General features: G+C 40.7%; 55 protein-coding genes and 1 pseudogene (1 of these 56 running past the window's edge). 27 read left to right on the top strand and 29 right to left on the bottom strand.

What is annotated here, in order from left to right:
• Window positions 1-69, top strand: partial view of a gamma-glutamylcyclotransferase gene (locus tag VB620_RS14040; RefSeq protein WP_323196771.1) — the end only. The gene continues 594 nt to the left of window position 1, outside the view; the window shows 69 of its 663 coding nt (coding positions 595-663); its start codon lies beyond the left edge, outside the window; it ends in the stop codon at window positions 67-69.
• Between the two features lie 97 nt (window positions 70-166).
• Here the strand turns inward: VB620_RS14040 and VB620_RS14035 are convergent, their stop codons facing one another.
• Entirely contained in the window at window positions 167-475 is a 309-nt protein-coding gene (locus VB620_RS14035; RefSeq protein WP_323196770.1) for an RNA recognition motif domain-containing protein, read from the bottom strand.
• A 341-nt stretch (window positions 476-816) separates the two neighbouring features.
• Here VB620_RS14035 and VB620_RS14030 point away from each other — a divergent pair, with 341 nt between their 5' ends.
• The 4 genes from VB620_RS14030 to VB620_RS14015 all read left to right on the top strand — a co-directional run bounded on the left by VB620_RS14030 (window position 817) and on the right by VB620_RS14015 (window position 6,318).
• The gene (locus VB620_RS14030) at window positions 817-2,106 is read left to right on the top strand and encodes an FAD-binding oxidoreductase (protein ID WP_323196769.1); all 1,290 of its coding nucleotides are present in this window, start codon (window positions 817-819) and stop codon (window positions 2,104-2,106) included.
• 52 nt (window positions 2,107-2,158) lie between these two features.
• The gene (locus VB620_RS14025; protein ID WP_323196768.1) at window positions 2,159-3,511 is read left to right on the top strand and encodes a (Fe-S)-binding protein; all 1,353 of its coding nucleotides are present in this window, start codon (window positions 2,159-2,161) and stop codon (window positions 3,509-3,511) included.
• 366 nt (window positions 3,512-3,877) lie between these two features.
• Window positions 3,878-5,020 (top strand): cold-shock protein, encoded by a 1,143-nt coding sequence (locus tag VB620_RS14020; RefSeq protein WP_323196767.1) that lies wholly within the window; start codon window positions 3,878-3,880, stop codon window positions 5,018-5,020.
• Between the two features lie 554 nt (window positions 5,021-5,574).
• Window positions 5,575-6,318, top strand: a complete 744-nt coding sequence (locus tag VB620_RS14015; protein ID WP_323196766.1) for a response regulator transcription factor — start codon at window positions 5,575-5,577, stop codon at window positions 6,316-6,318.
• 408 nt (window positions 6,319-6,726) lie between these two features.
• Here VB620_RS14015 and VB620_RS14010 read toward each other — a convergent pair whose 3' ends face one another.
• From VB620_RS14010 to VB620_RS14000, 3 genes are all read right to left on the bottom strand, one after another.
• Entirely contained in the window at window positions 6,727-7,677 is a 951-nt protein-coding gene (locus VB620_RS14010) for a DNA polymerase III subunit delta' (protein WP_323196765.1), read from the bottom strand.
• A gap of 122 nt (window positions 7,678-7,799) precedes the next feature.
• Window positions 7,800-8,975 (bottom strand): DNA double-strand break repair nuclease NurA, encoded by a 1,176-nt coding sequence (locus VB620_RS14005; protein ID WP_323196764.1) that lies wholly within the window; start codon window positions 8,973-8,975, stop codon window positions 7,800-7,802.
• 265 nt (window positions 8,976-9,240) lie between these two features.
• Entirely contained in the window at window positions 9,241-10,026 is a 786-nt protein-coding gene (locus tag VB620_RS14000; RefSeq protein ID WP_323196763.1) for an HAD family hydrolase, read from the bottom strand.
• Between the two features lie 118 nt (window positions 10,027-10,144).
• Between VB620_RS14000 and VB620_RS13995 the strand changes: the two genes are divergently transcribed.
• From VB620_RS13995 to VB620_RS13980, 4 genes are all read left to right on the top strand, one after another.
• Entirely contained in the window at window positions 10,145-11,803 is a 1,659-nt protein-coding gene (locus tag VB620_RS13995) for a pentapeptide repeat-containing protein (RefSeq protein WP_323196762.1), read from the top strand.
• Window positions 11,804-11,935: 132 nt separating this feature from the next.
• On the top strand, window positions 11,936-12,319 hold the full coding sequence (locus VB620_RS13990) for a hypothetical protein (RefSeq protein ID WP_323196761.1): 384 nt from the start codon (window positions 11,936-11,938) through the stop codon (window positions 12,317-12,319).
• Between the two features lie 23 nt (window positions 12,320-12,342).
• Window positions 12,343-13,092: a GUN4 domain-containing protein gene (locus tag VB620_RS13985; RefSeq protein ID WP_323196760.1), complete on the top strand. Its 750-nt coding sequence runs from the start codon at window positions 12,343-12,345 to the stop codon at window positions 13,090-13,092.
• A gap of 87 nt (window positions 13,093-13,179) precedes the next feature.
• A complete protein-coding gene (locus VB620_RS13980) occupies window positions 13,180-14,310 on the top strand; it encodes a pentapeptide repeat-containing protein (RefSeq protein WP_323196759.1) in 1,131 nt (376 codons plus the stop codon).
• Here VB620_RS13980 and VB620_RS13975 read toward each other — a convergent pair.
• The gene (locus VB620_RS13975; protein WP_323196758.1) at window positions 14,257-15,102 is read right to left on the bottom strand and encodes a metal ABC transporter permease; all 846 of its coding nucleotides are present in this window, start codon (window positions 15,100-15,102) and stop codon (window positions 14,257-14,259) included. The genes VB620_RS13980 and VB620_RS13975 overlap by 54 nt on opposite strands.
• Window positions 15,103-15,136: 34 nt before the next feature.
• On the bottom strand, window positions 15,137-15,928 hold the full coding sequence (locus tag VB620_RS13970) for a metal ABC transporter ATP-binding protein (RefSeq protein WP_407674220.1): 792 nt from the start codon (window positions 15,926-15,928) through the stop codon (window positions 15,137-15,139).
• A gap of 87 nt (window positions 15,929-16,015) precedes the next feature.
• Here VB620_RS13970 and VB620_RS13965 point away from each other — a divergent pair, with 87 nt between their 5' ends.
• The gene (locus tag VB620_RS13965) at window positions 16,016-16,993 is read left to right on the top strand and encodes a metal ABC transporter substrate-binding protein (RefSeq protein WP_323196756.1); all 978 of its coding nucleotides are present in this window, start codon (window positions 16,016-16,018) and stop codon (window positions 16,991-16,993) included.
• Window positions 16,994-17,166: 173 nt separating this feature from the next.
• On the opposite strand, the gene VB620_RS13960 is transcribed toward VB620_RS13965, so the two are convergent.
• Window positions 17,167-17,388: a type II toxin-antitoxin system HicA family toxin gene (locus tag VB620_RS13960; protein WP_323196755.1), complete on the bottom strand. Its 222-nt coding sequence runs from the start codon at window positions 17,386-17,388 to the stop codon at window positions 17,167-17,169.
• Complete coding sequence (locus tag VB620_RS13955) at window positions 17,388-17,627, bottom strand: type II toxin-antitoxin system HicB family antitoxin (protein ID WP_323196754.1); 240 nt, start codon at window positions 17,625-17,627, stop codon at window positions 17,388-17,390. Before VB620_RS13955 ends, VB620_RS13960 begins: the two co-directional genes overlap by 1 nt.
• Window positions 17,628-18,015: 388 nt before the next feature.
• Here VB620_RS13955 and VB620_RS13945 point away from each other — a divergent pair, with 388 nt between their 5' ends.
• From VB620_RS13945 to VB620_RS13925, 5 genes are all read left to right on the top strand, one after another.
• Window positions 18,016-19,434 carry an aldehyde dehydrogenase family protein gene (locus VB620_RS13945; RefSeq protein ID WP_323196753.1) on the top strand — a complete coding sequence of 473 codons (1,419 nt, stop codon included), beginning with the start codon at window positions 18,016-18,018 and terminating at the stop codon, window positions 19,432-19,434.
• A gap of 260 nt (window positions 19,435-19,694) precedes the next feature.
• Window positions 19,695-21,083: a histidine--tRNA ligase gene (gene hisS / locus VB620_RS13940; protein WP_323196752.1), complete on the top strand. Its 1,389-nt coding sequence runs from the start codon at window positions 19,695-19,697 to the stop codon at window positions 21,081-21,083.
• A gap of 100 nt (window positions 21,084-21,183) precedes the next feature.
• Window positions 21,184-22,266: a DNA-methyltransferase gene (locus VB620_RS13935; protein WP_323196751.1), complete on the top strand. Its 1,083-nt coding sequence runs from the start codon at window positions 21,184-21,186 to the stop codon at window positions 22,264-22,266.
• A gap of 45 nt (window positions 22,267-22,311) precedes the next feature.
• The gene (locus VB620_RS13930; RefSeq protein ID WP_323196750.1) at window positions 22,312-23,787 is read left to right on the top strand and encodes a restriction endonuclease; all 1,476 of its coding nucleotides are present in this window, start codon (window positions 22,312-22,314) and stop codon (window positions 23,785-23,787) included.
• Between the two features lie 17 nt (window positions 23,788-23,804).
• Window positions 23,805-24,203, top strand: a complete 399-nt coding sequence (locus tag VB620_RS13925; protein WP_323196749.1) for a nuclear transport factor 2 family protein — start codon at window positions 23,805-23,807, stop codon at window positions 24,201-24,203.
• A 3-nt stretch (window positions 24,204-24,206) separates the two neighbouring features.
• Here the strand turns inward: VB620_RS13925 and purU are convergent, their stop codons facing one another.
• The 7 genes from purU to VB620_RS13890 form a co-directional block, all read right to left on the bottom strand.
• Window positions 24,207-25,061 carry a formyltetrahydrofolate deformylase gene (gene purU, locus VB620_RS13920; RefSeq protein ID WP_323196748.1) on the bottom strand — a complete coding sequence of 285 codons (855 nt, stop codon included), beginning with the start codon at window positions 25,059-25,061 and terminating at the stop codon, window positions 24,207-24,209.
• A 17-nt stretch (window positions 25,062-25,078) separates the two neighbouring features.
• The gene (locus VB620_RS13915; protein ID WP_323196747.1) at window positions 25,079-25,690 is read right to left on the bottom strand and encodes a DUF4340 domain-containing protein; all 612 of its coding nucleotides are present in this window, start codon (window positions 25,688-25,690) and stop codon (window positions 25,079-25,081) included.
• Window positions 25,691-25,906: 216 nt separating this feature from the next.
• Window positions 25,907-27,709, bottom strand: coding sequence for a GldG family protein (locus tag VB620_RS13910; protein ID WP_323196746.1), 1,803 nt, complete (start codon window positions 27,707-27,709; stop codon window positions 25,907-25,909).
• A gap of 46 nt (window positions 27,710-27,755) precedes the next feature.
• Window positions 27,756-28,568: an ABC transporter permease gene (locus VB620_RS13905; RefSeq protein WP_323196745.1), complete on the bottom strand. Its 813-nt coding sequence runs from the start codon at window positions 28,566-28,568 to the stop codon at window positions 27,756-27,758.
• Complete coding sequence (locus VB620_RS13900) at window positions 28,569-29,564, bottom strand: ABC transporter ATP-binding protein (RefSeq protein WP_323196744.1); 996 nt, start codon at window positions 29,562-29,564, stop codon at window positions 28,569-28,571.
• Window positions 29,565-29,801: 237 nt separating this feature from the next.
• Window positions 29,802-32,669, bottom strand: a complete 2,868-nt coding sequence (locus VB620_RS13895; RefSeq protein ID WP_323196743.1) for a GUN4 domain-containing protein — start codon at window positions 32,667-32,669, stop codon at window positions 29,802-29,804.
• Between the two features lie 188 nt (window positions 32,670-32,857).
• Window positions 32,858-34,705: a lipoxygenase family protein gene (locus VB620_RS13890; RefSeq protein WP_323196742.1), complete on the bottom strand. Its 1,848-nt coding sequence runs from the start codon at window positions 34,703-34,705 to the stop codon at window positions 32,858-32,860.
• Between the two features lie 313 nt (window positions 34,706-35,018).
• On the opposite strand from VB620_RS13890, the gene rnhA reads away from it, so the two are divergent.
• The gene (gene rnhA / locus VB620_RS13885; RefSeq protein WP_323196741.1) at window positions 35,019-35,930 is read left to right on the top strand and encodes a ribonuclease HI; all 912 of its coding nucleotides are present in this window, start codon (window positions 35,019-35,021) and stop codon (window positions 35,928-35,930) included.
• Window positions 35,931-36,067: 137 nt separating this feature from the next.
• On the opposite strand, the gene cruG is transcribed toward rnhA, so the two are convergent.
• On the bottom strand, window positions 36,068-37,234 hold the full coding sequence (gene cruG, locus VB620_RS13880; protein ID WP_323196740.1) for a 2'-O-glycosyltransferase CruG: 1,167 nt from the start codon (window positions 37,232-37,234) through the stop codon (window positions 36,068-36,070).
• An 83-nt stretch (window positions 37,235-37,317) separates the two neighbouring features.
• Window positions 37,318-38,226: a gamma-carotene 1'-hydroxylase CruF gene (gene cruF, locus VB620_RS13875; RefSeq protein WP_323196739.1), complete on the bottom strand. Its 909-nt coding sequence runs from the start codon at window positions 38,224-38,226 to the stop codon at window positions 37,318-37,320.
• 308 nt (window positions 38,227-38,534) lie between these two features.
• On the opposite strand from cruF, the gene VB620_RS13870 reads away from it, so the two are divergent.
• Complete coding sequence (locus VB620_RS13870; RefSeq protein WP_323196789.1) at window positions 38,535-38,975, top strand: hypothetical protein; 441 nt, start codon at window positions 38,535-38,537, stop codon at window positions 38,973-38,975.
• 30 nt (window positions 38,976-39,005) lie between these two features.
• On the opposite strand, the gene rpmA is transcribed toward VB620_RS13870, so the two are convergent.
• Window positions 39,006-39,287 (bottom strand): 50S ribosomal protein L27, encoded by a 282-nt coding sequence (gene rpmA / locus VB620_RS13865; protein WP_323196738.1) that lies wholly within the window; start codon window positions 39,285-39,287, stop codon window positions 39,006-39,008.
• Between the two features lie 28 nt (window positions 39,288-39,315).
• The gene (gene rplU, locus VB620_RS13860; RefSeq protein WP_323196737.1) at window positions 39,316-39,714 is read right to left on the bottom strand and encodes a 50S ribosomal protein L21; all 399 of its coding nucleotides are present in this window, start codon (window positions 39,712-39,714) and stop codon (window positions 39,316-39,318) included.
• Between the two features lie 280 nt (window positions 39,715-39,994).
• Here rplU and VB620_RS13855 point away from each other — a divergent pair, with 280 nt between their 5' ends.
• On the top strand, window positions 39,995-41,086 hold the full coding sequence (locus VB620_RS13855) for a nucleotidyltransferase domain-containing protein (RefSeq protein WP_323196736.1): 1,092 nt from the start codon (window positions 39,995-39,997) through the stop codon (window positions 41,084-41,086).
• Window positions 41,087-41,123: 37 nt separating this feature from the next.
• On the opposite strand, the gene VB620_RS13850 is transcribed toward VB620_RS13855, so the two are convergent.
• Both VB620_RS13850 and bchI read right to left on the bottom strand, forming a co-directional pair.
• A complete protein-coding gene (locus VB620_RS13850) occupies window positions 41,124-41,420 on the bottom strand; it encodes a hypothetical protein (protein ID WP_323196735.1) in 297 nt (98 codons plus the stop codon).
• 76 nt (window positions 41,421-41,496) lie between these two features.
• Window positions 41,497-42,618 (bottom strand): magnesium chelatase ATPase subunit I, encoded by a 1,122-nt coding sequence (gene bchI / locus VB620_RS13845; RefSeq protein WP_323196734.1) that lies wholly within the window; start codon window positions 42,616-42,618, stop codon window positions 41,497-41,499.
• Between the two features lie 233 nt (window positions 42,619-42,851).
• Between bchI and VB620_RS13840 the strand changes: the two genes are divergently transcribed.
• Entirely contained in the window at window positions 42,852-44,039 is a 1,188-nt protein-coding gene (locus VB620_RS13840; protein ID WP_323196733.1) for an AbrB family transcriptional regulator, read from the top strand.
• 20 nt (window positions 44,040-44,059) lie between these two features.
• Window positions 44,060-44,233, top strand: a pseudogene (locus VB620_RS13835) (DUF1838 family protein); the annotation flags it as partial.
• Here VB620_RS13835 and VB620_RS13830 read toward each other — a convergent pair.
• The gene (locus VB620_RS13830) at window positions 44,230-44,598 is read right to left on the bottom strand and encodes a pentapeptide repeat-containing protein (RefSeq protein WP_323196732.1); all 369 of its coding nucleotides are present in this window, start codon (window positions 44,596-44,598) and stop codon (window positions 44,230-44,232) included. The pseudogene VB620_RS13835 and the gene VB620_RS13830 sit on opposite strands and share 4 nt — an antisense overlap.
• Window positions 44,599-44,685: 87 nt before the next feature.
• Complete coding sequence (locus tag VB620_RS13825) at window positions 44,686-45,126, bottom strand: hypothetical protein (protein WP_323196731.1); 441 nt, start codon at window positions 45,124-45,126, stop codon at window positions 44,686-44,688.
• 40 nt (window positions 45,127-45,166) lie between these two features.
• On the opposite strand from VB620_RS13825, the gene VB620_RS13820 reads away from it, so the two are divergent.
• The gene (locus VB620_RS13820) at window positions 45,167-45,316 is read left to right on the top strand and encodes a hypothetical protein (protein WP_323196730.1); all 150 of its coding nucleotides are present in this window, start codon (window positions 45,167-45,169) and stop codon (window positions 45,314-45,316) included.
• Here the strand turns inward: VB620_RS13820 and VB620_RS13815 are convergent.
• The 3 genes from VB620_RS13815 to VB620_RS13805 all read right to left on the bottom strand — a co-directional run bounded on the left by VB620_RS13815 (window position 45,302) and on the right by VB620_RS13805 (window position 47,924).
• Window positions 45,302-46,330: a VOC family protein gene (locus tag VB620_RS13815; RefSeq protein ID WP_323196729.1), complete on the bottom strand. Its 1,029-nt coding sequence runs from the start codon at window positions 46,328-46,330 to the stop codon at window positions 45,302-45,304. The genes VB620_RS13820 and VB620_RS13815 overlap by 15 nt on opposite strands.
• A 100-nt stretch (window positions 46,331-46,430) precedes the next feature.
• The gene (locus VB620_RS13810; RefSeq protein WP_323196728.1) at window positions 46,431-46,709 is read right to left on the bottom strand and encodes a hypothetical protein; all 279 of its coding nucleotides are present in this window, start codon (window positions 46,707-46,709) and stop codon (window positions 46,431-46,433) included.
• Between the two features lie 150 nt (window positions 46,710-46,859).
• Window positions 46,860-47,924, bottom strand: a complete 1,065-nt coding sequence (locus tag VB620_RS13805) for a class I SAM-dependent methyltransferase (protein ID WP_323196727.1) — start codon at window positions 47,922-47,924, stop codon at window positions 46,860-46,862.
• Between the two features lie 304 nt (window positions 47,925-48,228).
• On the opposite strand from VB620_RS13805, the gene VB620_RS13800 reads away from it, so the two are divergent.
• Window positions 48,229-48,429 carry a hypothetical protein gene (locus VB620_RS13800; RefSeq protein ID WP_323196726.1) on the top strand — a complete coding sequence of 67 codons (201 nt, stop codon included), beginning with the start codon at window positions 48,229-48,231 and terminating at the stop codon, window positions 48,427-48,429.
• Between the two features lie 188 nt (window positions 48,430-48,617).
• Here the strand turns inward: VB620_RS13800 and glnA are convergent, their stop codons facing one another.
• Window positions 48,618-50,033 (bottom strand): type I glutamate--ammonia ligase, encoded by a 1,416-nt coding sequence (gene glnA, locus VB620_RS13795; RefSeq protein WP_323196725.1) that lies wholly within the window; start codon window positions 50,031-50,033, stop codon window positions 48,618-48,620.
• Window positions 50,034-50,401: 368 nt separating this feature from the next.
• Here glnA and apcB point away from each other — a divergent pair, with 368 nt between their 5' ends.
• The 5 genes from apcB to VB620_RS13770 all read left to right on the top strand — a co-directional run bounded on the left by apcB (window position 50,402) and on the right by VB620_RS13770 (window position 55,458).
• Window positions 50,402-50,911 carry an allophycocyanin subunit beta gene (apcB, locus tag VB620_RS13790; RefSeq protein ID WP_323196724.1) on the top strand — a complete coding sequence of 170 codons (510 nt, stop codon included), beginning with the start codon at window positions 50,402-50,404 and terminating at the stop codon, window positions 50,909-50,911.
• Window positions 50,912-51,164: 253 nt separating this feature from the next.
• Window positions 51,165-51,539 carry a hypothetical protein gene (locus VB620_RS13785; protein ID WP_323196723.1) on the top strand — a complete coding sequence of 125 codons (375 nt, stop codon included), beginning with the start codon at window positions 51,165-51,167 and terminating at the stop codon, window positions 51,537-51,539.
• A 179-nt stretch (window positions 51,540-51,718) separates the two neighbouring features.
• Window positions 51,719-52,555, top strand: a complete 837-nt coding sequence (locus VB620_RS13780; RefSeq protein ID WP_323196722.1) for a FecR family protein — start codon at window positions 51,719-51,721, stop codon at window positions 52,553-52,555.
• A gap of 14 nt (window positions 52,556-52,569) precedes the next feature.
• Entirely contained in the window at window positions 52,570-54,438 is a 1,869-nt protein-coding gene (locus VB620_RS13775; protein WP_323196721.1) for a CHASE2 domain-containing protein, read from the top strand.
• Between the two features lie 207 nt (window positions 54,439-54,645).
• A complete protein-coding gene (locus VB620_RS13770) occupies window positions 54,646-55,458 on the top strand; it encodes a TlyA family RNA methyltransferase (RefSeq protein WP_323196720.1) in 813 nt (270 codons plus the stop codon).
• Window positions 55,459-55,508: 50 nt separating this feature from the next.
• Here the strand turns inward: VB620_RS13770 and VB620_RS13765 are convergent, their stop codons facing one another.
• Window positions 55,509-55,772 (bottom strand): Calvin cycle protein CP12, encoded by a 264-nt coding sequence (locus VB620_RS13765; RefSeq protein WP_323196719.1) that lies wholly within the window; start codon window positions 55,770-55,772, stop codon window positions 55,509-55,511.
• 148 nt (window positions 55,773-55,920) lie between these two features.
• The gene (locus tag VB620_RS13760; protein ID WP_323196788.1) at window positions 55,921-57,270 is read right to left on the bottom strand and encodes a GTP-binding protein; all 1,350 of its coding nucleotides are present in this window, start codon (window positions 57,268-57,270) and stop codon (window positions 55,921-55,923) included.
• Window positions 57,271-57,671: the final 401 nt, after the last annotated feature.

Here is a 57,671-nt window from a genome sequence, read left to right as displayed (position 1 = left end):
GCCGAGAAATCCCTCTCAAAATCCACCCCTAGCCTTTTTCTCCCAGCAACCACCAGAATTAGTAGCTAATAAAAAAACCTCAAACCGGTGTTGGCTTGAGGTTTCTCAGATTATGACCTTTTTAACTTCTAGTATTTAGGAGGTTAAAAGGTATGAGATGATTTGTTTAGTAACGGCTACGGAAATTACCGCCACCACCACTACGGTTACCACCAAAGGAACCGCCTCTATCTTCTCTGGGCTTCGCTTTATTAACTTTTAAGTCGCGTCCCATCCATTCAGCACCATCAAGAGCTTCGATAGCTGCTGTTTCTTCTTCTTCTGTACCCATTTCTACAAAGCCAAAACCGCGCAGTTGTCCTGTTTCACGGTTGGTTGGTAGTTGTACACGTTTTACAGAACCATATTCTGCAAATACACTACTAAGAGTGTCTTCTGTAACTTCGTAAGATAGGTTGCCTACGTAAACTGACATAGATTTTCTCCAAAATCGTAAGAGTGTAGAGATTTCGGTTTCGGAGAAAAGTCTGTAAATACCAAAAGGAAAAAGCCTGTCAATAATAAAAACAAAAGCTGATCGCCGAATAAATTCTCACCCCCTCACTATGACACACATTTCTAAAGTGTGGGGGAATCAATAAAAATTGTCATTAAAAGTCATATAAGCCACAGAAATTTAAGTGCGGCATACTGTGCGATCGCGCGTTAACTTCTTTTTAGATGCCTTGTAACCATAATCTCATCTTTTACCCGCAAAAGCAAAAATATCATCAAAATAACCATTAAATTAGATATAGGGACTACAAAAACAAACTGATGAACGCGATCGCCTCCTGTCTTGCATCTACTATCAACGCAGAAAATGCCATCTTTCTTTGGGAAAACCTGGAACACAGCCAGCAAAAACATATTCAACAGGCGATCGCCGCATCTGCAAACCCGCCCAAATGTATCGTCTATCCCCACACCCAAGCACAACTAGCAGCCATCATTACCGAGGCACACCGTCAAAACTGGCGCGTCCTCACCTGTGGTAAAACCAGTAAAATTAACTGGGGTGGTTTAGTCACCAGCGTTGATATCGTAGTTAGTACAGAACGCATCAATCAACTAATTGCACACGCCGTTGGTGATTTAACCGTAACCGTAGAAGCTGGAATGCAGTTTTCCCAACTCCAGGAAATTCTAGCAAAATCCCGTCAATTCATCGCCCTAGACCCCAGCACACCAAAATTAGCCACCATTGGCGGAATCATCGCTACAGCCGATACCAACTCCCTCAGACAGCGTTACGGTAGTGTCCGCGACCAGCTACTAGGTATTACCTTCGTCCGTGCTGATGGACAAATTGCCAAAGCTGGCGGGCGAGTTGTCAAAAACGTCGCCGGATACGATTTGATGAAGTTATTCACTGGTTCTTACAGCACATTAGGCGTTATTAGTCAAGTAACTTTACGTGTTTATCCATTACCAGAAACATCTGGTACAGTGGTGCTAACCGGCACAGCAGAGGCGATTTCCCAAGCTGCAAATATTCTCCGCAGTTCCGCCTTAACACCCACCCAGGCTGATTTGCTATCTTCTCAACTCACTTCTCAGTTAGGCTTAAATCAGGGTTTGGGATTAATGGTGCGTTTCCAAAGTATTAGTGAGAGTGTAACAGAACAGTCAAATCGCTTATTAGCGGTGGGAGAAAAGTTGGGTTTAAATGGAACAATTTATCTACATGAACATGAAGCCTCTCTATGGCAAAGATTACGAGAACTAATAGATAATCCGGTAACAGAGTCTGCCATTACCTGCAAAATAGGAGTGTTACCTACTATGGCTGTGGAGGTTTTGTCTCAGGCGGAAATGGGTTTAATTCACCTTTCTAGTGGTTTGGGTTGGTTACAATTTGAGGATGAAAATCAAGTTTTAAAAATGCGCCAGCGATGTGAGGAGAATCGGGGATTTTTGAGTATTTTAACAGCACCGCATAAGGTGAAAGAAGTAATGGATGTTTGGGGTTATTCTGGTAATTCTTTACAGGTAATGCGTCAAATTAAGGCTCAGTTTGATATTCAGAATATTTTTAGTCCTGGTCGTTTTGTGGGGGGAATTTGATTAACGAACCGCCAAGTCGCCAAGGTCGCCAAGGAAGAGGGAAGAGGATAAAATGCAAGTTTCTGATAATTCTGTGAATGATACTGCTAGGATTAAGAATTTAAAGGGTTTTGATGTTAGTCAGCCTCCTGACCCGAAGTTGATTGATAGTTGTGTACATTGTGGGTTTTGTCTGTCTACTTGTCCCAGTTATCGGGTAATCGGGAAGGAGATGGATTCTCCCAGGGGACGCATCTATTTAATGGATGCTATTAATGAGGGTGAAATTGCTCTGAATACGGCAACTGTTCAACATTTTGATTCTTGTTTGGGTTGTCTGGCTTGTGTCAGCACTTGTCCTTCTGGTGTGCAGTATGACAAGTTGATTTCTGCAACTCGTCACCAAGTTGAACGCAATTATTCCCGCAGTTTACCAGATACGTTGATTAGGAAATTGATATTTTCGTTGTTTCCTAATCCTGATTTATTACGTTTGTTTTTGTTCCCTTTATTTGTTTATCAAAAGTTGGGTTTACCAAAGTTGGTGCGGGCGACAGGTTTACTACAAAAAGTATCTCCCCGTTTGGCTGCAATGGAATCAATTTTACCCACAATTACTGTTAAGTCTTTTCAGGATAATTTACCTGATGTGATTCCCGCCCAAGGTGAGAAGCGTTACCGGGTTGGGGTGATTTTGGGATGTGTGCAAAGGTTGTTTTTCTCGCCTATTAATGAAGCCACTGTTCGAGTTTTAACGGCTAATGGTTGCGAAGTTGTAATTCCCAAATCTCAAGGTTGTTGTGCGGCGCTTCCCGAACACCAAGGACAAACGGAACAGGCGCAAGCTTTAGCTAGACAAATGATTGATAGTTTTGCTAATACCGATGTCGATTTTGTGATTATCAACGCTGCTGGTTGTGGTCACACGTTAAAAGAATACGGTCACATTTTACAAGATGACCCAGAATATAAAGAAAAGGCTCAGGCTTTTGCGGCTAAGGTGAAAGATGCTCAAGAGTTTTTAGTTAATGTGGGAATGACTGCGAAGTTATCGCCTTTAACTGATAAACCTTTAAATTTAGTTTATCAAGATGCTTGCCATTTATTACATGGTCAAAAAATTAGTGTGCAACCGCGTCAAATGTTAAAACAAATTCCCGGCGTGCAGTTAAGAGAACCTCTAGACGCAGCTTTGTGTTGCGGTAGTGCGGGGGTTTATAATATGTTGCAGCCAGAAGTTGCAGAAGAATTGGGACAGCAAAAAGTGCAGAATTTATTAAATACTGGTGCAGAATTAATTGCTTCAGCTAATCCCGGTTGTACGTTGCAAATTACTAAACATCTGCAATTGCAAGGGGAAACAATTTCGGTAATGCACCCAATGGAGTTATTAGATTATTCCATTCGGGGCGTTAAGTTGGACTGAGTAAATTTTCAACCGACAACCTAATAATGTAGGTCGGGTAGAGGCTTTGTGAAAGCACACATTTTTACTGGCGTTGGGTTGCGCGTTGCTTAACCCAACCTACACAAATACTCAAAAAAACGTAATCACCAGATCCCGGACTTATAGAACAAGTCGGGGATCTATATCCTTAAATTCAGAAGCAACTATCTGATGCTGAAATAGTTGTGTATTTCTAATTACAGATGATTTTAGGCGATCGCAGGTCTATTTGCTATAATCTGTGTATCTTTGATATAGGTTTTACAGTGATACGCATTTCAAGCTGTTAACTTATAAAGTTTTTTGGGAACACTATATTTGGCGTTTTTAATACATTATCAGCCAATGATTATGAAATTTACGGGAAAAATTAAGGCTATTAGTATTAAGGAGGGTAAATCTGGTCTGGGATTTATTGATTCTGATATACCAATACCTGATCATGAAGGTGATCTACTTTTCTTTGCTGACAAGTTGATTGGTCTAGGAATTGAATATGTAGAGCGAGGAGATTCAGTAGAATTCACTGTTACTGAATGGAATAAAAAAGATGGTACTAGCCAAAAAATTGCCGAAGAAGTTCGCTTCTTGAATAAAACCATTAGCTTAACAGGTGTGATCAATTGGGTAAATACAGAAAAAGGCAACGGTTATATAAGACCCGACACACCATTAGACAATCTAAATAAAGATTTATTCTTTTTTAAAGAAGATTTAGAGGATGTAGAAATAGAAAATATTGCCAAAGGTGATCAGGTTGAATTTATAGTAAAAATTATAAATTATAGAGATGGGAGGGTAATAAAGTCAGTAAAAAATATTCGGTTAATTTCAGACCAAGTAAATCTTTCTATAAAATTAGCCACAAATAAACAAATTCCTGATATAGCACCAGCCACAAATAAACAAATTTCTGATATAGCACCAGCCACAAATTTACAAACTTATCATCACCGTGCTTTAAAGCTCAAAGAAGTCAAAGAAAATATTGGTTTACTTTTGAGTAGTTATAAAACACTATCAGATCCAGGAGAGTTTGAGGATTATACATTCATGATTCTCCGGCTATTAGGTATCCACAGTTTATATCAATATGATCAAAAAAATCAAGCTGGTAGAGCCGATGGTTTTTTTATAATTGGTAGTCTGGCAGTAATGTATGACTGCACGCTCAGAAATGATTTTGAAGAACACAAAAAAGAACAAATTGAAAATTATGTTAATAAATTGAAAAATTCTCAAATCACAATTGATTTCAGATTAACCGATGGCGGTGTGAGGAAAAAAACTCTGCAAATACATGGTAAAAATTGTCAGGTTTGGATAATTACTAAAAACCTTACTAGAGAATTGTATGATGTTGATGGGATTCGGGTTAAAGAAGTTGCAATTCCAGATTTAATGAAGGTCTTTAATAAAAGACTGTATTCCGATGCATTTGAAGAAGACGAACTATCTGCAAATCTTGCAGTAATTGATAAATCCTGATTTGAATCATGCTTAATAATAGGCTTCTAAGCTACTACGAATATCACTGTCTGCTAATCGTTTGAATTTGGCATTGTTTAAAGAAGACCAGATTTGACTAATAGGAATACACATTGGTGTCCCAGCAACAAGGTCTATAAAAATCGAAGAATCTCGGACAAATACTTCTTGGACAGTAGTTTTATCAACGCTTTGGTGCGTTACGCTACCGTTTTAGCGCCAGCCATGCCCCTTGAACTATACACTCCCTACCCATCAATCAGAACTTTTGGATAATTAGCTGGTTTAAAAGTAGAGTAGTTTACAGCCCATAACCTTTGCCCCAGCAAGGTGTATAAAAAGTCATCGCCACAGCATTTTGGAGAAAAGGAGACGGATTGTAGGCAGAATAACACAAAATATTTAGGATTTAGAGTACCTTAGTTTTGGTTCCACATCCTGTAGTTTCAAATTTTATGCTACATTTAAATGTTTTTTATAATCAAGATAAAAATCTTTGTATCTATCAAAGGTTCTTATTTATCCTTAATTAAGTAGTAATAATTTTTTAAATAATGCCCAGGATTCTTGTCATAGATGATGACGCAGCAATTTCAGAACTGGTTGCGGTCAATTTAGAAATGGCTGGCTACGATGTTAGCCAAGCTGAAGATGGTATCAAGGGTCAGGCGCTGGCTCTCCAGCTACAACCTGACTTGATTATGCTGGATTTGATGTTGCCGAGAGTAGACGGATTTACAGTTTGTCAACGTTTACGGCGGGATGACCGCACATCGGAAATTCCTGTGTTGATGCTGACGGCTTTAAGCCAAACTCAGGATAAGGTGGAAGGTTTCAATGCTGGGGCGGATGATTACCTCACTAAGCCTTTTGAGGTGGAAGAGATGTTGGCGCGGGTCAGGGCATTATTGCGCCGAACTGACCGCATTCCCCAAGCGGCAAAACACAGCGAAATTCTCAATTATGGGAATTTGACTCTGGTTCCAGAAAGATTTGAGGCGATTTGGTTCAATGAAACGGTAAAACTGACTCACCTGGAATTTGAGTTACTCCACTGTTTGCTGCAACGCCACGGTCAGACAGTTTCCCCCAGTGAGATTTTGCGAGAAGTTTGGGGCTATGATCCAGATGATGACATTGAAACCATTCGGGTCCATATCCGCCACCTGAGAACTAAACTGGAACCAGACCCCCGCCACCCCCGCTATATCAAAACTGTATATGGTGCGGGATATTGTTTAGAGTTGCCGAGCTTACCTCAATCTAATGAGGGGGCTTCTGCATCGGTGATTGAGTAAAGTTTATCCGGAATTTGATAGATGTTTGACATACCTCCTCGTCCTAAAGAAGCGAGGATTCCTTGACACTTCGCTGGAACACGCCACAAGTGGTCTTATCGTCCCTCCATGTCCGTTTAAAGTCTCCCAATGCCCTATGGCGACTATGCCCAAATTTTAACATAAAGCCGTCCTAGAAGGCGATGCACTGAGCAGTTCGACAGGCTCACTGTATCACCTGTCGAAGTGACGGGGCTTGTATCCCATTATTTTCGGTCAGGTCATCTCGCCTTCTCTACGAAAAACGGCTTTTAGATGATTTACACATCTGTGCTTTGATTCGCTACATACACGAGGGTTCGGCTTCTACTCTACGAGAAGCCACCCTCCAGTCTCTGGACACTGAGCGTAGTCGAAGTGCAGTCCCAGCTATAGATAACGGAATAGTGCGATGAATGTGCATTCCCAAACTAGGCGCGGTTGGGCGTAACAAAGTAAGGATTTACGGGCTTGTTCTAGCTTGTGAATTATTTCTGCTTGATGCCACTGTTGCCAGTAAGATTGTTGGAGATAATCGACTAACCATAGTTGGGTTTCTGTATCTAATTCTTGGGCAATTGTCTTGGCTAATTCTAAGGCGTGGCGGTAGGATGAAGGGGCTTTGGTGAGATTTTGCAGTAAGGTTTCCGGGATTATTTGTAATTGTTCGTAGGATGCGATCGCACTGCCGGGACTACCAGCTGCTACACTCAACACTGCCGGATGTTGCAAAATTTCTTCATGTCCGGTTTGGGTGAGGACTTGAGTTAAAGATTTTGTATCTAAGCGATAGAAAGGAACCCGTTGACAACGTGACAGTAAGGTAGGCAAAACCGACTCAGGTGATGGTGCAATTAAAATCAATGTCGCCTGTCCTGGTTCTTCCAGGGTCTTTAGCAAAGCATTCGCGGCTGATTCTGCCATTGTTTGGGCTGACTCCAGCACAACGACATTTCTCCCTGATTCCAAGGGGGGACGGCCGAGAAACTCAGTAATTTCCCGTATCTGCTCTAGTCTAATTACAGGCGGTGCTTTGCGCTTGAGGTTTTTTTCTGTGGCTTCTGCGGCTGTCAATCTTTTTCCTTGGTATTGGTAGGTAGGCTGTACCCACAACAAATCAGGATGATTTCCTTGGCGCAAACGACTGGGTAAGGAAGCAATATTACGGGTCTGCGCCGAAAATAATAATTCTACAAAACACCTGGCGGCTAAAGTTTTGCCCACACCATCTATACCCACAAATAGATAAGCTGGGGCGACTCGGTTTTGTTTGACAGCCTGAGTCAGTAATTCTACGGCTTGGGGCTGTCCTAAAAGTGGCGAAAATGGATCAATTGTCATTAGTCAATCAATTTTAGATTTTAGATTTTAGATTTTGGATTAGACTGCAATCTAAAATCGCAAATCCAAAATCCAAAATTCTTTACTCCCCCCTGCTCCCTGCTCCCTGCCCCCCTGCCTAATTAAGCGATACTGCCGCGTTTTCTGGCTTCTTTGTAGGAAGTGCCAACGTTTCTCAAACCGGCTTTAATCATTTGTCTTTCTAAGAGGGCGAAGAAACGAGTTCTATCACCGCCTCTGACTACTGCTTGATTATGGGCTTCGGCGATCGCCACAGGATAACCATAGCCTTTTTGTACTTGTGCCAGCATTAATCCCAAGGCTTGATTAAACATATCTGTATTCTCAGCTACCCAGGCGGGAACTTCTATCCGCGCAATTTCACTACCTACATGGACATGGCAAAAGTAGATGATTTGCTGTTCATAGAGTTCTAAAATCCGGTTATTGCTGCGCCATAGTGGTCCTCGTTGTCCTGGCTTGAGTTGGTTTCCCCAGAGGGTAGTATCTCGTAAAGTGTCAAATAGTTTACAAGGTAATTTTTCTAATTGATCTGGGCAATGACTGCGACAATCGGGGGCGGGATGGGGACAAGCTAACAACCGTAAGAAGTTGGTACAATCAATGTTGCGGGAGGCGCTGAGATAGCCCATGAGGGGAATTTGAGCTTGGTTCAACTGTTGCCATGCTTCTAAAATTGGGGGTAAAATGCGATCGCGCGCATCCATTGGTAACTGTTCTAAAAACCAGTAAATTAAAGAACCATCCACCATCGCTAAAGCCGGTGCTTCCCCTTTCGACGCGCAAGCTAATTCTGCTAAAACTGTGGTTTCCGAAGCAGTACGGCGATAACCCATCCATTCCTCAGTTTTAATTCCCCATTGCCGAGACACATATAAATCTTCGGGGCGATAAAATACCTCTGGTAAACTATCCAGTAATGGTTGGCGATTTTGTCCGTAGTGTAAAACCACTCTGCCAATATTCAACAGATAGCAATAAGCAATTTCATGATGGTTGGGCGCAATTTGGGAACCGTCGGTAGCAATGACTGTATGTACTTTCGGCGGGACGGGAATATCAATGCAGGTTTCTAGTGGCTCAATTGGTGTAGCATTAGCAAAGAGAATGCGATCGCGCCATTTTTCCTGAGTATTCACTAAATCTGCTTGAGACTCATAAGCCCTTTGCAGATGTTGTTGCGCCAATTCCAAACGCTGGCGACTAGCAGCAGCTTCTAAATTCAGATGCTCACTTAACCCCTGCATTTGTCTCGCTAATTTTGTTAAATCAAGCATAAAAAAATCCCTAACTTTACTAGTAATTTTTGCTATACGGAACTATAAAAAACCTGCAATTTGTAGGATTAATACACTATAGTAGGACTTACGCATAATCTATATTTTCTTGGCGTTCTTGGCGGCTTGGCGGTTGGATAAATCAAGATTTTTGGCAATTGTTGCGTAATTCCTCTATAGATAATGGTGGGTTAGTGATAGCACAAACCCACCCGACCTTCTTTGTCATCAAAGTCTAATATGTTCCAGATTTAATTCAGGGAAATTACAACCAACCAGGGAAATGTTTCGTAAACTGAGGTAAATTTAATAGGTGAATTTGCTGATGTTCTTGGGCGGCTTTTCTTTCTGTTTGCGTATTATACCCCCAGTCTGCTAAGAACAGTTTGACATCTGCTAAATCTGCTTGCTGGTGAACTAACTGCAATGTCTTAATTCTATCTTCTACAAACCACATACTCACCGGTGTTTTCTCAGCCTTCTGAATTAATTCTCGCAGAGTTTCATATTTAGGGCGCTTGACTTCTTTACCAAAAATCGCTTCCCTTGGTAAATTCACTCCTTCTCTTTGTAATAACTGCTGCACAAAGCGTCCTTCCTTGGTAGTGACAATGTATAATTTTGTTTCACTAGCAATGGTGAGTTTAATTTTTTCCACTACACCCGGATAAAATCTATGCAGACTTAACCAACCGTCTAAATCTGTACTAATCCATTCATCCCGGAAGTTATCCAGTGCGGCGCTAATTTTTGGGAACTGGAGGTTATTCTCTAATAGAATTTGTGGTGTAATCTTCCCCCACTCCTGAAGAATGCTATCCTCAGAAATTTTATCTACCAAGGCTTTGATTAATACTGGCATTTCCCAACCGGTTTCAATCACAGGTCTGAGGCGATAAAATCTTAAAGCTAAATCATCTGGTGGCGTATTTTCCACAGGCGACCAAATATAACAGTAGGTACGCCATGCGACTTCAAAATATTCAATTAGTCCATCGCAAATTACTCCATCAAAGTCTAAAGCTAAAATTGTGGGACTACTGGCGGTCATTGTGTTGCGGAATAAACTGCTTTTGTTAGATTAGCTGAGAAATTCCCTCTCAGCAGTAATTTTTGTAAGTATTTTATAATTGATCAGTGAGGAAATTTGTATCATACATGGGAATATTATGACCATGCAAAATATTCAAGAAATTGTTTTAACCTTTCAAGAAGGAACATCCAATAAGGTTTACCGAGTCTATTTAAGAAAAATAGCCTCAGAACTATACACGGTAGATGCAGAATATGGGAAAATGGGAGGCAATTTAAAAAGCATAACCAAAACACCTGAACCTGTTTCTTTACAAGCAGCAGAAACTATTTTTCATCGTTTAGTAAACAGTAAACTTAAAGAAGGATATATTCAAGCTGCTGGAGCTTATCCCAACAGCAAAACCTTAAAAAATCGCCAAGCCATTGTTGATAGAATCAAAGAAGAAAAAGTAGATGCTTTTTTAACCGCCGCCATTGCCGCAGGTTTAAATCCTATCGGGGACTTCACCGGATTGAATTTAAGAAACATTGATTTTCTGACAACAGAAATGATCAACGGTGATGAAGATGAATATGATCTCAGCAATGCCAATTTAGAAAATACTAACTTGAGTCTTACCAATCTGCGTTACATGAATTTAAGCAATGCTAACCTGAAAAACGCTAATTTAAGTGGTGCAGAATTAGCTATTTTGCCAGGAGCTAACCTCACAGATGCGACTTTAACTGATACTTACTTGGGTAATGCTGATTTAACTGGTGCAAATTGCCTAAGAGCCGATTTTAGTCGGGCAAAGTTTGCAGAGGAATATACTACTCTGGAAGATTGTAATTTCCAGTACGCTAAATTTTTTGAAACTCAATTTCATTCAGAAACTGCCATTGATGGTTGTGATTTTAGCTATGCGGACTTTAGCCATGCTCAAGAGATTGTAAATTTATTTGGTATTTGCGAAATTGAAAAAGGCGTTAATTTTAGTTATGCCAACTTTAGTTACACAGATTTAAGCGGTTTTGAATTTAACAGAATGAAGTTAGAGTTAAAATATGCCCAATTCCAACATACAGACTTGAGAGGCGTTAATTTATCTAATTTAGATTTAAGCTACATTAACTTTACCAATGCGAATCTTGAAAACGCCAATTTGGAAAACTGTGATTTAACGGGAGCGAGTTTAACGGGTGCAAACCTCAAAGGGACTAATTTAAAAGGAGTCAATTTTCATAAAATTGGACAGTGCAAAAATATCAAAATAAATCTCAAAACGCACATTGATGAAGACTGGCGAATGTTGGTAAATGAACAAGCTGTTAACACTAACTACAATTTTGAAGAGATTATTCAGCAACTCACCCACTTACAAAATAAACCATCTTGGCAATTAAAATATATCAGCAATCCTGATGGTACAGAATCTGCGATCAATGATTTTTATCGGAACAAAAGTGATTTCATTGAGAAAATTGTCCAGGGACATTCCGTTAAATTGCTAATTCGCTTTATTGGGGAAAATCACATCCTCTCTCTATCACCTCAAACAGTTTGGGTAGAAGAAGTCCCTAAAGAACATCCTAATTTCCCTGATGATTCTACCGTTATTGCTCAATATCAATCTATTTGTGATCAATCCTTTTTTCCGCCATCTCTGAGAACATTTGCTGACTCCTGCTGTCAAACTCTTATCATCCTCAATACAAAAGGAGAATTTCAAGTAACACGCTGGCGAGTAGAAGATAATAGTTTGATAGATTCAGTGTCAATGGGTGTCTCTGTGAGATGGCTGATTGACTGAATCATCTCAGAAACGTTTAATTTTTTAGGCTGAAAACTGCACAGCGCTGTTTTAATCACAAGTCTAATTCTGTTAAGATAGTTGGACTCAGTTTAATCGAACTACTAGCTGGTTGCTGATAAAAATATAATTATGTCAAACACATCAGAACTACTCTGTCGTAGTTGGCGACACGCCTATGAAGAATCTCATCCTGACTTTGCTACTTACTACTCCCAAGATTACCCCTTACCTGCGTCACGTGGACGACCGGGGATGAGCTTTCAATCTAATGGTGAATTTATCAAAGAAACTATTGCTCCCAGTTGCGGTTTTAACTATACTCACGGTAGTTGGCATTGGCAGCCTAATGGTAATCTGCTGATTAACCTCCCTAGTGAGCGATGCAGCTATGAACTGGAAATTCTCTCTTTGACGGAAACACAACTGCGCGTTAAGTGGCAAAAATTTTCCAGAAATGATCAAGCTACCCAATTAAGTGAAGCAAGACATCAGGACTGGGAAGAAGTTAATTGAATTAAACTTAGCTGAATTAATCTATGAGTCAAGGTGATAAATTTACCCCACTTCGTCATGCATTAAGTCTGCGGCACTGGAAAGCAGCAGATGGGGAAACCTATGACTTGTTGTTTAACTATGTTTATCAATTCTACTGTCAGCAACACGGCTCTAGCTGGTGGAATAAGCTTGAATCTGCCTACTTGAACAAGATTCGCTCTGAGTGGGCTGAGAACGGAAAAAAATTATATGCTCATATTCATGACCGGAAGCGGATGATTTTGACTGCTATTTTTGATCATGAGAGTGCAAAGCCGTTATGGGATGAAATACCTGATGCAATTAAATATTGGCATAAGTGGGGCTATTTTCTCAAAGCTATTCCACCAAAGGATCTACAGGTGATTGATCAGTTATGGATTAAAAACAGTGGGGAGAAATTTGGTTTTAGTATTCAACGGCGTATTTTCCTAGAATGTGGAGGCACAATTGAATGTGGAGGAAAAATTATTAATGATGAAGATCCTCGTCTGTATACAAAACCTATTGATCTCATGAAATTTCAGCGTCGGGTCGGTTGGCAGCGAATCCCATTTTCAGGAAAAGATTATCCCTCTTTTGACTATCAAGATGCACTTCCAGGACATCTTCCTCTAATATCAATCCACAATCCATTTTTATCGAGCATTGTGCGTGTCGCTGACTTTCAGGAGAATGATCATTCCTATCAAACTCCACTCTGTCAGTATTATTGCTGGCCTATACTCGCTCATTCTGCCTTCAATGTTTAGCACCCCTGAAGTTTTGGCAACAAATAGACATGAGCAAAATTTCTGAATAAGTTGGTATAGCAGCATTGCAGAGCAGGAGTAAACAGCATGAAACACGAACACTATCACCAACTCAGGCAGGGCGTTGAGTCCTGGAATGCTTGGCGACTGGAGCATCCAGACGAAGACATTGATCTCACAGAAGCTGACATACGGGGGATTGATTTATCAGGAGTCAAACCGAGTGATCAATCCCTGAACCCATATTTGGACCCTATCTCCAGGGATATGAGCCTTTCCAACCTTCGTATAGGTGTTGATTTGAGATTTGCTAACCTGGCGGGTGCTAAACTCTGCAACGCTAATCTCCGTGGAGCAGATTTTAGAGACGCAGTTCTTGACAATGCTGACTTCAGTGGCGCTAACCTTGGTGATATGTATCACGATAGCGATGAGCCGATGATGTCTCAGGGAGCCAAATTCTCCAACGCATTTATCGAGGGGACTAATTTCAGCAGTGCGGACTTGAGCGATGCAGACCTGGGGTTAAGCTGGATTATTCGCGCCAACTTCAGCAATGCTAATCTCAGTTTTGCCAAACTCCATAGGGCTGATCTCACAGATAGTAATCTTGAAGGGGTGAACTTCTGCGGTGTCTCATTGAAAGATGGGAACCTAAGTGGCGTTGATTTGTGTGGAGCAAACTTGAGTCAATCTAATTTTGAAGGCACTGATCTCAGTGGTGCTAATCTCGATAATACTAGTTTTTACTTGAGCAATTTGCAAGGGGCAAAGCTGACGAGAGCGAGTCTCAAGGGAGCTTCGCTGAGTGGTAGCAATCTCTGTGGGGCTGATCTTAACGATGCTAATCTTTATGAGGCTAATCTTGACGGTGCTAATCTCTGTGGAGTACAAGCCTTGGGTAGTCAATTTAACCAGGCTATTTTAACAGGAGCTTGTGTGGATGGGTGGATGATCAATCAGCAAACTCAACTCACTGATGTTGTCTGTAACTTTATCCATCTGAGGTATGACTGGCACAAAAAACAGTTTACGGAACGCCGTCCCCGTGATTATAATCGCCCGTTTGCTGCCGATGAATTTAAAGCGTTAGTGCAATTCCCACCCATTATCCTTGATTGGGGATTTGTAGAGATTCATCTATTTATTCGTAACCGATACCTTCTATTTTTGATTGACACTTGGGGTAAAAATTCCGTGTCTTGGACTAAAAAGTAATGCTAAAAGAAATAATCCTGATACTACTAAAACTATGGCGGGACCGGAAGGTATATTATAATAGTAGCTAAGGTACATACCGCTAATACTGGAAATTACTCCAATAAATGCTCCTAAAATCATGACTTGATTGAGGCGTTTAACTAACAGATAGGCGGTTGCGCCTGGTGTAATTAAAAGTGCTAAGACTAAAACTACACCGACAGTTTTCATGCTGGCAACTATGGTTAAAGCAATGAGCAGCATGAGTCCAAAGTTGAGCCGATTGACTGGTAAACCTGCGGCTTGTGCGCCTAATGGGTCAAAGGTGTAAAATAGCAGTTCTTTGTATAGTAAGAAAATAACTATTAAAACTATAGTGGCAATAATCGCGGTGTCTCTGACTTCGCCAGATGTCACGCCGAGAATGTTACCGAAAAGAAAGTGATTTAGGTCGATTTTTTGACTTTTTTGAATAATAGTAATTAAGGTGATACCCAAGGCGAAAAATGCCGAAAGGACTATCCCCATTGCAGCATCTTCTTTGATTGGCGATCGCGTTTGAATCCAGGCGATCGCCATTGTACTGATCACGCCGGCAATAAATGCGCCAAGATATATATTTGCTCCGAGCATAAAGGCGATCGCTAGTCCCGGTAATACTGAATGGCTAATAGCATCACCTAATAAGGCTAATCTTTGCACCATTAAGTAACTACCCACAACTGCACACAGCAAGCCCACTATAATGGCGACGATGAGCGATCGCTGCATAAAACTGTATTGCAATGGCTCAATTAATGCTTCTAACATAAGTATTTATTCACACCGCAGAGATAGGAAAAATTTAAGCAGCTTTATCAAAGTACATGACTTGACCTTGATAAGCACGATAGAGGTTTTCCTTTGTCAGAACTTGCTGGCGGACACCTGTAGCGATTAATTCCCGATTGAGTAAAATTAAATCATCAAAGTGGGTGATGGATTCGCCTAAGTCGTGATTAACTACCAAGACAATTTTACCAGCCGCCGCCAGTTCCTCGAAGACCTCAAAAATCACCGCTTGGGTTTTTTGATCAATTCCTACCAATGGTTCATCACAGCAGTATATATCTGCTTGCTGCGCTAAAGCACGAGCTAAAAATACCCTTTGTTGTTGTCCCCCGGATAATTCTCCTATGGGGCGATCGCAATAGTCAAACATTTCCACCCGTTTGAGGGCTTTTTTGGTTTCCTGGCGGCTAACTGCCGAAAAACTACGTAACCAACCCGTCTTTTTTACCCTTCCCATCATCGCCACATCCCAAACTGTCGCTGGGTAAGTCCAGTCAATTTGGCTACGCTGGGGGATATATGCAACTTTCTCTAGTTGCTGCATTAAAGGTTTTCCTTGATACAGCACTTTACCGCTACTCAGAGGAACTAAGCCCAGTATCCCTTTCATTAAGGTGCTTTTTCCCGCCCCATTCGGTCCAAAAATCCCCGTTATCCTCCCTGATTTGACAACACAGTTAACATCTCTTAAAGCTTCTGCTGCCCGGTAATGCACGCCGACATGGGCAATACTAATACTTGCAGTGGTGGCTGTATCGTTTGGCATGGGGTAGACAGCGTTTAAGGGGAAATTAGCAGTTCTCATTTTGGGGAATACCAAAGAAAATGAAAAGAATATGAGAATAGTGTAACTTAAATATGAGAAAAATATGATAAGCAGTGTAACAAGTATATGAAAGCAATTACTCAGTCACAAGCTAGATCCTGCTGGCAAGTAGTAGTGGGAGTTTTGTTAGGAATTTCCCTCGGAGGGTGTAACCAAGTAGACACTAATCGCATCTCTGAGGAGATAAGTAATCAGCCGCGAGTCGTTGCAACTAGCACCATCATTGCTGATTTTACTGAAGAAGTTGGGGGGGGAGAAATTCAGTTAACTGGTATTCTGCAACCAGGAGTTGATCCTCATGTTTATGAACCGAAACCAGCAGACAGTAAGGTTTTAGAAACAGCCGATTTAATTTTGTATAACGGCTACAACTTAGAACCAGGACTGATTAATTTAATGAATGCGGCGGGGGGAAAGGTGCGGAGGATACCAGTGGGGGAAGTTGTCACACCTTTACAGTTAGATCAATATGATCGAGAAGTTGTACCAGATCCTCATGTTTGGGGGAGTGCAGAAAATGCGATCGCTATGGTAAATGTGATTCGGGATGAGTTAATTAAATTATCGCCCACAGAGGCCGAACTTTTTACTCAAAGAGCAGCAAAATTAACTGAGGAATTACAGCAATTACATAACTGGATTAATCAACAAATAGCAACCATTCCCCCAGAAAAACGCCAACTTGTGACAACCCATGATGCTTTTCAATATTATGGTAAAGCCTATGGTCTTGCGATCGCCGGTACATTAATTGGAATTAGCACAGAAGAACAACCCAGCGCCCAAACAGTAACCCGCTTAGTAGAAGCCATCAAAACCAACAGCGTCCCCGCAATTTTTGCCGAAACCACAATTAACCCCGCATTAATTACCACCGTTGCCCAAGAAGCCGGTGTAAAATTAGCACCACGTCAACTATACGCTGATTCTATTGGCGCAAAGGGCAGCGAGGGCGATTCTTACAGCAAAATGATGGCAGCGAACACCCGCACTATTGTCGAAGCATTGGGAGGCAAATATACACCATTTCAGCCCACAAATTAATTGTGGCTATTATCATTAAGACTAGACTACAGAGAAAAAATGAGCGTAGGCGGTTTTAAATGATCAGGCCTTACGCAGAAACCCCTCAAATTCTTATACCTCTGTGTCCTCTGCGTCTCTGTGGTTAGCCATTCCGTAATTTGTCCCTAAGTCAACATTGTGAAAATATCTGCTTAAATCTCTAAAAAAATCTCAACATCCACCTGAGCTTGTTTTAAAATATTTCTCAGGGTTCCTTCCTTAATCTCTCGATGATGAGGAATGGTTGTTTTCTCATTAGTTTCTGGATTCAACCAAATTTCATGATCTCCCTTAGCTGAACGATAAAATTCAAAACCTAATGTTTTCAATTTTCGGGTCACTTGTCGATAAGAGAAACCAGCCAATCTACCCATTAGACTTCCATAATCAGAGGATATTCAAATTGAGATGGCAAGTCTTTTAAATTCAAACTAGGATTTTTTAGTTTTTCCATATCTAATAGCACCTTAGCGACATCTTCAGCAATTTCCAATGCTTCTTGTAGTGTTTGACCTTCAGCCACTAAACCTTGGATATCATTACTGGTAGCCACAAAATAGTCTTGACCCTCTTCAGTAAATTTTTCAATCTTCAGTCTAATTAATTTTTTCATAGTTTTGATTAATTAACTCAGACTAATTATATTACTCTTAATGTTACTTGAGTGTATGATAAGAATCAATATTAAAAGTTACATTTAAAAGCTAGTTTTTGGGGAATCAGCCCACAGTATGGCAGATAAAACTGAAAAAATAGAATCATTTCCAGCCTTAGCGCTGCAAGTTAAATGTGATGCAGTTAAATAACTTACCATCACCTCAGCCATTTCTATACGCCCAAAATTACAGCCCATTACACTTTTACCCAGCAAATACCATGCTAGAAACAGAAATAGACCACAAACATTTTCTAGAAACGCAAAAAAAAACCATCATACACTTAGCTAAATTAGGCATAATTTAACTTGTACTAGGGGGATAAAACATTACAATTAACCACTAATGACTAAACCAATAGAAGTCCGTAACCCCCGAACCGGAAAATTTGACTATATAATTCTCCCGCCACCTCCCAGGTTGCTAGTACACCAATGTAACCGCGCCCGCAGAGCGCAAACTCAATGGCAACAAATAGGTTTATCAGCCAGAATACAAGCATTACAGCAATGGCAGCAAGCCATAGTCTCAGAGCGTCAACAGCTTACAGAGGCATTAGTCGGTGATACTGGCAGATTATCAACCTCAGTATTAGAAATCGACACCTTCCTATCTACCATTAAACGTTGGTGTAGATTAGCACCAGAATTAATCGGAACCTCAGCCAAAAACACAGCCATTCCATTCATCAGTCTGCAACAAACATCAGTACCTTACCCCCTAGTCGGAGTAATTAGCCCCTGGAATTTCCCCCTCTTACTGTCTACAATTGATACTATTCCCGCATTACTTGCAGGTTGCGCCGTCATCATCAAACCCAGTGAAATTGCCCCCCGCTTCGTCGCCCCACTCATGACAGCCCTCAATACCGTCCCAGACCTGCGGGATGTTCTCAGTTTTGCCGAAGGAACAGGTGAAACAGGTGCTACCCTCATAGAAAATGTAGACTTAGTCTGCTTTACAGGTAGCGTCGCCACAGGACTAAAAGTCGCAGAAGCCGCAGCTAAACGATTTATTCCCGCATTTTTAGAACTAGGAGGAAAAGACCCCGCCATTGTTTTAGAATCAGCCGACTTAGAATTAGCCACCTCAGCCATTTTGTGGGGTGCAGTCGTCAATAGTGGACAATCATGCCTTTCCATAGAGCGTATTTACGTCGCCGAAGCCATATTTGAAGAGTTTTATCATCAACTCACAGTCAAAGCCCATAGTTTGCAGTTAGCCTATCCCCAAGTTGAAAGTGGCGAAATTGGCCCCATTATTGCCGAAAAACAAGCCGCAATTATTAACGACCACCTTCTAGATGCAGTCGCCAAAGGCGCATTAATTCATTGTGGCGGTAAAGTAGAAGAAATTGACGGCGGTTGGTGGTGTCGTCCCACCGTAATTACCCAAGTCAACCATTCCATGAAAATCATGACCGAAGAAACCTTTGGCCCCATCATGCCAGTCATGGCATTTCCCACCATTCAAGAAGCGATATACTTAGCAAATGACTCTATATATGGATTGAGTGCTGCGGTGTTTGCAGAGACAGAAGCCGAAGCTTTAGCAGTCGCTGAACACATCAATGCAGGTGCTATCAGTATCAATGATGCCGCTTTAAGTGACATAATCCAGGAGGGAGAAAGAAATTCCTTCAAATTCTCTGGTTTGGGTGGTTCACGCATGGGTGCAGCCTCCATTAAACGCTTCCTGCGAAAAAAAGCATTTTTGATTAAAACTGACACCAATAAAGACCCCTGGTGGTTTAATAATCAGTAAACCCATACCAGGAAACTGCGAATGTCCATCATTAAATTAGAAATTCCCATAATGGCACGTCATGATTCACAAGGAAATATTCTAGATAAACATACATCTCTAAGCTGCCAGTTTATCGAAAAACCACTTTTTTATTACCACCAAATAAATCACTTCTCATAAATAATTGGTATTAGGCTTTAATTACGCAAAAATTTCCCTATTCACCGAACAAGCGCTATAATTTAAACTCTCAAACTTATAATTAACAAAATCAAAACATGGCAAAAAGTGACAAAATCAACTTTTCAACACCTAGTGGATTTCCTGAATTTCTCCCCAGTGAAAAGCGCTTAGAAGTATACCTATTAGATACCATTCGCCGAGTCTTTGAAAGTTATGGATTTACCCCCATAGAAACCCCCGCAGTGGAACGCTTAGAAGTTCTCCAAGCCAAGGGAAACCAAGGTGATAATATCATTTATGGTATTGACCCGATTCTTCCCCCAAATCGCCAAGCTGAGAAAGAAAAAGCCGGAGAAACAGGTTCAGAAGCTAGAGCCTTAAAATTTGATCAAACTGTCCCTTTAGCAGCTTATATTGCCCGTCACCTGAATGAATTAACATTCCCTTTTGCACGTTACCAAACGGATGTAGTTTTTCGGGGAGAAAGAGCTAAAGATGGGCGGTTCCGTCAATTCCGTCAGTGTGATATTGATGTAGTGGCTCGGCGGGAACTGAGTTTATTGTATGATGCTCAAATGCCAGCAATTATCACCGAAATCTTTGAAGCAGTTAATATTGGTGATTTTCTAATTCGGATCAATAATCGGAAAATTCTCACAGGCTTTTTCACATCTGTGGGCATCGCTGAAAATAAAATTAAATCTTGTATTAGTATAATTGATAATTTAGAAAAAATTGGCGAAGCTAAAGTTAAGCAAGCTTTAGAAACAGAAGGTATTAACGCTGAACATACCCAAAAAATTATTGATTTTATTCAGATTAATGGCACGGTTGATCAGGTTTTAGATAAACTCCAGCATCTAGCTGAAAATCTCCCAGAAGCGGAACAATTTAAGTTGGGAGTAACTGAGTTAGCCACTGTAATTACAGGTGTGCGTAATTTGGGGGTATCTGACAATCGCTATTGTATTGATTTATCCATTGCCCGTGGTCTTGATTATTATACAGGGACAGTTTACGAAACAACATTGTTAGGACATGAAGCTTTAGGTAGTATTTGTTCTGGTGGTAGATATGAGGAATTAGTGGGAACTTTTCTCGGCGAAAAAATGCCTGGTGTGGGTATTTCCATTGGCTTAACTCGGTTAATTAGTCGCTTACTCAAAGCTGGGATTCTGAATACTTTATCTGCGACACCAGCCCAGGTAATGGTAGTAAATATGCAAGCAGATTTAATGCCGATTTATTTACAAGTTTCTCAAAATCTGCGTCAGGCGGGAATTAATGTAATTACTAACTTTGATAAACGTTCACTGGGTAAACAATTCCAACTGGCTGATAAACAAGGGATTCAATTTTGTGTGATTATTGGTTCTGAGGAAGCAGCAGCGCAAAAGTCATCTCTCAAAGATTTAAAATCCGGTGAACAAATAGAAGTTACATTAGAGAATTTGGCTGGAGAAATTAAACATAGACTGGGCTAACAACTTAAAGTTTGTAGTGAGGACTTTAGTCCTCCACAAATCTGAAAAGTGAAATAATCAGATAAAAACCTGACGATACAATTGTACTAAAAAAGCTTAGATGAAACTTAATTATAAACCTTACTACGAAACAAAATTTGGTGCTGCTTATTTGGGAAACAGCCTAGAATTAATGGCAGGTATTCCTGACGAAAGTATCGACCTAATTTGCACCTCTCCACCATTTGCACTGGTTCGTAAAAAAGAATACGGAAATGTTGATGCCGATGAATATGTTGAATGGTTTAAAGATTATGCGGCACAGTTTTATCGTATTCTTAAACCAACAGGCTCACTGGTTATTGATATTGGTGGTAGCTGGATTAAGGGGATGCCAGTTCGTTCTCTTTATCATTTTGAACTGGTTGTTGCTTTGTGCAAAGCAAAAGAAAAAGGCGGACTTGGGTTTTATCTGGCACAAGAATTGTATTGGTATAATCCAGCAAAACTACCCACCCCTGCCGAATGGGTAACAGTTCGCAGGGAAAGAGTTAAAGATTCGGTAAATACAATTTGGTGGCTGTCAAAAGATCCGCATCCTAAAGCTAATAATAGAAGAGTTTTAAAGCCTTATAGTGATGCAATGAAAAACCTTTTGAAGAATGGCTATAAACCCAAAGTCAGACCTTCAGGTCATGATATTTCCAATAAATTTGGGAATGATAGAGGAGGCGCTATACCGTCGAATATTATTGATGGAAGTTGCAATACAGATAAAGGAGAAATAGGACAACCAACTCTTATACAAGAAAATTTATCCGAAGATTTAGTTCAAGCAGTCAATATTATTTCCGCCTCAAACACTTCTTCAAACGATTATTATCAAAGACGTTGTAAAGAAGAAGGTTTTAAGCCACACCCAGCAAGATTTCCTCAAGCATTACCAGAGTTTGTGATCAATCTTTGTACAGAACCTGGTGATATTGTTTTAGAACCTTTCGCTGGTTCTAACATGACAGGTCGAGTTGCAGAAACCTTGCAAAGACGCTGGTTAGCTTTTGAGATTGATGAACAATATATTGTAACCTCAAAATTAAGATTTGAAGAAAATGCTCCATTGGTTGTTGAACCTCCAGCAGATTTAGCACCAAGAGCAGCAGAAAATCCTGATAATAACCAGACTGTACAGTTAGGACTTTTTTAAAAAAGGTACTATCAAATTAATTAGATATTTTAAGGAAATTGCCGAATGGAGTCTAAAAAATTAAAAAAATTTACTTATGGAGACCAGTTTGAGCCAACTAAGTTTTCTTTAGTCGAAATTTTGAAGTTATGCGAAGAGTGTCAACCAAGTAGGGATACACTGGAAGTTAATATTGGCCAACGTTATTTTTCCAAACATTCTCAACAGGCTTCATCTATACAATCTGCAAAAAATATCCGCATATTGTCAATGAACTGTTTCTTATCCCTCAGAGCTTATCAGCTGATTGAGGACTTGGAACAGCCACGCCAATATCAACTTACTTCTTTTGCTGAAGAAATTTTAGCTAATGCTGACAATACTTTATTTGTAAATCAAAGGTTTGCAGCGCACATATTAAATAATTTGTCAGGCATGGCTTTATTAAAAGCTATTGATGCAGTTAATGCTAGAGGAGAAGAAGCACAACTGGAACCAATAGCCTATGAATTACAGGAAAGGGGATATACCATATCACCTAGCGGCACTTACACAAGTACTATGAGAAGTTGGTTGTCCTTGGCAGGTGTTTTTGAACGGGAATACGAAATAAACTGGGACGTTGTTTCCGAAATTCTAGGCATCAATAAAGATTTTATCGACGAGCTTTATACCCTGACTCCCGGACAAAAACATTTTCTGCTGAGTCTGCTGAATCTTGATGTGAAAGAACTTATACCAGCTAATAAAGTTGCCCAACATACCAGAAGTATTTATAAATTAAGACTCACAACGAAAAATTTAGTCAAGGATGTTATTGAACCTCTTGCAATTCTCGGTTTAATAGAAACCGAAAAAACTACAGGTGGCAGAGGAGCTAAACCGAATAAAGTCAGATTAACCAGCAAAGCCCAGTCTGAACTATTAGCACCCCTTCTAAAATCAATCGCTAATGAAACAAGGCTTTCGGAAATTGAACTAAACCGCACCTTTGATGATGTTGTCAATGAATTAAATCATCCAGATAAACATATTAAAGGTAAAGCCTTAGAGCTTCTGGCAGTCTGGATGATACGCCTAACTAGTCTGCGTTTTACAAAATGGCGCAGTAAAGAAAATGGCAAAGGGGAACTAGATGTTCTGGCAGCTTCAGACAGGTTTGTTTACAGTCGGTGGCAGATTCAATGCAAAAACACAAAGAAGGTTGATATTGATGTCTTAGCCAAAGAAATCGGGCTGACTTTTGTGACAGGGGCGGACGTGGTAATGGTTGTCACAACCGGTGAGTTTACAAGGGATGCTTATCAATATGCTTACAGAATGATGGAAGTATCTCGCTACTACATGATTTTGTTACAAAAAGATGACATTGAAGCAATTAAAAGGGATAAAACGAATATTGTTGAAATTTTCGACAGAAAGGCTAGGCGAGTTTTTGCGAAGAAAGAACTTGATGTGTCTGATGAAGAGTTAAATGAAATTGAACAGGAAGAAGATTTGATGGCTGAAGCTATCGAAGATGAAATAGATGATAATAATTGAGTTATTCATAACAAAATATGTCAGAACAATCGGAGAAAACTTTAAGAGTTGCTCAACAAGCATTTGAACATTTTACTCACGGTTTAGCTACAGGGGAGTGGGATGGGTTTCTAGATATGCTTACGGAAGATTTTACTTTTTGGTTCCCAATGGGTAAATTTCACGGTTTAAATGAGGGTAAAGACCGCGCTAGAGAGTTTTTTGAATATGTCTCAAAATCTTTTAATTCAGGTATACAGTTAACTTCTCTAGACCGGGTTACTAGTAATGAAACCACTGTGGTTTTTGAGTTTCGGGATGAGGGTTTGTTATTCAATAAGCCTTACAAAAATCGGGTAGCGGTTTCTTTTGATGTGCGTGGAGATAAAATTTGCAGCTATCGGGAATATTTTGGTAGTGATGGTAAATCTTATTAAGAATTATCCAAATACTACTGTTCTATTAGTATATACTAGGACGCGATTTTGTAAATGAAATCTCACGGCTCTGGCTAAAACTACTCTTTCTAAATCTTTACCTTTTCTAATTAAGTCTTCAACTTCATCGCGGTGACTGACTCTCACTACATCTTGTTCTATAATTGGTCCAGCATCTAAGTCAGCAGTGGCGTAATGGGCGGTAGCACCAATGATTTTAACGCCGCGTTCAAAGGCTCGGTGATAGGGATTTGCACCTACGAAGGCTGGTAAAAATGAATGATGAATATTGATGATTTGGGGGAATTTTTCAATAAAATCGGCGCTGACAACTTGCATATATTTGGCTAAAACTACTAAATCAATTTTGTATTTTTCTAGTAGTTCTAGTTGTTGGGCTTCTTGTTCGGATTTGTTATCTTTGGTTATCGGAATATGATGGAAATCAATGCCAAATTGCTCTGCTACTTTCTGTAAATTAGGATGATTACTAATGATTAGGGGAATGTCTGCGGTAAATTCTTTGGCTCGTTGTCGCCAAATTAAATCAAATAAACAATGGTCTTGCCGACTGACCCAAATAGCAATTCGTGGTATAGTTTCAGAGAAGTGTAGTTGCCATTTTGCATTTAAAGGTTGTGCGATCGCATTAAATGCAGGTGCTATAAATTCTTTTGGTAAATTGAAACCCTCTAACTGCCATTCCAAGCGGGTAAGAAATAACCCAGCAGCCAAGTCTGTATGCTGATCTGCATGAATAATATTTCCCCCATTAGCATAGATGAAATTGGCGAATTTGGCAACTAATCCTCTTTGGTCGGCACAGGAAATGAGTAATGTGGCGGTGGGTTTGGTCATGTCACCTGAGTTAATTATTAATTATTAATTTTTTCATTTTCTGGAGTTGTTTCAACTTCGCTGGTGTCTTGGGGTTTTTGCCATTCTGACAGTTCCCGATTGACAGCATTTGCAAAATCTGTAGATACTAACAGGACATTTATATTACCATTTTCTGGAGTTGCTGCATCAGTTTGAGCATACAAAAAACTACTGTTAAAGTCTACTTTCCCCAAGGTTAGTTGATGGGTTTGCTGATTTTTGAGGTTAATATTAATTGTGGCTAGTGGTTGAGTTAAACCAAATTGATCTAACTCTTTGGGTGTAATTGATAAAGTGCGATCGCTTGAACCTTTAACTAACAAATTCGTTAAATAAGATACTATAGCATCATTGGCTGGTTCTTTGGTGGGAGATGTTAGCAACCACCCGGAATTTTCCGCCTCGGTGTTACGTTCTAAATTCAGAGTGATATCTTGTGTTTTGACTGTTAAAGATTGGATATCATCTTCTGTAAATGAGAATATTTGCTGTCGTTGGGCTTTGATTTCTTCTCTTTGAGTTTTACCTTGTATTTCATAGAAATAAACAAAACCACTCAAACCCAGGGCTAGCAATATTAAAATTAAAGTTGTTTTTGGTAATTTCATATTTATACTAATTTTGTTGAATACAGGACTTACGCAACAATTGCCAAATATATTGATTTATCGTTCGCGTAGCGTGCGCGAAGCGCATACCGCCAAGCCGCCAAGAACGCCAAGAAAACGTAGATTATGCGTAAGTTCTAGAACAAATAAACCATGAAAACTGTTGCTAGATGAAAGTAAAAAGTAGAGATTTACTTTTTACTTTTGATGTTTTAATTATCTGCGTTTCCACCATATAATAGCCGCCCCTAATAATCCTATTAAGGGTAATATTAACAAAGGGAAAAATGTTAAAAGATTCACTTGGAAAATATTCAACTTAATGCGGCGGTTGTTTGGTTCTTTGGGGCGAATGGAAAGGGGTTGTTGGTCTTGTTGACTCAACCAAGTGACTGAGTTGAGAAATACATCTGCATTCAGTTGTCTGTCAAATAAGCCATCAGTAGCAAATTCGGAATCTCCTATTACTACTAACCTTGACTCAATGCTAGCTGCTTCCGGTTTTTCTTCAGTTGTGGACGTGGGGTTGGTTTCTTCTGGGGTTGTGGGTGAAGCTTCTGGTGTCGGGTTAGTTTCTTCTGGGGTTGTGGGTGAAGTTTCTGGTGTCGGTGAAGTTTCGGGAGTTGGGGTAGTTGTCGGTGAAGGTGTCGGTGAGGTTTCGGGAGTCGGGTTAGTTGTCGGTGTCGGTGTGGGTGAAGCTTCGGGAGTCGGGTTAGTTTCCTCTTCCGTTGTGGGTGTCGGAGTCGGAGTCGGGCTAGTTGGGGCTGGTATTTTTTTTGTCAAAGCCACACCCAAAGTTAGAGGTCCGGGGATGTCTGATTCTGGGTCAAATTCTAATGTCTCATTTTTTAGGTCATTTTCTGCCCAACTCTGAGGATAAGGTTGAGTTAGGAGTAGAGGAGTAGCTTCAATACCGGCGACGGGGTTAATTTCTAAATTTCTGGCTAATCGATAAAAGGAAATACCATTGCGAAATTCTTGTGTAATGGGATGTTGTCCGTAATTGGTGACAATGGGAACCGCCGGTCCAAGTCCTACACCTGTACCAGAAACATCTACGGCTAAACGATTATCTAAAATCACACCCCACTTTTGTAGAAAACTGTCGAGATTTGTATCAACATTGGGGTCTAACATTAATAATATATTGCCACCACCGTTGAGATAATTTTCTAAGGCTTTGACTTCGTTATCAAATAATTCTCTTTGGGGACCAGCTACTACAACAACATCTGCATCTTCTGGAATTTGGGAATTTTCTACTAAGTTCAGTGGTAATGCTACATAATTTCTATCATCTAATGCTTGAATTGCTTGTGCAATTCCCTCCTGACCAGAGACCATTGCTTGTTCGCCATGACCTTGGAGAAAGTAAACTGAGGTCGTGGTTGTACTGGTAATTTTTTGTAGGCGATTTGTTAATCTAACTTCTGATAAGCGTTGATTGACATTTAAGGTTTCTACTAATTGGCGGTTATCTCCAGATTCTAGGTAAACTTCGCCATAGTTTTTTACCCCAAATTTGTTTGCGAGGGTGGGTTGTGCTTGGGGGTCAATATACTCAAACTGAAAATTGTCACTTTGTCGCTGATAGTTTTCTAATAGTTCCCTATCTTGGGGATTTTTATTCACATCAAATATCCACACTTTCACTGGTTGCGGTAAGCTACGCACTAATTGTTGTGATTGAGGGGATAGGGTATATAGTTGGGCTTCTGTTAAGTCTTGACGCAGGTTGTAGCGAGTACCTAAAAAGTTAAGTAAGCCTAAAATTACGAAGACTGCGATAGTTGCAATTAAGGCGTTGGTGTTAGCTTGAGTAGAACGACGATTCCACCATTGATTTTGTCGGCTTTCTAATACTATCCATAAACCACTGATGAGAGTTCCGGTAATTAGAAAGATGAGGGGAATGATTCCCCATTTTCCTGTAATTAACCCAGATGTTAAGCCAGCAGCAAATAAAAATGGACCTAGCCAAAATAAATATTTTCCTAGTTTATTTTTTTTAATCTTCATTGGTGATTAGTCGGTGGTGATTGGTGATTGGTCAATTAATTACTAACTATCGACGTTGAAAACGTAGTGCATCAATTGACTGGGCTGTGAGAAAGATTCCTAAAAAAATGTAACTGGCAAATAAGATTAAGGCGCTGGTATCAAAAATACCTTGAATGAGTGTGTTGTAATGTTTTAATAATGAGAAATGACCTAATATTTCTCCTACTGAACCACCGATACTTGTGGCAATTACATCCACAAATAATAATAATAAAACGAGGGCAAAGGTGAGAATGGCGGATAAGATTGTGCTGTCTGTGAGGGAGGAAATAAACATTCCTAATGATAGGATGGCGGCTGCTAGTAAGATTAAGCCTAAATGCCCTACTAAGGGAATGGTGAGGGACATGGGAGGATTTGAGGCGCTGATGGCGATCGCCTGAAAGACAAATAAGGGTAAAATCAGAGTGGTAAAAAATGTCAGTACCCCTAATAATTTACCTACAGCTACCGCCCAATTGGTTACAGGTGAGGTGGCTAATAGTTCTAAAGTGCCGCGCTTCCGTTCCTCGGCGTACAGTCCCATTGAGAACATTGGTAAAATAAATAACAATAACCAACCGATTCTATCCAAGAATGCCCTGACAAATTCGTAGGGGACATCTATGGGCGGTGTTGCTATCCCCATTTGTTGTCCTTGTGAATCTATTTGGGCGACTGTTAACAAAATTCCATCTGGTCCTAGCAAAATTGTCACAAAAAATAACCCGCCCAGGAACCAAAATATACTGGCGATCGCATAAGCTAAGGGTGAGATAAAATAACTCTGTAACTCTCGGCGATAAATGGCAATAATATTGCTAAAGACTATACCCATTTATGCTGCTTCTCCTTCGTTAGTTTCTGAATCTGTCGGGGAATCTAAATTCTTTTCTTCTGTCGTCAATTGCAAAAATACATCTTCTAGGGTAGCGCTGACACGGCGCATTTCATGTAATCCAAATCCGGCGTTTAACAAGGTCGCCGCAATCTCTTTTCCCGGTGTAATTCCTAGTTGTGATATTACCCGCAAGTGGGCGTGGTTGTCGCTGGTTGGATGATTGCTAAAAACAGATTCTACCAGACTTACACCAGGGACATTTTGTAAAACTTGTTTAGCTAAACCACTATCTCCCTCAATTTCTAATTCATATCCTGACCCCCCCGCCAACTGTGTCCTCAAATTTTCTGGTGTATTAGTTGCGACTAATTTACCCCGGTTAATAATTGCTACCCGGCTACAAGTCATACTCACCTCTGGCAAAATGTGGGTAGACAGAATAATTGTGTGTGTCCCGGCCAGACTTTTAATTAAATTGCGGACTTCAATAATTTGTCGGGGGTCTAGTCCCACCGTGGGTTCATCTAAAATAATCGCCGGGGGGTCATGGACAATGGCTTGAGCAATGCCGACTCTTTGACGATATCCTTTAGATAATTTGCGGATAATTACTTTGCGTTTATCTTCTAAATTGCAGCGTGTAATGGCTGCTGTTACCTTTTCGGTGCGATCGCCAGCCGATATCCCCTTAATTCGTGCTACAAAATGTAAAAACCCTTCCACTGTCATTTCGGGATATAACGGCGGTGTCTCCGGTAAATAGCCAATGCGTTGGCGCACCGCGAGAGAATCATCATTGACATCAAAACCAGCAATTCTCGCTTTACCCTCTGTAGCAGGGAGATAACCCGCTAAAATTCGCATAGTTGTAGTTTTACCAGCGCCATTGGGTCCCAAAAACCCCAAAATTTCCCCAGGTTCGACGCTAAATGTCAGATCATTAATAGCTGGGGTAGAACCATAAGTTTTACTGAGATGTTCTACTTCAATCATCGGTCAAGTGGCGGTAAAATAGAGAATACCCAACAATCTTAGATCACCAGGAAGCACCTCACCGTAGTAATCAGAAATTTTTGGGCAGCAAAAACAGTTATCAGTTATCAGTTATCAGTTATCAGTCATCAGTCAAGAGACATGATTGGGTGGAAATCCCTGTGACGCATCCTAACTTACATCAATTTTCTGCTGAAAATTTTTCCTGCTTATATTTAGCTAAAGATTACAGCGAAATTAATCTTGATTGGTTTGTTCGTCAAAACCTAACAGTATTTCTTGCCAATCTTGATCTAATTCTTGTGCTTCAATTTGCTGATTAATTGGCCTTTCACCTTGAATAACAGATATAATAGTTTCCATAGTATTTTCATCTTCAAGATCAGGAATATAAGCTTTAATATGCCGATCTGCTTCCAGTTGTCGTAAAAAATTACTCGATATCGCCTCAACACCTTCTGCACAACCAATTATAATCATAGAGATTTCATTGAAATCAAAATTTATTGTCCGCAGATTATGCAGAGTATTAATATCAATTACCAGATATAAAGGATAATTAATTGGATTACCAACAACTCCTTGATTATCAGAAAATAGATAATCGGGAATGAAAGTACAAGTTTGAGAAGTGCTGAAAACAGATGGTGAAATGTGGATAGTTTTTCTAGTCCGTTGTTTCAGCTTAAGTGTGAATAATTCTGGTTGAATAACTTGATTTTCTGGGAAAAAATGGCAGATAAATTCCTGGTGCGATCGCAACAAAGCCACTAAACTTTTCCGTTGTTTCAAATTTAAGCCAATGGCAAAAAACCGCGCTGGAGGAACCTTTCTTAAAGCAGGTGATAACGATGAATCAAGATTTTTCCCCAGCACACTAGCAACTGTTTCTAATAAAACTTCCTCTAAATAAGGCTTAGTAAAATAACCAACAATGCGAAACTTTTTGTCCAAGAAATTAGGACGCATTTGATCTTGACCACGACTGGTAATAATAGCAAAAGGAATATTTTTTAATTTTTCATCTTGTTTAACCTTTTCTAATAACTCAAATCCGTTCATTCTCGGCATTTCTACATCACAAAAAATAAAATCACAAGTTAAACCAGCCTGTAAATTTTCCCAAGCATCCTGACCATCCCGCGCCTTAAATACCCCATAACCTGCTTTACTAAAAGCTATTCCTAATAATTTCCTAACTGTACAGGAATCATCAATGATCATAATTTTTGGGAATGTATTTCCCCAGGTTTCTTGTAAAGCCTTTCCTGTTTCAGTTTCAGTATCAAAGAAGGTAATATTATTAGTTTCTAGCCGAGCTTGCAAACATTGTGATTCACTCCAATTATTTCCAACAAACTGAGTCATATTTAGCCTAGCATTGGCAGTGACCAATCCTGTGAAATCACAATTTTTTAAAATAGCTTTTTCCCAGTTACTATAACTGGCATTAGTATTTTGAAAATTACAATTATTGAATTTAGTATAATAAAAATTTGCTCCCCAGAAATATGCCGATTTAGGGTTGATATCTTGCCGATAATAATGCAACATATCTGCTGCCAATGCTCCCCAATAAGATGCTTCTGAAGTATTGACATTTTTCCAGATACTATAATCAAATCTTGCTCTAAATGCCAAAGCTTGAGAAAAATCAACTTCAATTAACTGAGAATTAGTAAAAATTGCCCCTTCTAAATTTGCTTTTCTAAAACAAGTATTTTTAGCTTGGGTATTATCTAAATTAGCTTCGTAAAGATTGGCAGAATGAAAATTAGCTTGATGCAATTTAGTATTGCTGAGATTACTATGACTTAAATCTGCATTGAGAAAATATGCCGCAGATAAATCTAACCCTTGTAAATCAATTCCGCTTAAATTACCCCGGCTAAAAATCCGCTCACCTTTAGATATGGCTTTTATAACTTCGGCTCGACTCCATACCTTTCCGGCTGGAGAAATTATCCCACATCTTTCTAATGAATATGACAGGTCAAAAATTGCTTCCCAACCTAGACCACCTCCCCCAATAATACCGCCACCTTTAAACTTTCGTTGGGTGTAATCTTGCCAATGAAACCAAGGTAAATGACCAGGTGGACAGTCTAAATTATAATTAACTCGATTCACATCATAAGGTGCAAGAAATTCAGGACGACCGACCTTTTGTGCAAAGGCTTCGTCCCATTCTAGTTCATCTTCTATGTTATCTAGATCATGTAGTTGATAATAGATTTGCCACTGCACACTAAACCCAAATCGACCTTGAGAATAATGTACCCACAGGCGATCAATTTCTCGTAAAATATCGTCTGGAATTTTATGTAAATCCTTGTAATGAATTAGTCCCGGATTTGTTAAGTCTTTGGGAATTTTTTCACAGAAAAGACAAAATGTAATTTGATTCGCTACTTGCCAATTTCCTGCGGCTAGAAGATTGTTTAATTCGGTGAGTAATGTGGCGGTAGTGTGTATTGGAATTACTTTTTGATCTAAAGCTTGGTCAATCAAATTCACAATAGCTGTGGCAATTTTTTCAACTGATGCAGATGTATCACCAATGTTTTTCCAAGGTTCTAGAGATGTTTCCATTTGCCATTGATTTCTTACCCATTCTGAATTTGCTGTTAAGTCTGCATAAAGCTTCTGAGCGCCGCCTCCAGTGCATCCCACAGGGATAACTATTGCCCCTGCTTTTAATGCCCACTGAGCCTCTTGTTCTGCCCCTGAACCGCCTTCCAGCAGTAAATAAACAGGGGCTAAGTGAGCCAAAATCCATCGCCTCTCTGCCAGAGTATCCCCTGCTGTGAGATTTTCCCCATATTCCCAAGGATCAAACCCTTGGGGCTGAATGTGGATAACGCGGGCGGAATTGTCGGGTTTTTGATGTCGCCAAAAGCTGCGGGATAAGGCTTCTGGTATGCCTGATACGCCTCCTGTTAACAGCAAGATATCATCTAATTTCGCTAGTTTTTCACCTGTGCTTTCACAAATGGCTGGGGTAGATATATTCCAGAAGGAGGTACTACCAATGACTACCACTTGTCTTGGGTTGGTGAACTTACTTTTTAAACGGAGGATTAAATCATCAAGATTAGGAGACATGGTTTAGCTTAATTTTCTCTCCTTGTATATCTTTCACGCCAGTTTTGTCGGTGAATTTCAAACAGTTAGCGATCGCTTCTATTGATCTCAATCCCTAAAAGACTTTCACAGTTAGCATTTGCCTAGAGATGAGTCTAAAAGCGATCGCATCCTCAGAGGAAGTACAACAGTGTCGTAATTAACCTTGCTTATCCGCTTGTACTGTTAGCCATGCGGGAGGGTAGAAAGCCAGGATAGCATTCCGGGCGGCGTTTATTACGTTGTTCAATGATTGTTTCTAACACTTTTAAACGAGTCTGGAAGCTTCTCAAAACATTAATAGCTCGAAAGTCTTGAAAACTATTCACACCGAAATCTGCGAATGCTTTAGGATCTTGCTTAGTGCCAATCACTGACATGACGTTAACCTGAGCAAAGGTTGGTTCTACACCAGGGAGGAAACTAATCAGGCTATTCTCATCTTGGATCATTCCTTTAATTGTGGGAATGGGTTGATAAATAGCTCCAGGCATATTAGGAACAAAAGACATATATTGGTATTGAACCCAGGCGATCGCTGAGTGTTGTGGTCCAGCAGTAAAAATGATTTGTGTCAGTATATCAATCAACTGGTCACGGTTCGTCAGTTGGGGCGGCAGAGACACCACACCAAAGCCTTGTTCACTAACCGGTTTCCGTAAAGTTTGCACCCAATTTTGCAGTTCAAAATCCTCACGAACATCTCGGTTCGATCTGTAATAAATGCCAATATATTGACTTACATAATCTTCTATAGCTTGCCAGATTAGTAACCCATCATCACGATAGGGAAAATTTCGTAATCGAGAACGGTCATCAACACCGCGCTGGCGTAAATTGTTAGGAAGAGCAAACTTACTAAAGTTGTTAAAAACCTCAGAAACACCTTGATTAGCAAGATTCAGAGAGCTTTCCAGAGTGCCTCCTAAAATGATATCTACCAATCCTCCAGGATTGATTAGTGCCTGATCAGCAACAGCATTAATTGCCATTGTGAACTCAAAATGGGGCTTGAGTAGCACATTAACAGGATGACGAGTAGATAGTTCACGTACAGTAGCTAGTGCTATTGGTTCTAAAGCAAGATGAGTTTGACCCAAATGACGTACCAATTCATGGGTATAAAAATCAGCCATCTGAGCGATCATTTTAGCCAAAGTCCAATCTACACCATCTAAAGGCGTACAAAGCAGACTTACTCCTGGTACTTGTCCTAATTGGATGGCGATAGGGATTAATTCCCACTTTCCACCAATGCGATCGGCAAAATAGAGTGCGATGGGTGCTGCGAGAAATTTATTCTCTTGTGGGGTAACAGTGTCACTATCGAGTACTGCATAATCGGTGACGAAGAGACTACCATTTTCAGTGGCACTTTTGATAGTTTCAGTTTGAGTAAGGAGCCTTCTTCCCCTAACGGATCTCAGCACAGCTTGAAACATCTCATCCGTAATTTGGAGTTTTTGAGTCAGGGGGTAATTGAGTGACAAAACATTGGTGAGTTCCATTGGATTGGGGCCAGAAAGCCTCTGTTGCGAGAATGTGGCATCTTCCCGGAAGGTCTTGGCAACATCTGGTAAAGGCAGGACAGGAAAGACAGCTTCGTAGTCTTCTAGTCTGAGAAAAGACTGAGGATTTTGGAAAAACGCCTGTTGATTCGCTCCAATTTTCTCTGAGAGGATACCCCGGTTATTGTTATACCCTGGTGAAAAAGCCTCCTGCTGCGGTAAAGTTGCTACGCGGACAGAAGCAGGTAGTCTTAATGCTACTTCATATTCTTGGCGTGCCTGTTGTAGCTGCTGTTGACGCTCTTGCTGGGTGGTCGGTGAATCATCTTGAGGTAAAGTTGGGATTTGTGGATTGCTAGGAGCAGTGGGTTTTGAAGGGTTTTTCCCTACCATCAAGTTTTCCAAGCCAGGCGCGCAGACGAAACCTAATAGGGCTAACATGGTACGGCGCGATAAAACATATTGCTCGACTAATTTTTGGTGTTTTTGCTGTTTATTCCGTGAAAACATCCCGTATTTTTCCTCTAAAATCAGACTTTAAGTCATAGAAATCATACGGTCTCTAGGAATATTTGTGTAAAGTATGACACTTATCTTTAAATTACTAAAAAAGTTCTGAAACCTAATGGTCTGTGGAATGAATTTCGATGGCTATGAGAAATATGCTGTGAATAAGCAATGAAATATAGCTAGAAAACAATCTGTTGTCTTCCTGAATGTCGATAATTTTCCTATTGATTTTTGTGGCGTTAACCTATATATTGCTTCCCATCTTTTGCCACTAAATTTCCCCTGCTTACCAATGCAGTGCGATATCTTCACTATGTCCGACCAACGTAAAATTCAAAGTATCTACACCGATGGCGCTTGTACTGGTAATCCTGGTCCTGGGGGTTGGGGTGTGGTTGCTTATTTCAGTGATGGCAAAATCCACGAAATGGGTGATGCTGCTAGCTATACGACTAATAATAAGATGGAAATGCAAGCTGCGATCGCCGCTTTAAATTTCTTCCATGCATCTGGACAAGCTGAACCCATAACCCTCTACACCGATAGCGAATACTTGATCAACTGCGTGACTAAATGGTTACCAGGATGGAAAAAAAGAGGCTGGAAAAAAGCAGATGGTAAACCTGTGCAGAACCAAGACCTGTTAGAACTTCTCGATCAACTCAATACTCGCCAAGTAAATTGGCAACACGTGCGGGGACATTCTGGTAACATAGGTAACGAGCGTTGTGATGTGATTGCTCGCTCCTATGCTAGTGGTCAAATCCCTTCTCTGCAAGAATTATCCGCTACTGAGTCCTACAAATCTTTACATTCTTTAAGTGAAGCAGATGTGGAAAAGGTAGCAGATTATCAATCTAACTCTACAATACTTAACAAAAGTACAGAAGATGACAGTACTTTTACATCAGATATAAATGCTATGGAAACATCCACCGCACAAACTGCGGCCGCAAATGAAGAAAAAGTGTCTACAACTAGGGTCAAACAACTCACAAACCTACTGGAAACTCTGCGGATAGCTGATGAACTTTCGGAAAAAGGCTACTTAATTACTAGCTCTGAATTAGCAGACTTGATGGATGTCCACGCCAGCGCTGTTACTAGTAGAGGAGACGAATGGCGCTGGCGAAATTGGATTGTGTCACGGGTAAGACGAGAAGGAAATCAAATTCTCTGGGAATTGGAAAGAGGCGATCGCGTAGAAACCGAAGATGAGTCGTAATTCGTAATTCGTAATTCGTAGTTCGTAATTCGTAGTTCGTAATTCGTAATTCGTAATTCGTAGTTCGTAATTCGTAATTCGTAATTAAGAAATGAGTTATGGGTTCACAACTCATGACTCAACACTTTTAGCAGCAATCAGTTATACTTCCTTCCGCGCCACTCTTTGGGGGTGTGAAACGCTGATAAAAAGATTCGCAGCACAGCTAAAGGATCAGCTAAAGGGGAAAGCCAAAATAACCAGCCACCTTGAGCATTTTTACGGTCATAAGACGGTGCGATCGCCAATAGCATAGCAAATCGAATCACCAACAGAAACACATTTAACCCCAATAACCAAGGATGCACAGAAATTACCAAGCTACTCAGCACAACCAACAAAGGTAAACCTTGAACAGCTGAAAGTAACCATAAATCCCCCCAAACCTGACCTGGTAGAGACGCATCTTTCAAATCCAGACTGCGCCCCCATTCCTTCCAAGTTTCTACTGCGCCCTCATACATCCGCACCTTCAGCACCTTTGCGCCATCCAAGAAACCCACCTTAAAGCCTTGAGCCGCAATATATCGCGCTAATGTGACATCATCACAAAAAGAACTACCAGCACTGGTATAACCACCCACGGCGGCTAACACAGAACGACGACACAAAAAGCATTGACCATTGGCCATAACCCGTTCTGGCTGTTCCGTAGTAATTCCAGCCGGGTCAAACCTGTAAAGCAAAGTCATTAATAACGCCGGTTGCAGCCAGCATTCACCGGGATACTGTAGGATAAACTGCGGTGAAAGGGAAACCAAATCATATTTTTGGGCTGCTGCGGTTTTCACTAAACTAGCCACTAAACCGGGGTCTGGTTGGGTATCAGCATCCATCCCCAAAAACCATTCACTAGCTTCGGAACTATGCAAAAAGCCGTTATGCAACGCCCAAGGACGACCCACCCAATTAGCAGGTAAAGGGTCATCTGTGATTAAACGAAAACGGGGGTCTTGCTGTTGTGCAGTTTTGACTAAATCCGGCGTACCATCTTGAGAATTACTATCTACGACAATAATTTCCCGTACTTCGTAACTTTGGCGACTCAAGCCAGATAACAGAGGACTAATACGCAGCGCCTCATTCAAAGTGGGGACAACAACGCTGACAGTACCCAAAATTTCAGGTGTCGGCTGTTGGGGTTGAATGGGGGGATGCCTTCTTGGCCCCTTCACCAGACGAGAAAGGAGAATGGCTGTTGCTGGTATTTGGATAAGTAGCAATAGAAAAGTTATGACGCTTTCTACTGTTAAAGCGTTTTCCACAGTAAAAGTATTTTGCAATAGAAATGGTGATTAGACAAAAAATTGGTTAGGGGACATGGGGTATCTCTTCCTGTCCCCTAATTTTATTTCAAGGCCACTTTGATATTTGGCACTGAAATTTTATTGGTTGTTGATTCGGGAACAATTTGATTAGATACAGCCGATGCTTTTAACCACAGTGCTAAAGCAGGAGCTACACCTAGTACAAAGCCTAATCCTACAGGAATGGAGAATCCCGCAGCTAAACTCATCACTGTCGCAAAGCCAAAGTTAGCTAAATATACTGTTAAGGGTACATTGAGTTGCGATCGCTCAAATTTAATTGGGTTGTTTTTCCATAGCAACGCCGCCACAGTCATAAACACCGAACCAGTACCCAACCAGCCAGCAAAATTTTGATAAGGCATTCCAAAGAAAGGCCCCGGTTGTTGCCAATACCAGAAAGGCAGAGAAGTTTGACTCATCGCTGGGTCAAGCACAAAATCCCAAGAAGTCAACAGCAAAGAACCCAAACCAATAGCACCGATATGTCGCCACCAGCTAGGTTTGGTATCAACTTCTAAACCCGCCCGCGCCAAGAGGTAAGAAGAACATCCCACATAAAACCATGACAAAGGAATTGTAAACGGCACTAAACCAGCAATTTTATAACCCAAACCGCTTAAATAGCTGTAGTGACCGAAAGGAAATCCTGTACTAGTTCCTAGCAATTCACTAGTCAAAGAAATCAGGATGGCGGGTAGCATAAATGCCAGGATTCTACCCAAACCCAAAGTCCGCAGACCATACAAAAATACCGCCGCCGTTCCCAATATCATATAGACGACACCACCGCCTGCCATACTCCATTGCATAGCGGTTTGTCCAAATTCAGATAAATGGAAGATTACTTCGGCATTAGGTACAACTAGTAGTATGCCTACCAATCCAAACACCATTGAGACGATATGACCAATCAGGCATACCCGCTCCATAATTACAAGTTGTTTCATAATAAGTCCTTAAAAAGATCCGACATTTGGCTACTCGGCTGTTAATAGTTTACAAATATTTACGCAAATTTTAACTATTTTGTGACACTATTCTGGTGCAATTGGTTAATTTTTCTGCCAAAAACCATAACCATCTATTGATTTTATCTACAAGAAATATGATGATAAACCTATAGTCTAAGCTATTGCCGCCGAAATCCATTTAACTCAAATAACTTTTTCCCACCTTCTCACCTGTCAGCTTACAGCTGCTGACCACAATGCTTCTTAAATAAAATAATTTGAGCCACTGATGGCTACACCGAATGATGTCTATTTTCAAAAGACTTCCTTGGATTGCCTTAGTGCTGGTACTGCTCAGTTATAGTACACTGGGTTGGGCATTATCCGAAACACAAGCCCCTGTATATGTGTGGATAACTTTTATACTTTTTGTGCTGCTTTTAGTGGCTAGTTTGACTGTTCCCTGGTCAACAATATCAAAATATTCTCTTCTCTTGGTTAACTCAAAAATCAAATCTCTTGCTGTTGCGACTTTTAGCGGATTTTTACTTTTTTTAATGCTGGCTTGGTTCCAACTATTTCTGGATACCTTACTGATTGTCTCTGCTGGTATTTTAGCGAGAATCGATTTTCAGACTGCTGGTTTTAAACAAATACAAGCTTTTTTAATGACGTTGATATTTTCCTTCGCAGGTTTAGCCTTGGGTAAAGTCCTCTATATCAACTTTTCCCCTTTATTTTCATAAACAGGGTGGGAAAGACCCACCCCAATAAATCTAAACAGCAGCCGCTTCAACTGGTGCAGCAACTGGATAAACGCTCACTTTTTTGCGGGATTTACCTTTTCTTTCAAAGGTAACAACACCTTCAACCAAGGCAAACAAAGTGTCATCGCTACCAATACCGACGTTGTTACCAGGGTGGAATTTAGTGCCACGTTGACGCACGAGAATATTTCCCGCTAGCACGGTTTGACCACCATAGCGCTTCACACCCAAACGTTGAGCATTAGAGTCACGACCGTTACGAGTACTACCTGTACCTTTCTTATGAGCCATAATTACCTCTTGTGTTTTTTCTTATTTATTATTCAGCAACAACTTCTACAGGGGTATTTTCGAGAACGGGACTTTCCGCCAATACATCTTCGGGAGCAGTAAATACTGCACCATTTAGAGTGATGGAATCAATCATTAGTCTCGTAATTTCCTGGCGATGCCCCCGTTTTTTGCGGGTTTTCTTTTTAGGCTTCATTTTATAAACCAGGACTTTGCGACCCCGAAGATTGCGTACAACCGTTCCTTCTACAGTCGCCCCTGCTACCAAAGGCTGTCCAATGGTAACTTCGCCATCGTTCTGCACTAGTAATACTGAATCTATTGTAACTTTCTCGTCGGCTTCGATATGAAGCAGTTCAATATCGTAAAAGCGACCTGGCTCAACTTTGAGTTGCTTACCGCCAGTTTCAATAATTGCGTAGGTCATGAAATTTTCCTTGAGGTTGCCGTACAGGTAGCTGGCTCTGCGATTTATCTGGTTTTGATCTATCGCTGTTGCTAGCTTTTGTTATATGTCTACCTGATCCGAGCAGGAGTTAGTTAGACAGACAATCTGTTATAATAGTCTATTGATTACATTTAAGTCAAGTAAGTCGTGAGATTATAGGATTTACGCATAATCTACGTTTTCTTGGCGTTCTTGGCGGTTTGATAAATCAAGATTTTTGGCAATTGTTGCGTAAGTCCTGAGATTATAAAAAATAAATATGAAAAGAATAGAAGTTGAACAAAGAACAATTTTGATTGGTTTATCTGGTAGTCACGGTTATGGGTTAAATCGTCCTGAGTCAGACTTTGATTTTCGGGGGGTATTTATTGCACCCAAGAGATATTACTTGGGATTTGACCGCATAGAACAGAAGGATACTGGTTGGGATGAACCGGGGATATTTCCTTTTATTGATGGTAATGATGACACAGTTATTTATGAACTGAAAAAGATAATTCAGTTATTAGCAGGGGCGAATCCCAATATTTTAGAATTGCTGTGGTTGCAGAATTACCCTGTTTTAACTTCAGTTGGTCAACAGTTAATTAAGCATAAAAGCATCTTTTTAACCAAAAAAGTCAAGCATACTTATTCTGGTTATGCTTTTGCTCAAATCAAGAAGATGGAAACTCATCGGAAATGGTTGTTAAATCCACCAGCTAAGAAACCACTCCCATCTGATTTTGGCATAGAAGAGGAATCACCACTGATTAAAGATGATCTCAACGCTTTTTTAGAGTATCTTTATCATTTAATTAGAGGAAGAATTGAGTTTTTAGAAGAAGCGGAGCAATTATATAAGTTGTTAACGGCAGATATTGATTTTAAAGGGGTGTTGAAACAATACACTTTACCTGATGAAACTTTGGAATATACCCAAAAGTTAACTAATAGCCGGAAAGATTTTATTCGTTTACTGCAAAAAAGCCAAAATTATCAAATAGCTTTAAGAGAATGGAAGGCTTATGTAGCTTGGCAGAAAAACAGAAATCCAGCTAGGGCGGAAATGGAAAGAAAGTCAGGTTTTGATCTGAAGCATGGAATGCACTGCATTCGCTTATTACGTAGTGGATTAGAAATATTAGAGCGGGGAGAAATATTTGTAGATAGAAGAATAGCTGGTGATGTTGAGGATTTAAAAGCTATTTTAAGAGGTGATTATTCATATCAAGAGGTGATGAAAATGGCTGAGGATTTGGTTAGCCAAATGGATATTGTTTATGAAAAATCAAGTTTACCGGCTCGACCTGATTTAGAGGAAATTAATAATTTGTGTATGGAACTAGTGGAGATGCAAGGGTGGGAATGAGGGAGAAACCCAGTCTCTAGTCCCCATTCCCGATTCCTTAAATAGTTTGCAGTAAGTCAGCAAAGCCGTAGATACAAATAACTAACAAGAATAATGCTGTGAATTGGATAAGTTTTTTTTCGGGTGAGGGGGCGATCGCTTCTCGGACTAAGATAGAAATACACGCTCCCAGCACCAGACTTAAACCTAAGACTAAATAAGGCGTATCTGGTAAAATTATCGCTATGACTATCATGGCGATCGCTAGCATCAGCATGAGAAACTCTACAAACCTGGGTGGGTTGTATTGGCTAGCATAAATAAAACTATTTAACCAAAAATTCCACAATCTCATATTTCCTGCTGAGTGCTTTCTAAATGAAAAGTGCTGAGTTATGAACTAATCAGTCACAACCCAACACTACAATGGATTAATTTCTGGCTCCGGATTTTTGACCTACGCCATTTGTTTGTGCAGCATCTTCTGGTAATTCCACACCAAACACCCGCGCAAAAACTTTTTCTACCTTATAGCCAGAATCAATTGACTCTAAGGGGTCTTTCCGCAGTCGGTGACGCAGACATAGAGTAATTACACGTTTGATATCGTCAACGGTGACTTCCGTGCGACCTTCAAAAGCGGTTAATGCTTTCGCCGCGCGATTAGTCACAATATCACCACGCAAACCATCCACATCTAGTTCTGAACAGATTTCCGAAATTTTTACCCGGTGGTCGTATTCCAGAGTCACTGATGGTAACAAATTTTGTGCATTGACAATTTTTTGCTGCAATGCTTCCTGATCAGTTTGGTGTTTTTCCAGATACACGGGAGGATTTTGGTCAAATTCTGCCCTTTCTTCCACAATTTGCACCCGTAAAGGTGGTTCTTTGACAGTGTGGATTTCTGCGTGCATCCCAAAACGGTCTAAGAGTTGGGGACGTAATTCACCTTCTTCGGGGTTACCAGAACCCACAAGGACAAACCTGGCTGGGTGACGAATGGAAATACCTTCCCGTTCTACGGTGTTCCACCCACTAGCGGCGGAGTCGAGTAGCACATCTACTAGGTGGTCGTCAAGTAAATTGACTTCATCCACATAGAGAATGCCTCGGTTAGCCTTGGCTAGCAAACCCGGCTCAAAGGCTTTGACACCTTCGGATAGAGCTTTTTCAATGTCGATGGTTCCACAAACTCGGTCTTCTGTGGCTCCTAATGGTAAGTCTACCATTTGGACTTTTTTGTGAGCTATGGGAATTTCTGCCCCTTGTTCTACCATTTGGCGAACTTCGTCGCTCATTACGTCGGGGTCGTTGGGGTCACTATTAAAGGGGTCATTAGCAACCACGGGGATTTCTGGCAACAAATCAGCCAGCGCCCGGATAGTTGTGGATTTGCCGGTACCGCGATCGCCCATAATCATTACACCACCGATTTTGGGATCAATCACGTTCAACAGCAGCGCCAGTTTCATTTCTTCCTGGCCCACGATTGCCGTAAATGGGAATACCGCGCGACGCTTACTGGCTGTCGATTGAGCAGTTGGAGTCACTAAATTACCTTAACAATATTTTTTTGATTACAACTCCCTATTGTGCCACAGTTAGGGAGTGGAAAAACCGGTTACAGGGGTTGAGTAATTGCAAATCAGCCGATCAGCTCGTGAAATTTTGTCTGGATATTTTGGCTGATATTACCTGTATAACTGGAATTAAACCGATGTGAGTTACAGTAAACCACGTTAGTTTAAGTACATAGTTAAATTAATTTCAATAGCCTTGGTCGATGAATCAAAACCTCCCTGTGACTTCCATCCCAGAATTACCTACTCATGATAATCCCCATATTCACCCACAAAAGTTACTTATTAATACAGTAATTATCCTCAGCTTACAAATATTGCTAGCAATCCCTTTAGGTTTCGCCTTAGTCAAATTACAAGTAGGTGGAATTGCCTGGATATTTGGCGGTATTGCCTCTGGTGCCGTAGTTTTACAAATATCTCGAATTTTATTTAAGTATCATCCCCAACCTAATCGCAGTGCCAGAAAGGTCGGTATGGCACTTGTCGGGTTAACCGTAGGTGCATCCATTAGTGGTAACAATTTAACTAGTCTGGCTTCTGGGATTCCTATATTTATTTTTCTGACCTTATTTTTGCTAGTGTGTGGTAGTTGCATTGGCTACCTTTACTCCCGGTTGAGTCACACCAATTTATTAACATCAATGTTAGCAACGGTTCCTGGTGGCGTGGGAGTTATGTCTTCTATTGCTGCCGATTACGATCGCAATGTCACCCTTGTAGCTTTAGTACAGGCAATTCGCGTTACCACTGTAGTATTACTGATTCCCTTCATTGCGCGGACATCTGTTGATTATGTTCCCCTTCCCCAAACCTTAACTGTGACAGAGAAATTATTCAGTTTTGAGCCATCTCAACTAATATTACTCTGCTTGGCATTATTAATTACTTCAGTAGTAGTATATCTGGCTGGGGTATTTAAACTGCCAGCTGCCCAGTTTTTTGGGGGTTTAGTAGTTGGTTTAGCGTTTAACTCTCTGTTGACCTACTTACCTCTTGTGGGTGATATGAATTTTAATCCGCCGATTTTAGTGAAATTATTCGGTCAACTGCTGCTGGGAATTACCATTGGTGAGTATTGGGGAGATAAACCCCAAATTGGCAAAAGGGCTGTGGGTTATGCTTTTATGTCTGTAGCTATGACCTTGGTGGCTGGTGCGATCGCTGCTATGCTGGCTATGCGATTAACTTCTTGGGACTGGTTAACCTGTCTGTTAGTCACAGCACCAGGAGGAGCGCCAGAAATGATCCTTCTATCCCTGACATTAAATCATGATGTAGAAATCGTCACCACGGGTCATTTAGTCAGACTAATTGCTATTAATAGTTCCCTACCATTATGGCTATTTTTATTTCGTCGTCTTGATAACCAGTTATCAGAACCAGTATGAATAATCCCGTCCAGTTTTACGAATTACCCCAGTTACTTCAGAATCAAATTAACACTCGCGTTCCTCTGTATAAGCAAGCTCCCAAAGCTGTCATAGATGGCGAAGATATGACCTCTTGGCTATACTTCCAAAAAAACTTTCAGGCTTACTTGGCTGGGGAAATTTTTCCTCTTCCTGAACCAGAGGAGCCTTAAATTTTACGCATATTGTGACTGATGGGATCAAAACCGGAAGAAAACTGGGTGCTGTCATCATAGCAAGCGCCACTGAAATCAGCACCGTAACACTTAGCCAGATTCAGTTTCGCACCCCGAAGATTTGCTTCATTCAGTTTTACTCCCGACAAGTTGGCTTTTGTTAAGTTGGCTTGGGCTAGGTTAGCGTGACTTAAATCCGCTCCCCAAAGTTTGGCTTTGGCTAGGTTGGCTCGACTCAAATCCGCTCCCCACAAGTTGATTCCAGGCAAATAAGCGGCAATTAACTTGGCTTTGCTGAGGTTCGCGGCGGGAAAATACCTCTGTCCGGTGTTATATAGTCTGATTACTTCCTGAGCTTCCATGAGTTTCTTTGTTGAAATCTCTATTTCTAGGATACTGGGCTTTTAAAGGCAAAGGAGCGCTAGGTGAACGGAAAGGGGCGCGGAGGGTTATTTTTTTGGGCGTGAAATTACTTCAAAGTCGAAAGTAGCAATCAGGCGGTCGTCAATGTAAACCTGTATTTGATGCTGACCACCAGGATCTCCAGGAATCATTGTCCAAAAGTTCTCAATTTTGCCATCATTAGTGAATACTGTCCGCGTTGTGATAGCTTCGATTCCATCACTGGATAAGCTCAAACTTTGACCATCATTTGTAGCCCAGGTTTCTGGAGGTTTTGGTAGTCGCAGCACTTCGCGCCATGTCACTTTACCCTTATAGTCGTTCAGTTGAATCCGCCACCCGTATTTACCACCCTCAGATAGTACTACTCTGGTGGTAGGAATAAATTCAGTGTTATTTTTGCTATCAACTGTCACCACACCAAACTCAGATGTACTAGGGGTAATGGGTTTAATGTTGTTTGAGTGTGGAATTAATACAGAAGACACTAAGCCATTATTTGCTAAAGCAGTCCCGGTTTGAGTAAAAATGAATCCAGATATCAGCCCAGAAGATGTGAGTACAATTGTCGCAGCCCAATTTCTGATTCGCACAGCAAAATTTTGTGGTCGTTTACTGCTACATATTCCAGAAATTCCACCTGCTTTCCGGTTTGAGGAAAGATTACATTTCTACTAGATTCCAAAAATAGCCATCGGGTGCGACAAAGGAAAAGCTCTTTTCTCTAAACTCGTTTTCCACGATGTTGGTATATTTAAAGACTGGGCTGGCTTTAATGCGATCGCAATATTTTTCTATTCCCCGCACACGATATGTATACAGTGACATTCCTAAGCAACCTGGTTGTGAAGACTCAAAGCGGGATTCTAGATTTATCGCCTCTGGAAACCGAATGATGTAAAGTCTACCACTACGGGCTGCCATTAAGTCAGATTTCGAGGAACGCGGGTCATCAAAAGCCGTGACAATAAACTTTTCTCCCGGTTTGAGGTCAAAGATTTCTCGACCTGCGAGCGAAGATTCATAGGTAGTTTCCACATCGTCACGGACACGCAATAAACCTAAAACTTCGTCATAAAATTTTAGGCTTTCCTTACTATCATCTTGAATAACCATCCCTGCGTGGGTAAACTGGCTGGTTTGAAAATCTGCATGATCGTTAATTTGACCGTAATCAGGTACTGTATAGCCAAACCTTTGGAATAGAACTTGTCTAGTTAAGGGTTGCAATAATAGCATTTCTCGCACCCCCACGGTGGGATCTACAAACGGTCGGCTTTTGCGCTCTTTGTTATAGATTACTTCCCAGTGAGGATTGGTATATCTAATCGCCCAACCGCCTGTTTTGGCATTTTCTCCATGATTTAAAATAGTTAAAATATCAGCAGTTAAAGTAGTTCCCCAGCGATTTCCTTTAACTTTCATTGATGTCAACCCTAAGCCGGGATTTCTAGACTGTTGCCAAACCATTAACCTAATTAAACCATGATCGGCATTTTGGTGGTAAAGGCGAATGGAACGGACACCAGAATTGACTCCATATAATTGATTAGCTGCATCTGCTGGTAACTGTCCCACTTGACCGATACGATAGCCAAATTTCTCCCAATATTGAATAGCAAAAATCGGGTCGGGAACGCCAATACACACTTCATATATACCTGCAATTGCAGTTTCTTTACCCTCAGTCATAGAAATTTTTAATTCTAGCTTGTGGTTTTAGTAATAACCAGATGACGCTTAGGAGTCCTATCTTGAGTATTTTTTCCTAAATAACCTCAAAAATGCCTAGCTAAACTTGTGTTTCTGATGGTGGCACTGATTCTACAGGACTAGGGAAAGAAATCGGATCAAGGGATTGATTAGGGGAATTTAACTGTTGTTGTGCCGATGGTACTGCTATCTTGTCATCAATAAAATAAGAGCCAATAATTTTGTCGTAGTTAGAAGCCACAGCTAAAAATGCCCCACCCAAAATATAGATTGGTAACGGCAGATTAAAGGCTTTTAACCAATCAAACAATTCTGCTAAAGCAAACAACAATAAAAAACAAGCAAGCCAAACTTTCATGATCTCATCCCCTGCGCGGAAGCCACTGTACTAATAGTATGAACAGCTTGCATGATACTGGATGTTCAGTGTAATCACAAAGTATTCAATTTTTTGAGGGTAGGGTGAGAGACAATACTCACCCTTATATCCCAGTTAAATCTCTAACAATTATTTTTCAGCAGGTTTATGAGCGACAAAATATTTACTCATAAAGTGAACCTTTGTGGAAATATTCTCAAAACCAGCTTTCTCTAAACGTTCTACCAAATCATCATCAATGTAATTCCGATAGTAAGGTTCATGAAAAATTTCCGGAAAAGATTCCATTGATACAGAAAATTCCGGTGCATCACTCATTTGAATAGAATCACAAATGACAAACACTCCGCCTGGTTTTGTCACCCGGAAACATTGTTCAATCACTGTTTGACGCACATTAGCTGGTAACTCATGGAACAGAAAAACAGAAGTTACAGCATGGAAATAGTCATTTAAGTAAGGTAACTCTTCCGCATTAGCTTGTAAAAGTTGCGGTAATTCTCCCGGAATTTCGGAGAGTTGTTGATTCGCTTTACGTAAATAAGCTGGTGATAAATCCGTACCATACAGCGATGCTTGAGGGAAAGCGCCCCGAATCATCCTCAGTGTTCGCCCAGTACCACAAGCTACATCTAAAATCCGGATCTTTCGTTGTGGTAGAGAATCAAAAGCTTGCAACCCTAGCTTCAGAGGAGAAAGAATCCGCCTTCTCATGGGGTCAGCCGTACCATTAAAGAGGATTTCTACCTGTAGATCATATAAATTCGCGGAATTATCGCTCAAATAGCCATTAATTTGATTATGGAAGTTTTGCAAAAAATAACTGGGATAACCATCTGTTTCGACTTCTGGGGAAAAATCTTGATATCTTTTTTGTTCAGACCGCTTCCAGATTTCAGGTAGTTCGAGACAAAGCATGGGATAGTGGCGGAAAAAATCTGACCAAGGATTGTCAAACAGTAAGCTTTCGGGATAGACACCTTTTTCTGCATCTTGCCAATCACTTTCTAGCAGCTGATTTATTCTTTGTTGTAATTTTAACAAAACCTCTGGAGGAATCCGTTTCCCTCTTTTTCCCAGAGAGGGATGCATGAGATTCATCAGCTGAGAACCTAAAATTTTATGTACTAAACCAAAGTAACTTTTCCCTTGCTGAAAGGTTTGATAGGTCAGCTTAGTTAAAGTGTCAGACATAGGAATATGAGAGTAGTTATGAATTTGATCAATTATATGTAAAAAATTGTAACGAAAAAATCCTCTATTTCAGGAATATAAAGTAAAAATCAGCATTCTCACAGACAAATAGGCGCTGGGGATGAAAGATTTTTGGTAACTGCTCTCACCTACGTTTTCACAGTCCTCTGCACACACTAAAATATTAATTTTTGTAAATTAAATACCATTTTGTAGCTTTGGTTACAGAAATTTTGTTAACTTAATAGATGAAAGGATAAATGACTCACCATTAATCATTAAAGTCATTACGAGGGCTATAGTTATGTCTATTCAAGATAGAATTCGTGGGTTAACAATGCATCAATATCAGCAGGTCAAAAACCGTCAACAATCAATGCTGATGCGGGCTGCACAGGAATTAGGTCTTCCCGAAGAACTATCCCAATACTGGAGTCCGACTCAAGGAAAAATTGATCCTACCATTCGCTTGATTTATGAAACTAGTCATGCTTCCATGAGCTAGCACCGCTACGCGGAAGTCAAAAGTCAAAAACAGATTTTCAGGATTATCAAGAGAATGCGATCGCCAAGGTTGATAGACTAAAAGTTTAGATTCCTGGCTATAAAATGGCAATAAACTCAATTTCTGACCATGATCAGCAAAAAAAAGCCACCCTCATTGGGTGGCTAAAAAATCACTAATTAGCTGAATTAGCAATCGTAATAGAGATAAAACTCATAAGGATGAGGACGCATCTGCATCTGCTTAACTTCATTAGCCAGCTTGTAGTCAATCCAGTTTTGGATGAAGTCTTCGCTGAACACCCCTGAATCTGTCAAGAAAGCATGATCATTTTCCAATGCTTTCAAAGCCAATTCTAGAGAACCTGGAGTTGAAGGAACCTTCGCCAGTTCTTCTGGAGAGAGTTCATAGATATTTTTATCTAAGGGTTCACCAGGATGGATTTTGTTCTTGATACCATCAATACCAGCACATAGCATAGCTGCAAATGCTAAGTAAGGGTTAGCAGTAGCATCAGGACAACGGAACTCTAAGCGCTTCGCTTTGGGGTTACCGCCAGATAAAGGAATCCGCACAGAAGCAGAACGATTACCTTGGGAATAAGCCAAATTCACTGGTGCTTCATAACCAGGTACTAGGCGTTTGTAAGAGTTAGTTGTGGGGTTGGTAATCGCCAATAGTGCCGGTGCGTGCTTGAGGATACCACCAATGTAGTAAAGTCCCATTTCACTCATACCAGCATATTTGTCACCTGCAAATAGAGGGTTACCTCCTCTCCAGATGGATTGGTGACAGTGCATACCGGAACCGTTATCACCAAAAATTGGTTTTGGCATAAAAGTCACAGTTTTGCCGTATTTCTTGGCGACGTTCTTGATGACATACTTGTAAGTCATCAGCCAATCAGCAGCTTCAATCAACTTACCAAAGCGGAAACCTAGTTCGCACTGACCACCAGTTGCTACTTCGTGGTGCTGCTTTTCAATAGGTACGCCGCAATCCTTCATGGTCAGCAGCATTTCTGTCCGGATATCTTGAAAGCTATCTGCTGGCGATACGGGGAAGTAGCCTTCTTTGAAGCGTGTTTTGTAACCCAAGTTGGGGCTTTCTTTCCGACCAGAATTCCAACCACCTTCTACAGAGTCTACATGGTAATAACCTTCATGGGCATTTTGGTCATAGCGAACATCATCAAAGATAAAGAATTCAGCTTCAGGACCAAAAAATGCTGTATCACCAAGACCAGTAGAAACTAGGTAATCAATTGCACGTTGGGCAATTACACGAGGACAACGGCTGTACCATTCACCTGTGCGGGGTTCTTTAATACTACAAATTATACTTAAGGTTGGCTCTTTCATGAAAGGGTCGATCCAAGCAGTGTTGGGATCGAGAACCATCATCATGTCTGATTCGTTGATGTTTTTCCAACCCCGAATGCTGGAACCGTCAAAAGGTACGCCATCAGAGAAGGAACTTTCATCAATTTGGTCTTGATACATCGTCAGATGCTGCCAAGTTCCTGGTGTATCGATGAATTTCAGATCAATCATCTGAATGTTTTGGTCTTGAATCAATTTCAAGACTTCTTTTGGGGTTGTCATTGTTACTCCTTCTCTACCAATTTCCTAAATTAATACCAGAATCTTCCAAAGCATCCTAACCCAGATGATCTGAACTAAGTTGTAGATGACACACCTGAAATATCATAAATCCTGGACATTAGAAGATTTTGTACTTTTTGTTACAGCTTATCTGGATTACAGGTTATATTAACCTTTTACCGAACATCTGTACAAAACTTAAAGTTCATCTCATCAGGGGTCAACTTTGGCATAGAATCCTTTAATAGCGGATAAATCGTTTTTGTGCCGCATCATATTTTAAAAATAAATGGCACAAAAATTTACTGGTGCATAAGTGCAACCAAATTAATATCAAACCATAGATAGCATTGATTAGGAGAAGAAGAATGCGTGATGCAGTTACAAGCTTGATTAAGAATTATGATGTTGCTGGTCGGTATTTTGACCGGAATGCCATTGATAGCCTGAAATCTTATTTTGACAGTGGCACAGCCAGAGTACAAGCAGCAGCGGCTATTAATTCCAATGCGGCCTCCTTGGTAAAACAAGCTGGTTCTAAGTTATTTGAAGAACAGCCTGAGTTGATTCGTCCCGGCGGCAATGCCTACACCACTCGTCGTTATGCGGCTTGTCTGCGGGATATGGATTATTATCTCCGCTATGCTACCTATGCCCTGGTTGCGGGTAACATGAATGTGTTGGATGAACGTGTACTGCAAGGATTGCGGGAAACTTACAATTCTTTAGGTGTACCCATCGGCCCGACAGTTTTCGGCATCCAAATTCTTAAGGATATGGTAAAGGCGCAAGTAGCAGCCGCCGGTATTGCTGATACTACTTTTGTGGATGAACCTTTTGATTATATGACTCGTGAGTTGAGCGAGCAGGATATTTAGTAGCTTGATCGTCAGTATAAAATATAGCAATATAAAGCGATCGCGTTTCCAGTTAAATTGAGAGGCGATCGCTTTTTTTATCAGTCAAATATCTCACACCAAAAACTTGGCATTGGGAATCAGAGAATCATGTACTAAGTTTTACCAAAGTTCACTTATATGGTAATTTTTAATCAACTGAACCCAACTCAAAACTCTAAAAAATTAGTAGTTTATTTGGTATGCAAAAATACTATGAAAACTTTGTACGTAAGTGAATAAATATCTGATTATAGGAATCATCGTCACTATTTTAGGGGAAGTTTTAATCGGCAAAAGCTGGGCGCAGACTCCTAATTGTATTGCCAACGGCTCATCAGAAGTGACCAAACGCGCCAATAGTTTCGGGCAGGGTAATGTGATTGTCATTGGCAGAGTTGTCTCTCATCCATACGTAGTTGTCATTCCTCAAAGGTCAAACACAGCCTTAGAGACTGTTAAGAAATATATTAGTGATGCTTTCCTCGCACAGCATAGATTGGGGCCTTACATCCATGCTGGAGGATTTGCACAGAGGTCAGAAGCAGAGTGTGTGTCTCATTTCTTGAGAAATCAAGGACTAGATGCACGAGTTGTTTATTTCCGATGAAAGGTATAGCACCCGCCAAGGAAGTTAGGACAGAAACTGATCATGAAACCCTTGTTCCTTGTTCCCGGACACTGAGCGACTTGTACTGAGCGGAGTCGAAGTAAGCCGAAGTGCTGTTCCCTGACATAAATTAGAAACAAATTACTCGATAGCTGAGAATCTATTTTTAAATTGAAAACATGATAAAGCCTTGGTGGATTGGTAACTTTATTTTGCTGCAAGTGGGGCTAGTTGCTATTGTTCAGGCTTCCGCTACAGATGATCAATTACAGGTAAAAGTAAAACGCTGGTTAGAAGTGCGCCAGCCAGTTGGAGAAGTGCTGTATTCCCGTGGAAAGACATCTCAACCAGCAACCAGCGGCCTCAGACTGCAAGCGGTGGGAGATACAATTACCACTAAGAAAAACTCTAGTGCGGTTTTGTCTATAGATATAGGCACTGGCTTGATTAAAATCTCGGAGAACACAATTATTAATATCCAGAAACTAGAGAGAGGAGAGAAAGGAGAACAGATCACACAACTCCAGGTCAAGGCTGGGCAAGTTCGTCTTCAGCTTCGTCCATTCACTAATCCCGCCTCTCGTTTAGAGATTGAATCACCTGCTGGGGTGGCTGGGGTGCGGGGTACTGATTTTGGTGTGAATGTCCAGCAGAATGGCACAATGGGGGTAGCAACCTTAACAGGTAGTGTAGCCACAAATGCTGAAGGGCAGACGGTTTTAGTTAATGCTGGTTTCCAAAATATTACGATACCTGGTGAGCCACCTTCACAACCAGTTCCTCTACAGGAAAATACTGATCTGAATATCCGCGAACTCTCGGCTAATGGTAATCAGGTGAGAATTGTCGGTACTGTTGATCCGGTAAACCTGCTAATCATTGCCCAGCAGGAGCAGAAGACCGATGTTAATGGCAAATTTGATGTTACGGTTCCTTTCTTACCTAACCGCAGAGTAGAGGCTGTTGTGGTGACTCCTTTGGGGACAAAACAATTATATGAGTTGGCGATTCCTTAGTTGAATATTCTGCAATGATGATTTCATCCTGGAGAAAATCTCTGAGAGATACTCCCAATTACCTCCGCAGTTCCATTCTCAAAAACCCTTTACTGGTTCCCGGTATATTGACTACGGTGTTGTCCCTGGGATTATGGCAAATAGGTGCTTGGCAAGCTCTAGAGCTATTAGCATATAATTTATTGTTCAACCTGCGCCATTCCTTAGTTCCTACTGATTGGGATTCCCGTTTGGCTGTCATTGGTATTGACGATGCGACATTGGGTGAGTATGGAGAATTTCCCCTTTCACGCGATCGCTATACTCAATTATTAACCACTCTGGAAGCCTCTTCCCCTGCTGCTATTGGCTTTGATATTCTGTTTGTGGAACCTAGCGATCAGGATGTAACACTGGCCGAAGCAATGGAAATTAATGGTAGCGTTGTTTTAGCGATCGCACCCAGTTTACAGCAAACGACCCTGCGCCCAGTGCCAGTTTTAGATCGTGTTACTGCTAAAGGGCATATTGTCAGTAATGCCGATTTGGATGGGGTAACACGTCAATTTTCTCTCTACATTGATCAAGTCCCCAGCTTGAGTATGACATTGTTACAGGCATATAATCACAGCTTGCAGCAGACTTTTACCCCAGATACTACTAACTCTCAGCAATCAATCATTGCTTTACCATCTCTGCAATCAGGAGTGAGTCAGATTTGGATTAACTGGGTCGCACCCACACAAGGTAAACAAGGAATCCCCACCTATTCCCTGACTGATATTATTCAGAGAAAAGTAGATACAGCCAAACTAAAAAACAAAATTTTATTAGTGGGATTAACAGCCACAGGTACACATGATCCCTTGAAAACTCCCTTTGAGCAAATATCACCCACCTTTGGTATCTACCTCCATGCGGCCGTAATTGATAATCTACTTAATCAGCGATTACTAAAACCTTTACCCCGGAAATTTGAACTCTGGTTATTATTTAGTATCGGCATAAGTTCGATTCTAATTCTCACACCTTTAAAGCTTCTCCAAAGAGTTTTTCTTTTAGGATTATTGCCGATTATTTGGTTCAGTATTTCCCTCTTAGCTTTAACAAATTATAATTTTTGGTTGCCTACAGCCGCTCCCATTGGCACTATTATTTTGGGTGGTTTAACTGTTCAATGGCAAGAACAAAAAGAAAAACAACAATTGATGAATTTATTTGCTCGTCATGTTTCCCAACAAACAGCGACATTAATCTGGCAAAATCGTAGCGAGATTTTTCAAAATGGTCAGTTAGATGCTAAAGAAATGGTGGCGACGGTTTTGTTTAGCGATATTCGCCAGTTCACAACTATTTCTGAGGGAATGAAACCACGAGAGTTACTTGACTGGTTAAACTCTTATTTGGGTGCTATGGCTGAGTGTATTCAAAACCATCACGGAGTCGTTGATAAATATATTGGTGATGCTATTATGGCTGTTTTTGGTATTCCCGTTCCTCACACTCTCCCAGAGAAAATAAAACAAGATGCTATTCACGCCGTGGCTGCGGCAATTGCTATGCAGGAACGATTAGTTTTGTTAAACAAAAAATTAGGAGAACAAGGAAAACCTACTATTAATATTGGCATTGGTATTCATACTGGGCTAGTGGTTGCTGGGAGTATTGGAGGATATCAAAGATTGAATTATTCTGTATTGGGAGATGCGGTGAATGTTGCTGCTCGTTTGGAACAAATGAACAAAACTATCCAAGAGGGTAATCCTTATAATATTTTAGTCAGCGAAACAACATTTCAGCTAATTAAGGATGATTATCCTACTCAAAAAATAGAGCAAATGCAGTTACGTGGACGGCAAAAATTAACTATGATTTATTCTATTACCGAAATTAAAAATTCTTGATTTCCTCTGTCGAGATTTTGCCTAAAGTATCTCTACACTGCTAAAAATTATTACTTGCTACCAAAGGCTAATATCTTTTTTAGATTAACCGTAGTTTTAGTATATTTTTCTCGTTAAAAGTTTTTTAGATTGTGATAATTATGGCAAACTTGAAAAGAGTGTGAACCTTAAAGAAATTATGCAATGTTCTCAGGAGAGTCTAGTTAATTGGTGAAGCAGCGACTCGATACATTATTAGTAGATTTAAATTTATGTCCTTCTCGCGCCTTAGCACAGCGATTAATTCAGGCGGGGGAGGTGACTGTAAATCAGCAGGTGGTGGATAAAGCGGGGACGGAAGTTGATATTGCGGCGGAAATTAAGGTAAAAGAGCGATCGCGCTTTGTGTCTCGCGGTGGTGAAAAACTCGCTAAAGCTTTAGAATATTTTACAATTCCTGTAGCCGGACGTATTTGTTTAGACGGGGGAATTTCTACAGGTGGTTTTACCGATTGCTTGCTACAAGCGGGAGCAAAACAAGTTTACGGAATTGATGTCGGTTATGGACAGGTGGACTGGGGTTTAAGAAATGACCCACGGGTGATTTTAAGAGAACGAACTAATTTACGTCATCTCACACCAGAAGAGTTGTACGGAGAAAGTCAGGAGATACCTGATTTAGCGGTGGTGGATGTATCGTTTATTTCCTTAACTAAGATTTTGCCGGCTTTGTGGCGTTTAACCACTTCTCCCAGGGATGCAGTCTTGCTAGTAAAACCACAGTTTGAGGTGGGAAAATCTCGTGTAGGTAAAAAGGGCGTTGTCCGCGACCCTAATGACCAAGCTGATGCTATTTTCCAAGTTTTGCAAATGGCTTGTGAATTAGGGTGGAAATATAAAGGGTTAACTTGGTCGCCCATTACTGGCCCGGCGGGAAATATTGAGTATCTTTTATGGTTAGGAATGGAAGGTGATACACCACCACCTGATTTAGATGGAATTAAGCAGCAAACCAAATCAGCAATAGCCAATTTAGCGTAAATCAGTTATCAGTTATCAGTTATCAGTTATCACGCCGATACTGTTAACTGTTAAAGATCGTAAATCAGACACTCGATGGCTTCTGGATTTGTCTCGCAGTAGGTTTCTAAGGCGGTTTTGCGATGTTTTGTTTGCTGCTGATGCGCTTTTTCTGCTTGTAATTCTTCGACGATATCCCAAGCTACAGCACAGTTAGCGGAATTGTCTCCGTCGATTTCGCAGGTTTGACGCGCTTCTACAATGGATTCTAGGATAGCTTCCTGGATGGTTTTATTACCGGCGTTAACAGCAGATTGAACGGCTTCTAGGTTCATGATATTTTCACCTTTGTTGAGTAAAAAAGCAAAAAAATAAAATTTCTGGCGCTGATTTGTCCTTAATTTCTATTTCCATCATTTCCTCAATTTTGCATCTAAAATTCGTAATTTAGACCTGTTGTCAGGATAATTTGATGGAAATTGATTATTGATAGTTTGCGCCTAATTCTTGTTGCAAGCGATACAGAATTGTATTGTGTTCAACTTGAGATAAAATTTCGGCAATTACTGTACTAGCGCCTAATTCTCCCCAAGTACAACCTTTTTCTAAATATACTTGGGCGGCTTTACCTACGCGATATGCACCATAACCTGCAATTCCAGATTGAGCGATCGCACTACCAGCGTAAGCAGTAATATTGAGAGGGTTTTCACCACTGGCGATCGCCGCCGTACTTTTACCTAAACCTAATACTATAGTACTACCTATTTCTCCTAATAACAAACCACCAGAACTAAAGAAAATCGTCTTTAAAATTTTGCTGGCTTCATAGCTAGTCATAGGTAAGCCATATAACCGGGCTAGAGAACGAATCAAAGCTAAATCAGCGATCGTCCCGCAGATAACATCTAAAACAGGTACAGGATTTAATCCTACTGCCAAAGCTTTGTATTTAGTGAATTTCCAAATAATATCTTCAGCTTCTTTATCCCGTAAATCCATAGTTTTTTCGGCGATCGCTTTTTCTGCATCCCGTGCTTGAATTAGTGCATTTAAAGCCAATAGCGATCGCCCTTCCCGATTCAGAATCTGCAAAATTGTTTGTTGTAATTCCTCAATCTGAGGCGGTGGTGTCTCCCATTCATAGCTAACACGACCATCCGGCCATTCCACCCGGACTTCCATCGGTGCTGGTTCCGCCGCCACCATGACAATTTCATCAGGTAATAAAGGCGGTGCTTGGGGATGTCCTGCGCCTAACTGCTGCAAATTCCGATAAATCGCCGAACGGTCGGTTTCTGGATATAAATCTATTTTATTAAAGACTAAAATCAGTGGTTTTTGTGATTGTCGTAACTCCAGCAAAGCGCGATACTCAGTCCTGGTAATGTCACCTGAAACCACAAACAAAATTAAATCCGCCTGACGTGTCACCTCTCGCGCCATTTCCGCCCGTGCTTCCCCCGCAATTTCATCTAAACCAGGGGTATCAATTAACTCTACTAATACCTTACCCCCTGGCTGCCAACGCACAGAACGCGGCCATTGGGTGACACCGTTTAGAGGTCCAGTTTGGAGGATTTTATCTCCTAGCAAAGCATTTAACACGGCTGATTTTCCCCGACTCACCAAACCAAAGGCTGCAATTCTAATTATGTTGGAGTCTAGTTTGTTGAGTGTTGAATTTAACAGGTCTAATTCCGGTTTCAGCAAGCCTAGCAATTGAGGGTTTGAAGAAAACTGTCCCGACTTGCGGAGATATCCATACCAAGATAGCGCTTGTCTCAGACTAGCACGGGCGCGATTTAAGTGAGTTTCTTGGAGATTACGCACGAGGTTAGATGGATTCAAAGTTGAACAGGGAAAAGGGAACAGGGTCGAAACTCTCTAATTATAAAGGTTTCATAATCTGTTTCTGTCCTAACTTCCTTGGCGGTTGCTATATCTATTTTGATCTAATTTGTCGGCTTTGAAAGTCAACTTAGGCGATCTTTAATCTATTCTTGATTTGTAAAGCTTAGTTATATTTTAATTGCAAATTGTAACAAGCCCATGATAAGGTAAGCCTAAATTGACATACTCCCAGCCCCAGAAGGGACAGGGATTTTAGGATACTGGCGGAAAATGCGGACTCAAGCCCGTCTAACTTTTCCTCTCCTACTGGAAAATGCCCTCACCAGTTGGATTATTCCAAACTACCAGAGTTGGTTTTCTGACTTTAGGCTTCGTAGAAC

The organism is Nodularia harveyana UHCC-0300, assembly GCF_034931085.1.
Lineage (GTDB): Bacteria > Cyanobacteriota > Cyanobacteriia > Cyanobacteriales > Nostocaceae > Nodularia > Nodularia harveyana.
The sequence above is the reverse complement of the archived record's forward strand: the minus strand, read 5'-3'. Positions and strand labels throughout refer to the sequence as shown.

What these genes read in the sequence shown, in the direction of transcription:
- VB620_RS13955 (WP_323196754.1), bottom strand. Translation starts at nt 17,627, where the DNA reads ATGAAAAAATTAATTAGACTGAAGATTGAAAAATTTACTGAAGAGGGT.
- VB620_RS14030 (WP_323196769.1), top strand. Translation starts at nt 817, where the DNA reads ATGAACGCGATCGCCTCCTGTCTTGCATCTACTATCAACGCAGAAAAT.
- hisS (WP_323196752.1), top strand. Translation starts at nt 19,695, where the DNA reads ATGGCAAAAAGTGACAAAATCAACTTTTCAACACCTAGTGGATTTCCT.
- VB620_RS13970 (WP_407674220.1), bottom strand. Translation starts at nt 15,928, where the DNA reads ATGAGAACTGCTAATTTCCCCTTAAACGCTGTCTACCCCATGCCAAAC.
- VB620_RS13820 (WP_323196730.1), top strand. Translation starts at nt 45,167, where the DNA reads ATGAATCCAGATATCAGCCCAGAAGATGTGAGTACAATTGTCGCAGCC.
- VB620_RS13830 (WP_323196732.1), bottom strand. Translation starts at nt 44,598, where the DNA reads ATGGAAGCTCAGGAAGTAATCAGACTATATAACACCGGACAGAGGTAT.
- rplU (WP_323196737.1), bottom strand. Translation starts at nt 39,714, where the DNA reads ATGACCTACGCAATTATTGAAACTGGCGGTAAGCAACTCAAAGTTGAG.
- VB620_RS13945 (WP_323196753.1), top strand. Translation starts at nt 18,016, where the DNA reads ATGACTAAACCAATAGAAGTCCGTAACCCCCGAACCGGAAAATTTGAC.
- VB620_RS14035 (WP_323196770.1), bottom strand. Translation starts at nt 475, where the DNA reads ATGTCAGTTTACGTAGGCAACCTATCTTACGAAGTTACAGAAGACACT.
- VB620_RS13935 (WP_323196751.1), top strand. Translation starts at nt 21,184, where the DNA reads ATGAAACTTAATTATAAACCTTACTACGAAACAAAATTTGGTGCTGCT.
- VB620_RS13995 (WP_323196762.1), top strand. Translation starts at nt 10,145, where the DNA reads ATGACCATGCAAAATATTCAAGAAATTGTTTTAACCTTTCAAGAAGGA.
- VB620_RS13870 (WP_323196789.1), top strand. Translation starts at nt 38,535, where the DNA reads ATGTCTATTTTCAAAAGACTTCCTTGGATTGCCTTAGTGCTGGTACTG.
- VB620_RS13815 (WP_323196729.1), bottom strand. Translation starts at nt 46,330, where the DNA reads ATGACTGAGGGTAAAGAAACTGCAATTGCAGGTATATATGAAGTGTGT.
- rnhA (WP_323196741.1), top strand. Translation starts at nt 35,019, where the DNA reads ATGTCCGACCAACGTAAAATTCAAAGTATCTACACCGATGGCGCTTGT.
- VB620_RS13905 (WP_323196745.1), bottom strand. Translation starts at nt 28,568, where the DNA reads ATGGGTATAGTCTTTAGCAATATTATTGCCATTTATCGCCGAGAGTTA.
- VB620_RS13765 (WP_323196719.1), bottom strand. Translation starts at nt 55,772, where the DNA reads ATGAACCTAGAAGCCGTTCAATCTGCTGTTAACGCCGGTAATAAAACC.
- VB620_RS13900 (WP_323196744.1), bottom strand. Translation starts at nt 29,564, where the DNA reads ATGATTGAAGTAGAACATCTCAGTAAAACTTATGGTTCTACCCCAGCT.
- VB620_RS13975 (WP_323196758.1), bottom strand. Translation starts at nt 15,102, where the DNA reads ATGTTAGAAGCATTAATTGAGCCATTGCAATACAGTTTTATGCAGCGA.
- VB620_RS13985 (WP_323196760.1), top strand. Translation starts at nt 12,343, where the DNA reads ATGAGTCAAGGTGATAAATTTACCCCACTTCGTCATGCATTAAGTCTG.
- VB620_RS13855 (WP_323196736.1), top strand. Translation starts at nt 39,995, where the DNA reads ATGAAAAGAATAGAAGTTGAACAAAGAACAATTTTGATTGGTTTATCT.
- VB620_RS14005 (WP_323196764.1), bottom strand. Translation starts at nt 8,975, where the DNA reads ATGCTTGATTTAACAAAATTAGCGAGACAAATGCAGGGGTTAAGTGAG.
- VB620_RS13775 (WP_323196721.1), top strand. Translation starts at nt 52,570, where the DNA reads ATGATGATTTCATCCTGGAGAAAATCTCTGAGAGATACTCCCAATTAC.
- VB620_RS13805 (WP_323196727.1), bottom strand. Translation starts at nt 47,924, where the DNA reads ATGTCTGACACTTTAACTAAGCTGACCTATCAAACCTTTCAGCAAGGG.
- VB620_RS13990 (WP_323196761.1), top strand. Translation starts at nt 11,936, where the DNA reads ATGTCAAACACATCAGAACTACTCTGTCGTAGTTGGCGACACGCCTAT.
- apcB (WP_323196724.1), top strand. Translation starts at nt 50,402, where the DNA reads ATGCGTGATGCAGTTACAAGCTTGATTAAGAATTATGATGTTGCTGGT.
- VB620_RS13930 (WP_323196750.1), top strand. Translation starts at nt 22,312, where the DNA reads ATGGAGTCTAAAAAATTAAAAAAATTTACTTATGGAGACCAGTTTGAG.
- VB620_RS13780 (WP_323196722.1), top strand. Translation starts at nt 51,719, where the DNA reads ATGATAAAGCCTTGGTGGATTGGTAACTTTATTTTGCTGCAAGTGGGG.
- VB620_RS14020 (WP_323196767.1), top strand. Translation starts at nt 3,878, where the DNA reads ATGATTATGAAATTTACGGGAAAAATTAAGGCTATTAGTATTAAGGAG.
- cruF (WP_323196739.1), bottom strand. Translation starts at nt 38,226, where the DNA reads ATGAAACAACTTGTAATTATGGAGCGGGTATGCCTGATTGGTCATATC.
- VB620_RS13910 (WP_323196746.1), bottom strand. Translation starts at nt 27,709, where the DNA reads ATGAAGATTAAAAAAAATAAACTAGGAAAATATTTATTTTGGCTAGGT.
- VB620_RS13960 (WP_323196755.1), bottom strand. Translation starts at nt 17,388, where the DNA reads ATGGGTAGATTGGCTGGTTTCTCTTATCGACAAGTGACCCGAAAATTG.
- VB620_RS13925 (WP_323196749.1), top strand. Translation starts at nt 23,805, where the DNA reads ATGTCAGAACAATCGGAGAAAACTTTAAGAGTTGCTCAACAAGCATTT.
- VB620_RS13915 (WP_323196747.1), bottom strand. Translation starts at nt 25,690, where the DNA reads ATGAAATTACCAAAAACAACTTTAATTTTAATATTGCTAGCCCTGGGT.
- VB620_RS13840 (WP_323196733.1), top strand. Translation starts at nt 42,852, where the DNA reads ATGAATCAAAACCTCCCTGTGACTTCCATCCCAGAATTACCTACTCAT.
- VB620_RS14015 (WP_323196766.1), top strand. Translation starts at nt 5,575, where the DNA reads ATGCCCAGGATTCTTGTCATAGATGATGACGCAGCAATTTCAGAACTG.
- glnA (WP_323196725.1), bottom strand. Translation starts at nt 50,033, where the DNA reads ATGACAACCCCAAAAGAAGTCTTGAAATTGATTCAAGACCAAAACATT.
- VB620_RS13850 (WP_323196735.1), bottom strand. Translation starts at nt 41,420, where the DNA reads ATGAGATTGTGGAATTTTTGGTTAAATAGTTTTATTTATGCTAGCCAA.
- purU (WP_323196748.1), bottom strand. Translation starts at nt 25,061, where the DNA reads ATGACCAAACCCACCGCCACATTACTCATTTCCTGTGCCGACCAAAGA.
- VB620_RS13810 (WP_323196728.1), bottom strand. Translation starts at nt 46,709, where the DNA reads ATGAAAGTTTGGCTTGCTTGTTTTTTATTGTTGTTTGCTTTAGCAGAA.
- VB620_RS14000 (WP_323196763.1), bottom strand. Translation starts at nt 10,026, where the DNA reads ATGACCGCCAGTAGTCCCACAATTTTAGCTTTAGACTTTGATGGAGTA.
- VB620_RS13965 (WP_323196756.1), top strand. Translation starts at nt 16,016, where the DNA reads ATGAAAGCAATTACTCAGTCACAAGCTAGATCCTGCTGGCAAGTAGTA.
- VB620_RS13890 (WP_323196742.1), bottom strand. Translation starts at nt 34,705, where the DNA reads ATGTTTTCACGGAATAAACAGCAAAAACACCAAAAATTAGTCGAGCAA.
- VB620_RS13895 (WP_323196743.1), bottom strand. Translation starts at nt 32,669, where the DNA reads ATGTCTCCTAATCTTGATGATTTAATCCTCCGTTTAAAAAGTAAGTTC.
- VB620_RS13980 (WP_323196759.1), top strand. Translation starts at nt 13,180, where the DNA reads ATGAAACACGAACACTATCACCAACTCAGGCAGGGCGTTGAGTCCTGG.
- VB620_RS14010 (WP_323196765.1), bottom strand. Translation starts at nt 7,677, where the DNA reads ATGACAATTGATCCATTTTCGCCACTTTTAGGACAGCCCCAAGCCGTA.
- VB620_RS13800 (WP_323196726.1), top strand. Translation starts at nt 48,229, where the DNA reads ATGTCTATTCAAGATAGAATTCGTGGGTTAACAATGCATCAATATCAG.
- VB620_RS14025 (WP_323196768.1), top strand. Translation starts at nt 2,159, where the DNA reads ATGCAAGTTTCTGATAATTCTGTGAATGATACTGCTAGGATTAAGAAT.
- rpmA (WP_323196738.1), bottom strand. Translation starts at nt 39,287, where the DNA reads ATGGCTCATAAGAAAGGTACAGGTAGTACTCGTAACGGTCGTGACTCT.